We start from the raw sequence: 57671 nt of genomic DNA, 5'->3' as shown, positions 1-57671 counted from the left end.
GCCACGGGCGCCGACGAGGACCACCCGGTCATCAGAGACGTCGTGGAGGAGCGCGCCGACCTGGTGGCCTGGTCGCTCGGCGACCTGCGCTGCGTGCCGCTCCAGCACCGCGCCTACGACGTGATCCATCTGTCGTTCCTGCTCGAACGCGTCCAGCACGCCGAGCTGGTGTTCGACCGCCTGCTCCAGTCGCTGCGACCGGGCGGCCTGGTGCTGCTGCGGATGCGTGACAGGAAGTCGGCCTACGGGCTGCTCGACCGTCTCACGCCGTCGTGGCTGCGCCGGGCGCTGTGGCGCACGCTGGTCACCCCCGGCACGCCGGGCCCGCTGCCCGTCGTCTACGAGCCGCTGGCCTCCAGCGACGGCATGCACGCGTTCTGTCTGAGCCGCGGGCTGATGATCACCGACGACGAGCGCCGGGTCAGCGGCCCGGCCCGCGCCGGCCGGCTCGGCTCCGCCGCCGTCGCGCTGGTCGACCGGCTGAGCGGCGGGCGTTACCCCGCCTCCCACGACGAGATCACGATGGTGATCAGGAAGCCCCAGCATCACTTCGCCCGGCTGCTCTAGCGACAGGACGGTCCGAGCGACTAGACTCCTTTCCTACCAATTCAATCGGAATAGTTGGGATGTCGGAACCGTGGAGTGGACCCCGGACGCGCACGAGCTGGCCGACCTTGAGCTGCTGCTGTCCGGGGCGTTCGAGCCGCTGACCGGCTTCCTGGGCCACGACGACGTGCACGCCGTGCACGAGCGCGGCACGCTCGCCGACGGCACCCCCTGGCCCGCGCCGGTCACCCTCCACCTGCCCGCCGAGGTCTCGCCCGGCGACGAGGTGCGGCTGCTCGACCCCGAGGGCCTGCCGCTGGCCGTGCTCACCGTGACCGCGCGCGAGGCCGACGGCCTGACCTCGGGCCCGCTCAAGGCGCTCGGCGCGCCCGAGCACGGCCCGTTCGCCCGGCTGCGCCGCACGCCCGCCGAGGTCAGGGCCGAGCTCGGCGACCGGCCCGCGCTGGCCGTCACGATGCGCGGGCCGCTCGACGACCTCACCGAGATCGTCGCCACCGCGAAGGAGCTCGACGCGGTGATCGTGCTGCTCCCCCTGTCGTACGGCGAGGCGGGCCCCGGCGTCGTCCGCGCCGCGCTGCGCGCCAAGACGCAGCTGCCGGAGGGCACCCTCGTGGTCCCGGTCCCCCTGGCGCCGCGCGCGGAGCCGGAGATCGACCTCGAACTGCGCGAGCACGTCGCCACCGCCTACGGCGCCACCGAGCACTACGCGGGCCCCGAGCCCGTCACGCTCCCCGGCCCGCCCCACCGCCGCGGCCTGGTCGTCTTCTTCACCGGCCTGTCCGGCTCGGGCAAGTCCACCATCGCCCGCGGCCTGCGCGACGCCCTGCTGGAGCTCGGCACCCGCACCGTCACCTACCTCGACGGCGACGTCGTGCGCCACCTGCTGTCCAAGGGCCTGACCTTCTCCAAGGCCGACCGCGACCTGAACATCCGGCGCATCGGCTTCGTCGCGGCCGAGGCCGCCCGCCACGGCGGCCTGGCGATCTGCGCCCCCATCGCCCCCTACGCCGCCACCCGCGAGGAGGTGCGCGAGACGGTCGAGTCCGTCGGGGCCGACTTCCTGCTCGTGCACGTCGCCACGCCGCTGGCGGAGTGCGAGCGGCGCGACCGCAAGGGCCTGTACGCCAAGGCCCGCGCCGGCCTGATCCCCGAGTTCACCGGCGTCTCCGACCCCTACGAGGAGCCGGACGACGCCGACCTGGTGATCGACACCACGCACATCTCGATCGAGGCGGCCGTCTCCCAGGTCCTGGGGGCGCTGCAGTCCGGAGGATGGGTACGTTGATCGACTTCGCACTGGTCGCCGGGTCCTTCGTCGTCGCGATCGTGGTCGGCCTGACCGGCATGGGCGGCGGGGCCCTGATGACCCCGATGATGATGTTGTTCTTCAACGTGCCGCCGCTGGCCGCGGTCTCCAGCGACCTGGTCGCCTCGGCCGTCATGAAGCCGGTCGGCAGCGTCGTCCACCTGCGGCGGGGCACGGTCAACCTGCGGCTGGTCGGCTGGTTGTGCGCCGGGTCGGTGCCGGCCGCGTTCTGCGGGGTGTTCCTGGCCCGCGCGTTCGCCGTGACGGACGCGGTCAAGTACGCGCTGGGCGTGGCGCTGCTGCTGGCCGTCGTCGGCATGGCGGTCAAGGGCTGGCTCGGCGCGCGGGGCGGCTCGTCGAACGCCCACGAGATCGTCGTGCGCCCAATTCCGACCCTACTGGTCGGTACGGTAGGCGGGCTCGTGGTCGGCGTCTCCTCCGTGGGATCGGGTTCGCTGATCATCGTGGCCCTGCTCGTGCTCTATCCGGCGCTCAAGGCCAACCAGCTCGTCGGCACCGACCTGGTGCAGGCCGTGCCCCTGGTCGCGGCGGCCGCGCTCGGCCACCTGATGTTCGGCGACTTCAAGCTGGAGCTCACGCTCTCGCTGCTGATCGGCTCGATCCCCGGCGTCTACCTCGGCGCGCGGATCTCCTCACGCGCCCCGGGCGGGCTGATCAGAGCCCTGCTGGCAATCGTCCTGCTCGCCTCGGCGCTCAAGCTCCTGGACGTCGGCAACGCCGTCACCGTCTGGCTGCTCGTCGCCGCCTGCGCGGTCACCTTCGCCGGCTGGCGGCTGCGCGCCGGCGGCCTGGCCCGGCGCGGCGAGGGGGCCGCGGCCGTCGAGGCTCCCCAGGCGGCGCGGCGTTAGGGCCGCGGCACGCGGGTCGAGCGGAAGTAGCGGTCGCGGGCGAGCTGGGTGAAGGCACGGGCCGCGCCCGGATCGGAGTCGAAGCTCGTGTTGCCGCGCGGCGCCTGCGGCGAGTCGAAGTACAGCAACGCCTTGATCTGCGGATACCGCTTGATCTGTCTCAGCACCGACTCGAAGAAGCGCCGTTTGAAGGCCCGGTCGGCGGGCCGCTCGAAGACCCCCCACTCGGCCACCATGACCGGCTTGCCGGGGAAACGGGCCTGCATCCACCGGTAGAACCCCGGCCAGCGCCCGTACTCCTTGCGGGTCTTGTTCACCAGCCCGTCGAAGTCGCGCACCCGGTCGTCGGCGTACGGGTCCATGGCCACCCAGTCGACCACGTCGTCACCGGGGTAGAGATCCTCGAACCAGGGCTTGGCCGCCCAGTTGGGCGCCCCCATGTACGTCATGACGGTCACGGCGTTCTTCACCCCGCGCTCGCGCAGCCTGAGCACGACGTGCCGGAACATCGCCGCGTAGTCGCCGGCCTGCATGCCCGACCCCGAGCGGGCGTCGACGTCGTTCTCCGGCTCGTGGTGGAGGGTGAGGAAGAACCGTTCGGGGAAGGTGCGCCTGAGGTGGTCGGCCAGGCGGTCGATCCGCCGGTCGAGGGCGCCGTCGGCGATGTCGGCCCAGGTGCGGTCGAGCGACGGCTTCCAGTTGATCATGAGGAGCCGGGGCCGGCCCGGGTCGCGGGCCAGGCCGATCTCCTGCGGGGTCGGGAACAGCTCGCTGCCGCGATGGTAGACGTGCAGCACGTCCGCGCCGGCGCCCATGCGCGACTCGGCCCCGCGCAGCGCCTCGGCCACCGGAGCGCCGGTGAAGACCTCGGGCGCCACGCCCCACCAGGCGCCGCAGGAGGGGATGAGCCTGGCGGTGACCGCGCAGGAGGGCGCGCCGGCCAGCTCGGCCGTGCTGGTGTCGACCCGGGCGGGCGTGCCCTCGGCCGTCGAGCAGGCGGCCAGGAGGGCGAGCACCGCGCAGGTGATTGCGGTTTTCATCGCGAAAGACGCGAAGTGACACTTCATCGCGAAAGACGCGAAATGAGAAAAGCCCCGAAGCTGCAACGCCTTCCAACCCCCTTGTCGACGGACCCCCGCCTATCAAACCTGAACCTTGCCATGCCATTCCTCGAACTTCAGCCAGTGTGCTGGTCTGCCCAGCTCACCGCCCACGACCCGCCACCCGCATTTTCTGGAAATATCCATTTAAAAAGGGGCATCTTCGCGGCCGTACCGGAAAAAATCTTCAGTATTCGACTTGGGTAATATCCGTCCGGCCTATAGTGGGCGCACACTGCGCCGAGTGACGCAGCGTTGCCCATCCGCGACAGCGCGCATCCCCTCCAGGAGACCGTCCCCATGAGCCCGTCGCCGGACTTCCAGGCGCGCCGTCCGGGCGCCGACCTGGACGAGCACCTCTCCCTGCTGCGCAGGCGGTGGCTGCTGCTCGTCGGTTGCGTCGTGGTCGGCGGCACTGCCGGGCTCGCCCTGCTGCGCGCCACCCCGCCGGCCTACACCGCGATCACCCAGGTCCTGGTCACGCCCGTCGACGGTCAAGACCAGGGCAACCAGGTGAGCAACCGGCAGCGCGAGCCGCTCAACCTCGACACCGAGGCCCAGATCGCCCAGTCGGCGGTCGTCTCGGCGCGGGTCGCCCAGGCCCTGCGGATCACCGCGCCGCAGCCCGTCGAGGTCTCCGTCCCGCCCAACTCCGCCGTGTTGTGGATCTCGGTGACCGACGCCGATCCGGTGGCCGCCGCCGCGCAGTCGCGGGCCTACGCCGACGCCTACCTGGCCAACAGGCGCGAGAGCGCGCAGGCCGCGACGGCCGAGCGGCAGCAGGCGGTGCTGGCCAAGCTCAAGCAGGTCAACACCGGCCTCGACGCGGCCATCAAAGAGGTCGGCCGCCTGCCCAAGGGCAGCGCCGAGCACGCCATCGCCACCCAGCGCCAGAGCGTGCTCAACCGGCAGGCCGCCAGCCTGACGCTCAAGTACGACGCGCTGCGCACGATCGCGGTGACCCCCGGCTCGGTCATCAGCGAGGCGCTGCCGCCGACCCGGCCGAGCTCCCCCAGCCTGCCGCTCTACCTCGGCACCGGCCTGATGGCCGGCCTGCTGCTCGGCGCGGCGGCGGCCTACGCCCGCGACCGGCTCGACACCCGGCTGCGCACGGCCGCCGACGTCGAGCGGCTGACCGGGCTGCCCGTGCTGACCGACCTGTCCGCCTCCCGCGAGCACGGCGTGCTGCACGAGCTGGCCTGCGCCGTGGTCGCGGCCTGCCCCGGCCAGCGGCTGCTGGTCCGGTCGCTGCCCGCCGACCTCTACGCCTCCTCGCTGGCCGAGCCGCTGGCCATCAGCGCGCCGCTGTCGGTGCTCGACGGCTCCGACGTCCGCGACCTGGCGCGGGCCGACGCGGCGCTGCTGCTGGTCGGGCTGGGCCGGGTCACTTCGCCGGAGGTGACCGCGGCCGCCCGCCATCTGGAGCGGCACGACGTGCCGGTCGTCGGCGTGGTGACGGCGACCGACGCGGTGCCGGAGTTCGTCCCGCTGCTGGAGCCGCGCGCCCACACCTCGCTCGGCAAGCTCGTCGCCACCGGCGAGCTGGAGGTGAGCCTGGCTGCCGAGACCACGCCCATGCAGTCGTTCCACCACCGGCAGCGCAAGCAGCCGTGACAGGACCAGCCTGGCCGATCGCGGCGCTCCTGCTCGGCTACCCGATCTGGTGGGCGCTGGGGTTCGGCGGCCTGTCGGTGATCGTCCTGGCCGTGCCGATGGCGGTGATCCTGTGGCGGCGCCGGCCGGTCCGGGTCCCCCACGGGTTCGGCCTGTGGCTGCTGCTGCTGGCCGGCTACCTGCTGAGCGCGATGATGCTGGACGAGCTGCCGCCCGGCACGTACGGCGGGTTCAGCGCCGGCCGCCTGATCGGCTGGGCCATGCGCCTGGCCCTGTACGTGTCCGTCCTGGTCATGGTGCTCTACCTGGGCAACCTGACCGAGCGCGAGCTGCCGCAGCTGCGCCTGGTGCGCTGGCTCGGCGTGCTGTTCCTGACGACGGTCGCCGGCGGCCTGCTCGGCGTCCTGGTCCCGCACTTCGCCTTCACCTCGCCGGTCGAGCTGCTGCTGCCCGGCTGGATCAGCGAGAACTCCTTCGTCCAGAACCTCATCCATCCCACGGCCGCCCAGACCCAGAAGGTGCTCGGCTACTCCTCCCCCAGGCCGGAGGCGCCCTTCGAGTGGGCCAACGCGTGGGGCAGCAACGCGTCGGTGCTGCTGATCTGGTTCCTCGTCGGCTGGTGGACGTACGGCGGCCGCCGGCGCCGGATGCTGGCGGTGCTGGTGATCGCCCTGGCCGCGGTCCCGGTCGTGTACTCGCTCAACCGCGGCCTGTGGATCGGGCTCGGGCTGGCCGTGGCGTACCTGATCGTGCGGGTGGCGGGCCGGACCAGGATCGTGCTGTGCGGGGCGGTGGCCGCCGGGCTGGTGGTGTTCGCGCTCAGCCCGCTGGCCTCGGTGTTCGCCCAGCGGCTGGACAAACCGCACTCCAACGACGTCAGGGCCTTCACGATGACCGCCACGGTCGCCGCGGCCCGCCACTCGCCGGTCATCGGCTACGGCAACACCCGCAACTCGCTCGGCAACCACCGCTCGATCACCACGGGCAAGACCCAGTGGTGCGCGGCCTGCGGTCACCCGCCGCTCGGCAGCGACGGGCAGCTCTGGCTGCTGCTGATCACCCAGGGCTTCACCGGGGCCGCCCTCTACGTGGCGTTCTTCCTCGGCGCCATCCGCCGCCACTGGGCCGACCGCTCCCCGATCGGGCTGGCCGGGGTGCTGGTGATGGGTCTCGTGCTGCTCTACATGTTCGTCTACGACGGCCTGGTGACGCCGCTGAGCCTCTATCTCATCTCGTTCGCCCTGCTGTGGAGAAACGCATGAAGGACGCCTCCGCGCGGCTCGGATACCTCCGCGAGACCGTGCGCCTGCTGTTCCCCGGTACCGGGTCGCCGCGGCCGTACTCGGTGCTGCCGCACCGGGTGCTGCCCCGCCGGCTGGCCCCGCGGCGCTGGTGGCACGTGGGGGGCGCGGTCGCCGTGCCGCTGGAGGGGTCCGTGGCGGCCTATCTGGGCGAGGTCTTCGACGCGCCCGTGGAGGTCGTGCTCCACGTGCGTCCGGCGTTGCGGCCCAACCGCAAGCCCGTCCTGGAGGCCCGTACCGGAGGGCGGCTGCTGGCGTACGTGAAGGTCGGCGACAGCCCGCTCGCCCGCGAGCTGGTCGGCCGCGAGGCGGCCGCGCTGCGCGGGCTGGCCGCGGCGCCGCTGAAGACCGTCGTCGTGCCCGACGTGCTGCACCACGGCGAGTGGCGCGGCCTGCCCGTGCTGGCGCTCTCGCCGCTGCCCGTACGGCGCCGCCGGGTGCCCCCGGCCCTGCTGAACGCCGCCATCATGGAGATCGCCGCCACCGGCGGTCCGGTCCCGGCCTGGCACGGCGACCTGTCCCCGTGGAACATCTGCCCCTCCGCCGACGGCCGGCTGCTCGTCTGGGACTGGGAGCGGTACGAGACCGGCGTCCCCTACGGCCTCGACGCCGCCCACCACCTCTTCCAGCGGGCGCTGCGCAGGATGGACCCGCCCACGGCGGCCCGCGCCTGCGTGGCCAGGGCGCCCCGCGAGCTGGCCCCGCTCGGCCTGTCGTCGGCCGAGGCCAGGCGGACGGCGCTGCGCTACCTCATCGTGCTGGCCGACCGGCACGCCGCCGACGGCCACTGCCCGCTCGGCCCGCCCGAGACCTGGCTCAACCCGGCCGTCGACCACGAGGAGCTGCTGCCATGAGGACGATGAAGCGGCCGGTGCTGTCCTTCTCGCGCCTGGCGGGCCGGTTCACGTCGAGCGCGCGGGTGCTGCCGTCGTTCCTGATCGTGGGGGCGCAGCGGTGCGGCACGACCTCGCTCTACCGGGCGCTGGCCCAGCACCCGCTGCTGCTCAAGCCCGTCCTGCACAAGGGCGTCCACTACTTCGACGTCGGCTACCACCGGCCGATGGCCTGGTACCAGGCGCACTTCCCGCTGCGTGCGGGCGCGGCGCTGCTGGCCCACCGGTACGGCGGCCGCACCCAGGCGTTCGAGTCGTCCCCCTATTACCTGTTCCATCCGCTGGCCGGTGAGCGCATCGCCGCCGACCTGCCCGGGGTCAAGCTGATCGTCCTGGTCCGCGACCCGGTCGAGCGGGCCTGCTCGGCCCACGCCCACGAGCTGGCCAGGGGCTTCGAGTCCGAGTCGCACCTCGAATCCGCCCTTGAGCTGGAGGCCGAGCGGCTGGCCGGGGCCGAGGAGAGCCTGCGCGTGTCGCCGTTCTCCGAGCACCACTCCCACCGCCACCACGCCTACCTGGCCCGCGGCCGGTACGCCGACCAGCTCGACCGCCTCGAACCGCTCTTCGGCCGCGACCGGATCCTGGTGCTCGACAGCCACCGGTTCTTCGCCGAGCCCGAGACCGCCTACGACCGCGTGCTGGAGTTCCTGACGGTGCCGCACCTGGGCTATCCGACGTTCGAGCGGCACAACGGCCGGCCGCTGCCCCGGCCCGTGCCCCGGGTGCTGGAACAGGCGCTCAGGGACCATTTCGAGCCCTACGACGCGCGGCTGACGCGCTGGCTGGGCGGTGAGCCGTCGTGGCGCCGGTGATGGTCCGGCGCGGGATCGCCGGGCTGACCGGGGCCGGGGTGAGCGCGCTGGCGCAGTTCCTGGTGGCCGTGGTGGTGACCAGGGCGTTCAGCCCGGCGCAGGCGGGGGCGTTCTTCAGCGTGACGGCCCTGGCCCTGATGGCGGCCGGCATCGCCAAACTGGACGCCGGCAACGGCCTGGTGTACTTCATCGCGCGGGCCAAGACGTACGGCTATCGCGGTATCTCCGGCTATTTCCGGGCGGCCATGGTGCCGTGCGCGCTGGCCGCCTGCGCGGCCGGGGTGCTGCTGGAGCCGCGCATCGGGCTGCTGGCCTGGGCCCTGCCGGTCATCGTGCTCGGCGACATCGCGCTGGCCGCCACCCGCGGGTTCGGCTCGATGCGGCCCACCGTGCTGCTGGACGGCGTGCTGCTGCCCGCCGCGCAGCTCGTGCTCGTCACCTGGGCGGCGCTCGCGCACGCGCCGCAGTGGCTGCCGGCGGCCTGGGCGCTGCCCTTCCTGCCGCTGCTCGTCCTGGCCCTCGCCGACCTACGCGGACGGGCGCCGCGCACGCCGTACCTGCCGGGGACCGGGCGTGACCTGTGGCGGTACACCGCGCCCCGGTCCGCCGCGGGCGCCATCCAGGCGGTGTTCCAGCGGCTGGACATCGTGGTCGTCGCCCTGCTCGGCGGACCGGCCCAGGCCGCGGTCTACACGGCCGCCACCCGGTTCCGGGTCGTCGGGCAGCTCGCCAACCAGGGGCTGGCGCAGGCCGTGCAGGAGCGGCTGGTCCGGGCGCTCGCCGACGGGGAGCTCGGCCGGGCGCGCGAGCTGTACCAGGCCACCACGATCTGGCTGGTGCTGCTGACCTGGCCGGTGTGGCTGGGCTACGCCGTCCTCGCGCCGTGGCTGCTGCGCGTCTTCGGCCCCGCGTACGGCGCCGCCGCCCCCATCGCCCTCGTCCTGGCCGGGACCATGCTGGTGGCCTCCGCCTGCGGCATGGTCGACGTCGTCCTGACCGCCGCCGGCCACACCCTGGCCAGCCTGCTCAACCTGCTGGCCGCGGTCGCCTGCACGGTCGCGCTCGACCTGGCCCTGATCCCCTCCCACGGGGCGTTCGGCGCGGTCGTCGGCTGGTCGGCCGGGGTGATCGTGAAGAACCTGCTGCCGCTGTGGCAGCTCCACCACCGCTACGGCCTGCGCCCGTTCGGCCGCCACACCCTGCCCGCCCTGCGCCCGCGCACCTGGGCGGCGGCCGCGTGAGCGCGCCCGTCCTGGTCACCGGCCTGCCGAGGAGCGGCACGAGCTGGGCCGGCAAGATGCTCACCGCCGGCGGCGGCCTGGTCTACGTCAACGAGCCGCTCAACCCGCAGCACCCGCCCGGCCGCTGCCCCGGCGTGCTGCGGGCCGAGGTCGCCCACCGGTTCCAGTACATCTGCGACGACAACGCCGCCGACTTCCTGCCCGCCTTCCGCGACACGGTCGCGCTGCGCTACCACTGGCTCGCCGAGCTGCGCGCCAACCGCTCCCCCTACGACCTGGCCCGGCTGGCGCGCTACGGCACCGCGTTCGCGTTCGGCCGCCTGGCCGGGCGGCGGGCGCTGCTCGACGACCCGTTCGCGGTGTTGTCGGCGGGCTGGTTCGCCCGGCGGCTGGGGTGCGCGGTCATCGTCCTCGTCCGCGATCCGGTGTCGTTCGTGGCGAGCTGGCGCCGTCTCGGGTGGCGGTTCGACGTCGGCGACCTGCTCGGCCAGCCGCTGCTCGTCCGCGACCATCCCGGGCTGCTGGGCCTGCATCGGCTGCTCGGCTCCGCCGACGACCTGGCCACGACCGCCGCTCTGTGGCGGGCCGCGCGGTCGGTGCTGGCCGCCACGCCCGGCGTCCTGGTCGCCTCGTACGAGTCGCTGGCCGAGGATCCGGTCGCCGGTTTCCGGGGTCTCTACGCCCACGCGGGGCTGCCGTGGTCACCGTCCGCCGAACGCCGGATCGTCCGGGCCTGCACCACGCCGTCCCGCCGGTCGGCGGCGTTCGCCTGGTCGGGGTTGTCCCGTACGGCCTTCCGTCCGATGGACTCCCGTCACGCCCTCGCCACGGCGGCCCGGGGGCTCACCCCGGCGGAGGCGGCCCGGGTCCGGGCCCTCACCGCCTGAGCCTGGTCAGCAGGCAGCCGGCGAGCAGGCGTACCGCGAAGGGGAGGTCGTCCACGAGGTAGCGCCGCGCCAGCCGGCCGGGCTCGCTCATCAGCCGGAACGCCCACTCCAGCCCGGCCCGCCGCATCCAGCGCGGCGCCCGCTGGACCGTGCCGGCGGCGAAGGCGATGGCCGCCCCGCAGCCCACGAACCACGCCTGCGGCAGCTCCTCGCGCAGCTCGGCGATGAGCAGGTCCTGCCGGGGGAAGCCCAGCCCGACGAACACCAGGCGGGGCCGCGCCGCGACCACCCGGCGCCGCACCCGCTCCCTTCCCTCCGCCGTGTCGTCGAAGCGGTACGGCGGCGCGTGCACCCCCGCCACCTTCAGCCCGGGACGGCAGCTCCTGAGCTCGTCGGCGGCCAGCTCGGCCACCCCCGGAGGCCCGCCGAGCAGGTAGACCGGCCAGTTGCGGGCCGCGGCCACCTCGCTGAGCGACCAGATCAGGTCGGCGCCGGTGACCCGTTCGGGCAGCGGGGTGCCGAGCAGCCTGGCCGCCCACACCAGCGGCATGCCGTCGGCCACCACGATCTCGGCCGAGCCCACGAGCTCCTGGAGGGCGGGGTCGCGGGCGACGGCCCGGCAGATGTCGACGTTGGGCGTCACGATGCGGCCGCCCCGTCCGGCCGCGGCCTCGGCCGCCACCCAGCGCACCACGTCGGCCTCGGTGACGACGTCCAGCCCGACGCCACCGACCCGCACGCGCTCCCCGGCACGTCCTCGACGCCCGGCCTCGGCGGGCCCACGACCCGCCGGGCGCTCGGACGGGAGGGTGCGCGCAGCCCCCGGCTCGGCGCCACGGCCTCGGCCGACCACGGGCGACCCGGCGGCGCGGGCCCGCGCGGCCTCGGCGGCATGCCCGGCCCCCGACGCGTACGTCCGGGCGGACGCGGCCTCGGCGGCATGGCCGCGGGCGGGCGGGGAGTCGGAAGCGGGGCTCGGGGTGGACGGGCGCTGCCCGGGGACGGCGGGGATGCGGGTCCTGGGCGGGGTCATATGCCGTGCCCCCGCCCGTGCAGCAGCCCGAGCACGGTCGCGGCCGGGACGATCCCCGCCGCGACGGCCAGCGCGATCGGCGCCCGCGGCTCACCTGGCCGCGCACCGAACGCGCGCACCGCCCACCGCACCGCCACGCGCCGCCGCCCGAGCGCCGCGTACGCGAAGGCGAGCTGGCCGTAGACCCGCGCCGCGCCGCGCCGGTCGGCCGCCAGCTCGGGATGGCGGTCGAGCATCCAGTCGAGCCCGGCGATCCGGTCCGCCCAGCGGGCCGCGTAGTAGGACGAACCACCCCACCGCACGCGGACGAGCGGCCGGTCGACGTGCGTGATCGGCCGCCGCCGGGCCGCGCGCAGGGCGAGGTCCCAGTCCTCGTTCTGGCCCCCGGGGGCGCTCTCGTCGGCCCACAGGGCCCCGCGCCGGAACAGGAACGTCGAGGAGTGCACCATCACCATGCGCGACCGCAGGAGGTCGGCCGCGGTCACCGTGTCGGCGCCCGCGAGCCTCGCCACCCGGCGCCCCCCGTGTTCGACCTCGATGGCGCAGCTCGCGAACTCGCCCCCGGTCACGCCCAGCGCCCGCGCCTGGGCGGCGAGCTTGCCCGGCAGCCACAGGTCGTCGTCGTCGCAGAAGGCGACGAGATCGGTGTCGAGGGCCGCGATGCCGGTGTTGCGCGCCCCCGGCAGCCCAGGGGCACGCCGGTTGGCCAGGACGGGCACGCCCAGCTCCGCCCCCGGGCGCCCGCGCCCGCCGTCGTCGACCACGACCACGGCCAGCCGCCCCGGATAGTCCTGGGCCAGCACCGCCGCCACGGCCTCGCGCAGCAGCTCGGGCCGGTCGCCGCGGGTCGGGATCACCACCCCCACGGACGGCGGCGCGCTCACGCGGCGACCTCCCGGTAGCCGTACCGGACGCGGAGGGGCCAGGTGAGCGCGGCGACCAGCCGCCGGTCCCGGACGGGCAGCCCCGCACGCCACGAGTCGTCGCACCGCAGCCGGATCCCCCCGACCTGGAACCGCATCGGATTGCCGGACGCGGTGTGCGCCGGCCCGAGCCGCGCCGTCGTGCCCTCCAGGAACGGCAGGCCGGGCACGTCGAGCCCGAGGAAGCCGGCCAGCGCGGTCAGCGTGGGCTCCGGGTCGGCGACCAGGTCCTCGTAGCGCACCCGGGTCACGCGGGCCCCCTGGCGGGCCAGGAGCTCAAGACCGGCGTTCTGGGCCGTCCAGTGGAGGGACGTGCGCAGCGGCCCCCAGCGGGTCATGGGACGCCCGTCCTCGGGCCGCTCGACGGTCCTGCGCCAGGAGTGGGCCACCGCCCGCGGATCCCGGACGACGTGCACGACGCGGACGTCCATGCCGGCCGCGACCAGGCAGTGGGCGAGGGAGGCGTGCTTGCTGGAGTCGATCACGACGGGCGCGCCGGTCGCCTCGTAGACCCTCCGGTAGGCCCGCGCGTACTCGGCCAGGTCGGGATGCGCGATGCGCCCCATCCGGTGGGTGCGATCGACCCGCTGCCGCAACGCGAGCACCCGCTCAGCCACCGACGGCCGCCATCCGCCGAACGCCGCCCGGCCCACCTGCCGCCAGAAGTCGCAGGCGGCGAAGGCGGCGCCGCAGCCGCACGGCTCTCCGGCCAGCACGCCCCTCGACCACAGGTGGACCACCTCGCCGAGCGCCACGACGCCGGGCAGCTCGGCGAGCAGCCGCTCCAGCAGAGTGGTGCCACTACGGCCGAGGCCACCGAGGAAGATCACTCGGGTGGCGGATGCGCGGTCGGTCACAGGGGGAGGGCCTTCACACGTCGCCAACACGGAACGCGACGACCCTAGCGCGGAGGGTAATCAGATGGTCAGGAAACCCCGCAAAGATCTACCGAAACGGCGAACGGCCCGGCGTGGTGTCGCCGGGCCGTTCTGGGACGCTCAGCTGGCGTCGATGATCATGCCGGCGCCGACCGTGCCGTTGGTGGCCTCGTCCACGAGGATGAAGCCGCCGGTCAGCCGGTTGCGGGCGTAGTCGTCGACGAACAGCGGCTGGGTGACCCGCAGCGAGACCCGGCCGATCTCGTTCAGGCCGAGGGCGGTGGCCTCCTCGTCCCGGTGCAACGTGTTGACGTCGAGCCGGTAGTGCAGGTCGCGCACCAGCGCCCGCGCCGTGCGGGTGGTGTGCTTGATCGTCAGCTTGGTGCGCGGGGTCAGCTTGAGGCCGTCGGCCATCCAGCAGACCATGGCCTCCAGCTCCTGGGCCGCGTGCGGCTGGTTGTTGGGCCTGGCGATCATGTCGCCGCGCGAGATGTCGAGGTCGTCCTCGAAGCGCAGCGTGACCGACATGGGCGGGAACGCCTCCTCCACCGGCCCGTCGAACGTGTCGATCGAGGCGATCCGCGTGCTCAGCCCGGACGGCAGGTGGGTCACCTCGTCGCCCGGCTTGAGCACCCCGCCCGCGACCTGGCCCGCGTAGCCGCGGTAGTCGTGGAAGGCGTGGTCGGTGGCCTTCTGCGGACGGATCACGTACTGGACGGGGAAGCGCACGTCGACCAGGTTGCGGTCGGAGGCGATGTGCACGTTCTCCAGGTGGTGGAGCAGGGACGTGCCGAGGTACCAGGGCATGTTCTCCGAACGCGAGACGACGTTGTCGCCGTTGAGCGCGGAGATCGGGATGAACGTCAGGTCGCTCACGTTGAGCTTGGAGGCGAAGGAGGTGAACTCCTCCCGGATCTCCTCGAACCGCTCCTGCGAGTAGTCGACCAGGTCCATCTTGTTCACGGCCAGCACCAGGTGCGGCACGCGCAGCAGCGAGGTCAGGAACGCGTGCCGGCGCGACTGCTCCAGCACGCCCTTGCGGGCGTCGATGAGGATGATCGCCAGGTCGGCCGTGGAGGCGCCGGTGACCATGTTCCTGGTGTACTGGATGTGGCCGGGCGTGTCGGCGATGATGAACTTGCGCTTGGGCGTGGCGAAGTAGCGGTAGGCCACGTCGATCGTGATGCCCTGCTCGCGCTCGGCCCGCAGGCCGTCGGTCAGCAGCGACAGGTCGGTGTACTCGGTGCCGCGGTCGCGGGAGGTGCGCTCGACCGCTTCGAGCTGGTCCTCGAAGATGGCCTTGGAGTCGAAGAGCAACCGTCCGATGAGGGTGGACTTGCCGTCGTCGACGCTTCCCGCGGTGGCAAAGCGGAGAATGTCCATCAGAAGTAGCCCTCTCGCTTGCGGTCCTCCATGGCGGCCTCGGACGAGCGGTCGTCGGCCCTGGTGGCCCCCCGCTCGGTGATCCGGGTGGCCGCGATCTCCTCGATGATCTCCTCGACCGTGGCGGCCGTGGACTGCACGGCGCCCGTGCAGGTCATGTCGCCGACCGTGCGGTAGCGCACGACGGCCTCGAAGAGCGGCTCGTCGTCGCCGCGGGACACGACGTCGGAGTCGGGCAGCAGCATGCCGTCGCGCTCGAACACCTTGCGGGTGTGCGAGAAGTAGATCGAGGGGATCTCGATGCCCTCACGCCGGATGTAGTCCCAGATGTCGAGCTCGGTCCAGTTGGACAGCGGGAAGACCCGGATGTGCTCGCCCTTGCGGATGCGGGAGTTGTAGAGGTTCCACAGCTCGGGGCGCTGGTTCTTCGGGTCCCACTGGCCGAAGTCGTCGCGGAAGGAGAACACGCGCTCCTTGGCGCGGGCCTTCTCCTCGTCGCGCCTGGCGCCGCCGAAGACGGCGTCGAACTCGTGCTCCTCGATCGCGTCGAGCAGCGTGGTGGTCTGCAGGCGGTTGCGCGAGGCGCGCCGGCCGGTCTCCTCGACCACCCGGCCGCTGTCGATCGACTCCTGCACGCTGGCCACGATCAGGCGCGCGCCCAGCTCCTCGGAACGGCGGTCGCGGAACTCGATGACCTCGTCGAAGTTGTGCCCGGTGTCGACGTGCATCAGCGGGAACGGGATGGCCGCGGGCCAGAACGCCTTCTCCGCGATGCGGAGCATGACGATCGAGTCCTTGCCGCCGGAGAAGAGCAGACACGGCCGCTCGAACTCCGCCGCCACCTCGCGCATGATGTGAATGGCCTCGGCTTCGAGTACGTCGAGCTGCGACGTCGTGTAGTCGCGCTGGAGCATGGGCGCTTCCTCCGGCGGTTAGCGGTGCAGGTCCCGAATTCCGGCGAGCAGGGATGTCGCCAGCTCCGGTAGGGAAACCAGGATATCCGGTAGTGACGGGTCGGCTTGGTTGTAGGTCAGCTCCGAGCCGTCGACGCGGCTGGCGAACGCCCCGGCCGCCTGCGCGACGGCCACGGGGGCCGCGGAGTCCCACTCGTACTGGCCGCCGGCGTGCACGTACGCCTCGACCTCGCCGGTGAGCACCGCGGAGATCTTCGCCCCCGCCGAGCCGATCGGCACCAGGTCGGCCCCCAGCAGGTAGGCCAGCTTCTGGACGAACTCCGGCGGACGGGTGCGGCTCACCGCGATGCGGAAGCGGCCCTTCTCGAAGGCCGGCAGGGCGGGCGGCTCGGCGGTGGTCAGCGTACGGCCCTGCGCGGGCAGCGCCACGGCGCCCGCGGTCAGCTTGCCGCGCTCCCACAGCGCGACGTGCACCGCCCAGTCGGACCGGCCCTCCTCGGAGAACTCGCGCGTGCCGTCGAGGGGATCGACGATCCACACGCGCTCGGCGCCCAGCCGGCGCGGGTCGAGCCGCTCCTCGCGGGTGGCCTCCTCGGACAGGACACTGTCACTGGGACGCAACCGTGCCAGCGCCTCCATGAGGAACACGTGCGCGGCCCGGTCGCCCTCCGCGCGCAGCGCCGCGGAGTCGCCGAACCCGGTGCGCTCGCGGACCTGCAGCAGCCTCTCGCCCGCCTCCGTCGCCAGGTCGCCGGCCACGGCGTGGTCGTCGCGAATCGTCATCAATATGCTCCTTGCCCGCGGGCGACGGCCGACCAAGTCTTCCACAGGATCTGCAGGTCCAGCGTGAGGGACCAGTTCTCCACGTAACGCAGGTCAAGACGGACGGATTCCTCCCACGATAGGTCAGATCGTCCGCTCACTTGCCACAGCCCGGTCAGCCCCGGACGCACCAGAAGCCGTCTGCGCACGTCGTCACCGTAGCGCGCCACCTCCTCCGGAAGGGGCGGACGGGGGCCGACGAGCGACATGTGTCCGAGCAGCACGTTGATGAGCTGGGGCAGCTCGTCGAGGGAGTGGCGGCGCATCAGCGTGCCGAGCGGCGTCACGCGCGGATCGTTGCGGATCTTGAACAGCACGCCGTCGTGGTCGCTGACGAGAGTGATCTTCTGCTGCTCCGAGCCGCGCCGCATGGTACGGAACTTCAGGATCGTGAACGGCCTGCCGTCCTTGCCGATGCGGGTCTGGCGGAACAGCGCGGGCCCCGGGCTCGTGCCGCGCACGGCCACGGCCAGGGCCGCCAGCAGCGGCGACAGCAGCACCAGCAGCGCGGCGGCGACGACGCGGTCGAAGACGTTCTTGACCAGTTGCCGGGCGCCGGTCAGCTCGGGGTGCTCGACGTGCAGCAGCGGCAGCCCGGCGGCCGGCCGGATCATCGTGCGCGGGCCGGCGACGTCCATCAGGGCGGGGGCGACGACCAGCTCGGTGTGGGTGCGCTCCAGCCGCCAGGCCAGCCGGCGCAGCGCGTCGCCGTCCATCTCGGGGCAGGCCAGCACCGCCACGGTGTCGGCGCGCATCTGGTCGACGACCAGCGGCACGTCGCCGAAGTCGCCCGCGACGGGCACCTCGGTCAGCACCCCGGGCGGCTCGCCGTAGGGCAGGCAGGCGGCCACGACGTCCATGCCGTGGTGGCGCTCCCTGCGGAAGAGGTGGACCAGCTCGGCGACCGAGGCCGGATGGCCGACCGCGACCACCCGGCGCATGCAGGCCCCGGCCGCCCTGCGCCGGTTGAGCGAGCGCCGCAGCAGGTAGCGGGCGACCAGCGTGAGCAGCGTGACCAGGGGCAGCGCGAGCACGACGTAGCCGCGGGCGACGTCGGTCTTGGTGACGTACGAGCCGATCGCGGTGGCCGCGGTCAGCGCCACGCCGGCGTGCACGACGCGGCGGAACTCCTCGGAGCCGACGCCGATCATGCGGGGCTCGTAGGCCCGGTTGAGCGCGACCGCGCAGATCCACACCCACGGCAGCGCCACGCTGACCAGCAGGTACGGCAGCACGTAAGGGGTGAACCCGCCGAACCTGCCGCAGAAGGCGGCGGCGGACCCGATGCCCGCCCCGCACAGATCGCCCACCACGGCACGGAACCGGTAGGAACGCATCCACGCCGGAGTCACCGGGCTGACCCGCCACGAGAGGGCCTCGCCGGACTTCACGGGCTCTCCTGCCTCACTCCGTGAGGCGGCCTCGGTCGCCAAATGCCGTCTTCCCCCGCTCCGCTCCCGCCGTCGCTCCGGGCGGTGGCACGCCTCTGTGTGCCCGTTCCCGAACGGACAGTCACCGATGCTAGCCGCGCGTGCGGCGCGACAGGCGGCGAACGGTTCTATGCGGCGATCAGCGCGGAGGGCCGGAAATGTGGAGATCAGCCCGGTGGAAGTCGTTCTGGGTGGCTTCCAGGCCACGGGCCATGAGCGACTCGACGACGTCGGCGCCGCGGTCGACGAGGAAGGGCAGATCCTTGCGCTCGACGGTGGCGAAGTCGCGGAGCACGAAGGTGGCCGGGTCCATGCGGCCGGGCGGCCGGCCGATGCCGAAGCGCACCCTCAGGTAGTCGCGGGTGGCGAGGACCTTGGTGATGGACTTGAGCCCGTTGTGGCCGTTGTCGCCGCCGCCGAGCTTGGCCCGCAGCGCGCCGTAGGGGACGTCGAGCTCGTCGTGGACGACGATCAGCCGGTCGGGGCCGATCTTGTAGAAGTCGGCGAGCGCCTTGACCGGCCCGCCCGACAGGTTCATGTACGTCAGCGGCTTGGCCAGCACGGCCGCCCGCGTCTCCAGCACCTCGGACCTGCTCTTGTGCGCCTTGAAGCGCCCGCCGGCCCGCGCGGCCAGCTCGTCGAGCACCATGAAGCCCGCGTTGTGCCTGTTACCCGCGTATTCGGGCCCCGGATTGCCCAGTCCGACGATCAGCCAGCGGTCCATGTGCGCTCCCCTTACAGCGGAACGGGGGCGGCCTCGCGCCACCCCCGTTTTCGCGGTACGTGCTTACTCGGCGGCGGCCTCGGCGCTCTCGCCCTCGCCCTCGGCCTCGGCGGTCTCGCCCTCGGCGGCCTCCGCGGCCTCGGCGGCGGGCTCCTCGGTCGGCTTGGCGATGACGTGGAGGACCACGGCCTCGGGGTCGGCGGCCAGCGTGGCGCCCGACGGCAGGTCGAGCTGCGCGGCGGTGATCACGGTGCCGACCTCCATGCCCTCGACGTCGACCTCGACGCCGGTCGGGATGTGGGTGGCCTCGGCCTCGACGGCCACCGAGACGAGCTGCTGGTCGAGCAGGCCCTCGGAGTTGACGTCGCCGGTGGTGGTGACCGGGATCTCGACGGTGACCTTCTCGCCGCGCTTGACCAGGAGCAGGTCGACGTGCTCGACGAAGCCCTTGATCGGGTCGCGCTGCACGCCCTTGGGCAGGGCCAGCTCGTCGACGCCGTCACCCTGGAGGCGGATCAGCACGTTGGGCGTGCGGAGGGCCAGCAGCACCTCGTGACCGGGCAGGGTCAGGTGCTTGGGGTCGATGCCGTGCCCGTAGAGGACGGCGGGCACCTTGTCGGCGCGGCGGATCTTACGGGCGGCGCCCTTGCCGAACACCGTGCGCGGCTCGGCGGCGATACGTACTTCAGACATGACATCTCCTAGGGATGCAGAGATCGGATTGTGGCGCGCTCCCCCTCACCCGCCCTAGCGGAAGGCGTTACGAGCGCAACCCGTACAGCTTACTCGCTCAGGTGTCGCCCTCGAACAGGCTCGTGACGGAGCCGTCGGTGAAGACCTCGGTGACGGCGCGGGCGATGAGCGGCGCGATCGAGAGCACCGTCAGCTTGTCGAACCGCTTGGCCTCCGACAGCGGCAGCGTGTTGGTCACGATGACCTCGGAGATGCGCGAGTTCTTCAGCCGGTCGACGGCGGGGTCGGAGAAGACCGCGTGGGTGGCGGCGACGATGACGTTGGTCGCGCCCTGCTCGTAGAGGGCGTCGGCGGCCTTGCAGATCGTGCCGGCGGTGTCGATCATGTCGTCGATCAGCACGCAGGTGCGGCCGCTGACCTTGCCGACGACCTCGCTGACCTTCACGGAGTTGGCCACGTCGAGGTCGCGGCGCTTGTGGATGAAGGCCAGGGGCGTGCCGAGGGTGTCGGCCCAGCGCTCGGACAGGCGGACGCGGCCGGTGTCGGGCGAGACGACGGTCGTGTTCTCCAGGTCGAGCTTGTTCTTCAGGTAGCTCTCCAGGACCGGCATCGCGAACAGGTGGTCGACGGGACCGTCGAAGAAGCCCTGGATCTGCGAGGTGTGCAGGTCGATCGACATGAGCCGGTCGGCGCCGGCGGTCTTGAACAGGTCGGCCATCAGCCGGGCCGTGATGGGCTCGCGGCCGCGGCCCTTCTTGTCCTGGCGGGCGTAGCCGAAGAACGGCATGACCACGGTGATGCGCTTGGCCGAGGCCCGCTTGAGCGCGTCGACCATGATGAGCTGTTCCATGATCCACTTGTTGATGGGACCGGTGTGGCTCTGGATCACGAACGCGTCGCAGCCGCGGACGGACTCCAGGTAACGGGCGTAGATCTCGCCGTTGGCGAAGTCGATCAGTTTGGTGGGGGTGAGTGAGACGCCGACGTGCTCGGCGACCTCTTCGGCCAGCTCTGGATAGGCCCGGCCGGAGAAGAGCATGAGGTTCTTCTCGCCCGGCTGTTTGATGCTGGTCACTGTTCGTTCTCCTGCTGTGCTCGCTCGGCCAGCGCCCGTTCGGCGGCGGCGGCCGACTTGGTGCCCGCGCGCTTGCGCAGGACCCATTTCTCGATGTTGCGCTGTCGCGCCCTGGCCACGCCCATCGCCCCTGGGGGTACGTCGCTGACGATCACGGACCCGGCCGCGGTGTTGGCGCCTTCGCCGATCGTCACGGGGGCGATGAGCATGGTGTCGCAGCCGACGAACGCGCCGTCGCCCACGGTGGTGTGGTGTTTGTCGACCCCGTCGTAGTTGACGAAGACGGTGGAGGCGCCGATGTTGACGTCCTCCCCGATGGTGGCGTCGCCGGCGTAGGTGAGGTGGGGCACCTTGGAGCGCTCGCCGACCTTGGTGTTCTTCATCTCGACGAACGTGCCCGCCTTCGACCTGCGGCTGAGCACGGTGCCGGGGCGCAGGTAGGCGTAGGGGCCGACGTTGGCCTCGGGGCCGATCTCGGCGTCGTCGCAGACCGCGTTGCGCACTACGGCGCGCTCGCCGACGCGGGTGTCGGTCAGCGTGGTGGCCGGGCCGACCTCGGCTCCGGCGCCGATGACCGTGCGGCCGTGGAGCTGGGTGCCGGGGTGGACGACGGCGTCGGGCCCGATCTCGACGCCCACGTCGACCCACGTGGTGGCCGGGTCGACGACGGTGACGCCGGCGCGCATGTGCTGCTCCAGCAGCCGCTGGTTGAGCACCTTGCGGGCGAAGGCGAGCTGGACGCGGTCGTTGACGCCCTCGACCTCGACGTAGTCGGCGGCCACGCAGGCGCCGACCCGGTGGCCGTCGCCGCGCAGGATGCCGAGGACGTCGGTGAGGTACTCCTCGCCCTGGGCGTTGTCGGTGGACACGCGCTTGACGGCGTCGGCGAGCAGCAGGCCGTCGAAGGCGTAGATGCCGGAGTTCATCTCCTTGATCGCGCGCTGCTCGTCGTCGGCGTCCTTCTCCTCGACGATCTCCAGCACGGCGCCGGAGGGGTCGCGGACGATCCGGCCGTAGCCGGTCGGGTCGGGCACCTCGGCCGTCAGCACGGTGACCGCGTTGCCGTCGGCGGCGTGCTTGGCCAGCAGCGTGGCGAGCGTGCGGGCCTGCATGAGCGGCACGTCGCCGTAGGTGACCAGGATCGTGCCGGCGATCGTGCCGACCTCTTCGAGCACGGTGCGGACGGCGTGGCCGGTGCCGCGCTGCTCACGCTGGACGACGGCGCGCGCGTCGGGGCTGGTGGCGGCCAGATGGCCGCCGACCTGTTCGAGCGCGTGGCCGATGACCACGATGAGCCGCTCGGGATCGAGGTCGCGGGCGGCGGCGAGCATGTGGTCGACCAGCGCGCGGCCGCACAGCTCGTGGAGGACTTTCGGGGTCTGGCTCTTCATCCGGGTGCCCTCGCCCGCGGCGAGGACGATGACGGCTGCCGGGCGCGGCACACTCACGGACTGAGGCTCCCTGTGACTGGACGGATCAGGGTCGTCGGCGCGGCTACCGCGCCGCAACCCTCCCGACACCGTGAGGATACCTGCCCGGTTCGGAACTCTCTCGCGCGGGGAGTCGCGGGATGGCTGTCAAGGCTCCCGGAAGAGGACTCGAACCCCTACAAAGTGGACCAAAACCACTTGTCCTGCCGATTAGACGATCCGGGACGGACCGGACGCCGTGGCGTCCGACACACAGCCCTACGATACCGAGCCCGCACGGGCGTATGCGCCCCCAATTCTCTCGCACATCTCCAGTGCCGCGAATACCGGGGACACGCGGGGGTAGTCGGCGCGCTGGCCATATAACAGACCACCCCAAAAGCCGCAAGCCACGAAACCCACTCACCTGGGCGCGCCGGCCGTCAGCTAAGTGACATCCACACTTAGGGCTTCCTTACTTACGATGGCGTAGGTTACGGTGGCGTAGCCTGGACATTCATCCTCATACATGTCGTTGGAGGTAGCCCATGACCGTTCTCGCCGAGCGTTCCTCCCCCGCCCCGAAGCCCGACTTCGAAGAAGAACCGAAGTCCAGGGCAGAGATCATCACGTTCGCACTCGTGGTCGGACTGCCCTTGGTCGCGCTCGCGGCGGCGGTCCCGCTGGCCTGGGGATGGGGACTCGGCTGGACGGACATCGTCATCGCCTTCGTCTTCTACGTCGTCTCCGGGCTCGGCGTCACCGTCGGGCTCCACCGCTACTTCACGCACGGCTCGTTCAAGGCCAAGCGGCCGCTGAAGATCGCGATGGGCATCGCGGGCAGCCTGTCGCTGGAGATGTCCGTGCTGGACTGGGTGGCCACGCACCGCAAGCACCACAAGTTCTCCGACAAGGAGGGCGACCCGCACTCGCCGTGGCGCTTCGGCCCCGGCTTCAGGTCGATGTCCAAGGGCCTGCTGTACGCCCACATGGGCTGGCTGTTCGAGAGCGAGCGCACCAACCGCGAGAAGTACGCCCCCGACCTGTGCAAGGACGAGGACATCCAGAAGCTGCACAAGTGGTTCCCCACGCTGGCCCTCGTCTCCGTCCTGCTGCCCGGCGTGCTCGGCCTGCTGCTGACCTGGTCCTGGCAGGGCGGCCTGACCGCGCTGTTCTGGGGCTCGCTGATCCGCATCGGCCTGCTGCACCACGTGACCTGGTCGATCAACTCGATCTGCCACGTCTTCGGTGAGGAGTCCTTCCAGACGCGTGACAAGTCGCGCAACGTCTGGTGGCTGGCCATCCCGTCGTTCGGCGAGTCCTGGCACAACCTGCACCACTCCGACCCCACCTGCGCCCGGCACGGCGCGCTCAAGGGCCAGATCGACCTCAGCGCCGGCCTGATCCGCCTGTTCGAACGGGCGGGCTGGGTGTACGACGTGCGCTGGCCGACGCCAGAACGCCTGGCGGCGAAGCGCATTGCCTGACGAGAATCAGCCGATGAACGGCCATTCGTCCGTGGCCGTCATTATGGAACCCGTGACGGAACCCCGATCTCGCAGGCGCATGTCCGGTAGAGAGCGCAGAGAGCAGCTGATCCGGATCAGCCGCACGCTGTTCGCCGAGAAGGGGTTCGACGGGACCTCTATAGAGGAGATAGCCGCCACCGCGCAGGTGTCGAAGCCTGTGGTGTACGAGCATTTCGGCGGCAAGGAAGGCGTCTACGCGGTCGTCGTCGACCGCGAGATGCAGAAGCTGCTGGGCATGATCACCTCGGCCCTCGCCGCCTCCCACTCCCTCATCAAGCTGGAGCGGGCCGCCCTGGCCCTGCTCCAGTACATCGAGGAGAGCAGCGAGGGCTTCCGCATCCTGGTGCGCGACTCGCACGCGGCCTCGGGCACGGGCACGTTCGCCAGCCTGATCAGCGAGATCGCCAGCCAGGTCGAGGACGTCCTGGCCGACGAGTTCGCCGGCCGCGGCTACGACCCCAAGCTCGCCCCGATGTACGCCCAGATGCTGGTCGGCATGGTCGCGCTGACCGGCCAGTGGTGGCTGGACGTGCGCAAGCCGGGCCGCGAGGAGGTCGCCGCGCACCTGGTGAACCTGGCCTGGAACGGACTGACCGGGCTCAACCCGAGCCCGGTCATCTCGGTGGCCACCCGCAACCAGGCCGCAGCCGCCGCCAAACCGCGCGTCAGCGACAAGGATCTGCGCGAGTTCGAGAAGGCCCGCGAGAAGGAGCTCAAGGAAGCCGAGAAGCTTCGCCAGCGAGAGTTGCGTGACGCGGAGAAAGCCCGGGTACGAGAGTTGAAGGAGCGCGAGCGGCTGCTGAAGGAGGCGGAGAAGGCCCGCGAGCGCGAGGAGAAGATCCGTCAGCGGGAGGCCAGGCTCGCCGAGCGCGCCGCACGCCTGGAGCAGGCCGAACAGCCAGAGTGAGTTCGTTGCGGCTACGTTAACGTTCCGTTCAACCAATCGGGGCAATATAGGCCATATGTCCGCGGAACCGCTGCAATCGGGAAACGACCTGCCCCTGCCACAGGAGCGGTTCCTCAACCGCGAGGAAAGCTGGCTCCAGTTCAACGAGCGCGTCCTCGAACTGGCCGAGGACCCGTCGATCCCGCTGCTCGAACGGGTGCGCTTCCTGGCCATCTTCGCCAGCAACCTGGACGAGTTCTTCCGCGTACGGGTGGCCGGCCTCAAGCGGCGCATGGCCACAGGGCTGCTGCTGCGCACCAAGAGCGGGCTGAAGCCGCGCGAGGAGCTGGCCCGGATCGCCACGATCGCCGACTCCCTGGCCAAGCGGCACGCCGCCGCCTTCCACGACCGCGTCTGCCCCCAGCTCGCGACCGAGGGCATCGAGATCGTCCGGTGGGACGACCTGGGCCGCGAGGAGCGCACGGAGCTGCGCAAGCTGTTCAGGGAGCGGATCAGGCCGGTGCTGACGCCGCTGGCGGTCGACCCGGCGCACCCGTTCCCCTACATCTCCGGGCTCAGCCTCAACCTGGCCGTGCTGGTGCGCAACCCGATCACCGACCACACCGTCTTCGCGCGGGTGAAGGTGCCCTCGCAGCTCCCCCGGTTCGTGCCGGCGTCCAAGGACCGGTTCGTGCCGCTGGAGGACGTCATCGCGGCGCACCTCGGCCAGCTGTTCAAGGGCATGGAGATCCTCCAGCACCACGTCTTCCGCGTCACCAGGAACGAAGACCTCGACGTCGACGAGGACGTCACCGAGAACCTCATGCAGGCGCTGGAGAAGGAGCTGCTCAAGCGGCGGTTCGGGCCGCCCGTGCGGCTGGAGGTCGAGGAGACGATCACGCCGGAGGTGCTGGCCCCGCTCATCGAGGAGCTGGAGCTGGCTCCGCACGAGATCTACCGGCTGCCCGGCCCGCTCGACCTGACCGGCCTGCACGCCATCGCCGACCTCGACCGCGGCGAGCTGAGCTTCCGCCCGTTCGTGCCGGCCGAGGTGATCAACGCCGAGGACGACCTCTTCTCCACCCTGCGCGAGCGCGACGTGCTGCTGCACCACCCGTACGACTCGTTCGCGACCAGCGTGCAGCGTTTCATCGAGGTGGCCGCGGCCGACCCGCGGGTGCTGGCGATCAAGCAGACCCTCTACCGGACCAGCGGCGAGTCCCCCATCGTCGACGCGCTGATCGACGCGGCCGAGGCGGGCAAGCAGGTCGTCGTGGTCGTGGAGATCAAGGCCCGTTTCGACGAGCACGCCAACATCTCCTGGGCCAGGAAGCTGGAGCGGGCGGGCTGCCACGTGGTCTACGGCGTGGTCGGCCTGAAGACCCACTGCAAGCTGGCCCTCGTCGTACGGCAGGAGCCCTCGGGCGAGCTGCGCCGCTACTGCCACATCGGCACCGGCAACTACAACCCCAAGACGGCCCGCCAGTACGAGGACTTCGGCCTGCTCACCGCCGACCCGCTGGTGGGCGAGGACGTCACCGACCTGTTCATCCACCTGACCGGCTACTCCAACCACTCGGCCTACCGCCGGCTGCTGGTCGCGCCGCACTCGATGCGCAGCGGCCTGCTGGCCAGGATCGACCGGGAGATCGCCCACCAGCAGGCGGGCCGCCCGGCGCGGATCAGGATCAAGACGAACTCGCTGGTGGACGAGCCGATCATCGACGCGCTCTACCGGGCGTCCAGGGCGGGGGTGCCGGTGGACCTGTGGGTGCGCGGAATCTGCATCCTTCGCCCCGGAATCCCCAATTTGTCCGAAAATATCCGCGTAAGGTCGGTTTTGGGGCGCTTTTTGGAGCACTCCCGCGTGTACGAGTTCGGCCTCGGCAGGCGTCCCGAGGTGTGGATCGGCAGCGCCGACCTGATGCGCAGGAACCTCGACCGCCGGGTCGAGGCCCTGGTCAAGGTGACCTCCCAGCAGCACAAGGCGTACCTGATCGAGCTGATGGACCTGGCCATGGCCGACACCACGAACGCGTGGTGGCTCAACTCCGACGGCACCTGGATCCGCCACCAGGGCGAGGACCTGCAGAGCCATCTCGTGGGCACCAGGCGATGGAGGACCGTTGACGACTGACCTGCTCCGGGCCGCCGGAGCCGTGGTCTGGAGGGGCGCGGAGAGCAGCCCCGAGGTGGCGGTGATCCACCGCCCGCGCTACGACGACTGGACCTTCCCCAAGGGCAAGCTGGAGAGCGGCGAGCACGTCATCGCCGCCGCCCTGCGCGAGGTCGCCGAGGAGACCGGCCTGACGGCCGTCCTGGGCCGGGCCCTGCCGCCGATCCACTACCTCAGCGGCGGCCGGCTCAAGCGCGTCGACTACTGGACGGCGCGGGTCGCCTCCGACGCCGGCTTCGAGCCGGGGGACGAGGTCGACGGGCTGCGCTGGCTGCCCGTCGACCGGGCTCGCGAGCTGCTGACCTACGAGTGGGACGCCGGGCTGCTGCGCGCCCTGGCCGCCGCGCCGCTCGCGACCGTGCCGCTGGTGCTCGTCCGGCACGCCACGGCCGGGTCCAGGAGCCGGTGGGACGGCGACGACGCGCTGCGCCCGCTGGACGACCACGGCGGCTCCCAGGCCGCCGCCCTGGCCACCGCGCTGCCCGCGTACCGGCCCGAGCTGCTGGTCAGCTCGCCCAGCCGGCGGTGCGTCCAGACGCTGGAGCCGTACGCGGCCGGGATCAGGGCCGAGATCAGGACCGAGCCGCTGCTCAGCGAGGAGGGCCAGGACCCGCACAAGACGCCGGAACTGGTCGGCGACCTCGCCGTGCCCGCGGCCGTGTGCAGCCACGGCAAGGTCCTGCCGCACCTGATCCACGCGCTGAGCGGCAAGGACGTGCACCTGCGCAAGGGCGCGTTCGCGGTGCTGCACCGGGTCGGCGGGCACGTCGTCGGCGTGGAGCGTTACGCGACCTGACGGCTCACCAGGTGACCGGGAGACGGGCGAACCCCTGGGTGATCCTGCCCTCGTTGCGCGGCAGCTCGGCGACGGGGACGGCCAGGCGCAGTCCGGGGAGCCGCTGGAACAGCCGGCTGAACACCGCCTCCAGCTCCACCCTGGCCAGGCTCGCGCCGATGCAGAACCGCGGGCCGTACCCGAAGGCGAGATGCGGGTCGGCCGGAGGGCGGCCGATGACGAAGGTGTCGGGATCGGGATAGACCTGTTCGTCCCGGTTCGCCACGCCGGTGTTGAGGACGACGGCCTCGCCGCGGCGGATCGTGCGGCCGTCGATCTCGATGTCCTCGTGGGCGTACCTGGGCAGGCCGTGCAGGCTCGGCACGGCCATGCGCAGGATCTCCTCGACCGCGGCGGGCGCGAGCCCGGGGTCCGACCGCAGCAGGTCGAGCTGGCCGGGGTGGGCCAGCAGCAGGAGCACGCCGTGGTCGATGCGGTTGACGGTGGTCTCGTGCCCGGCGAACAGCAGGCCGGCGGCCAGCTCGGCGATCTTGCCGTCGTCGTCCAGCTCGCCCGCCAGGTCCGACAGGACGTCCTCGGCCGGTTCGTGCCGTTTGCGGGCGATCAGCCCGGCCATGTAGGCGCTCAGCTCCGCCCGTGCCGCGACGCCGGCCGCCTCGTCCTGGAGGTCGGCCATGCGTGCGGACACGCCGCTGAAGTGCTCCCTGTCCTCGTACGGGACGCCGAGCAGCCGGCAGATGACCAGCACGGGCAGCGGGAAGGAGAGCTCGGCGTGCAGGTCGGCCGGCGGCGTCAGCCCGGCCAGGCGATCCAGCCGCTCCTCGACCAGGACGCCGACCTCGCCGGCCAGCCGCCTCATCCGCCGGGCCGAGAAGGAGGGCGCGAACAGCCTGCGCAGGCGCTCGTGGTCGGCCTTCTCGGTGGCGGCCTCGCCCTGCGGCCCGCCGAGCAGGGCCGAGTTCGACACGCGCGGCGCCCGCTCGGGCTCGGGGTGGGAACGTCCCAGCCGGCTGTCGGTGAACAGCCTGCGTGCCTGCTCGTAGCCGGTGACCAGCCAGACCTCGTCGCCCACCGGGGTGCGCACCCGCGCGATGCCCTCCCTCGCCCGCAGCTCCCGGTAGGCCGACGGAACGTCGAGGGGGTCGCTGCGCGGGAAGGGTATTGCCGGAAGGTTCGTCATAGAACCTTCTTAACCGCCTTCACGGTCTCCGCCCAGACTCTGGGGAAATCGGCCTCGGCGCGTTCGGCGGTGTTGCGTTCGATCCCGATCAGCAGCCCGTACGTGAAGGTGTCCTCGCCCGCCTGCCGGGCGCCCTCGGCCTCCTTGGCCAGCGTCTCCTGGGCGACCACGCCGTCCCGGTGCGCCCCCAGCACCTCCTGGACGTTCTCGGCCAGCTCGGCCAGCCTGGCCATGCCCTTGCCGAGGGTGGGTTCGACGGCTTCGGCGGTGTATCGAGCGCGTTTGGCCGCCTTGCGGACGTCGTGCAGGGCGATCTCGCGGCGTCCGGGGTCCTCGGTGGCCTGGGCGATCTCGTACGCCCTGGTCACGCGGTCCCAGCCGGCGGCGGCGAGGGCGGTGAGCTTGTCCTTCGCCGGCTTGGCGGCGGCCTTGCCCAGTTCGGGGGTGGCGATCAGGGCGTCGAGGGCGTCCAGGAGGGTGTAGTAGCGGTCGCCGCTGAGCGCGTCCTTGATGCGCTCGTACGCCTCCTGCTCGCGGACGCGCAGGTCCGCGCCGAGCCGGGTCTGGATGGGGCCGGTGACCAGCTCGGGGGCGAGGCCGGACAGCTCCCCGGCGAACCTGGCCCTGATCACCTCCAGGTCGCGGGCCTCGCCGAGCACCGTGCCGAGCCAGCGCAGCTCCTCCTGGACCTGCTCCGTACCGGTCACCACCGACTTGAACGCCTTGAGCGCGCTGCGCAGCCTGCGCGAGGCCACCCGCATCTGGTGGACGGCGTCCTCCTCGGCCCTGCGCACCCGCGGATCCTGGCTGAGGAGGGCGGCGACCTGGCCCGACAGGTAGTCGATGACGGTCTCGCCCGCCGTGCCGGGTTCGGTGGCGGCCCTGGCGGGCGGGGCGGGTTCGAGGAGCCGGGCGAGCTTGCTGGCGCTGCCCGCGGGGGTCGCGCCCGCCTTGCGCAGCCGTTTGCCCACCTTGGCCAGCAGGTCGCGCCGGTCCTCGGCCAGGAGTTCGGCCTCGACCTCGCGCCACCGCAGCACCTTGCCGTCCCGGTGGTCGGTGCCCTTCACCCGGTCGTCGGCGATCTCGACCAGCCGGGTGCCGCCGTCGTGCAGCAGGGTGACGCTGCGTCGGGTGTCGAGCTCGGCCACCACCTGGAGCTCCGCGCCCCTGGCGTAGGCCCGGACGAGTTCGGCCAGCTCCGGCGGCACGACCCTGGTGCTGCGGGTGAGCGGGCAGGTGATCTCCTGGCGCACGCCCCTGGCCTTGGGCAGCTTCAGGTGCCAGCCCGCGTCGTCGCCGCCGCGCCTGCGTCTGAGCGTGACGCCGCGCGCGGCCAGCCGCAGGTCGGCCGTGTCGTAGTAGAGCGCCACGAGCTGATGACTGCGCGGGCCCGTGACCTGGGCCAGGCCGCTCAGGTCCGGGATCGTGTAGTCGGTCGGAACGTCGAACTTGTCCTCGATCTCGATGCCCACTGCACCTCACAAGTGTCCGATATCGGACCATGATGCCACCTGCAGGTGAACATCACACGGCCTGCAGGAGCTCGATGCGGTTGCCCACGGGGTCCGTGACGTAGATGCGGCGGTAGCCCGGGAAGAGGTCGTCGGGCACCGCACCGGGGATCCTGGCGGCGTAGGCGTCGAGGTCCTCGACCAGGAACGCCGGGTGGGCCTTGCGCGCGGGCCTGAAGTCGTCCTCGATGCCGAGGTGGATCTCCACGCCGTCGCCGCGGAACCAGGCGCCGCCGCGTTTGGCCAGCTCCGGCGGCTTGGGGAGCTCGCGCAGGCCGAGCACGTCGCCGTAGAAGGCGCGCAGCTCGGGCTCGCTGCCTTTGGGCGCGGCGAGTTGGACGTGGTGCAGGGATTTGATCGTCATCTCTGGGTCTCCACGAGTTGTTTCCGGGCCCGGTCGTTTCTGGGCCCCGGTCATTTCTGGCTCCCGGTCATTTCTGGGCGACTACGAAGATTCGGCGGAAGGGGAAGGGGGTGCCGTAGCTTCTGGCCGGGTAGGCCTCGGCGAGCGGCCCGGCCAGGTCGGCCTTGAACCGCCGCTGCTCCGCCGGGTCGAGCCGGTCGAAGATCGGGCGCAGGGCCGTGCCGGAGACCCAGTCGAGGACCGGGTTCTCGCCCTGGAGCAGGTGCACGTACGTGGTCTCCCAGGCGTCCACCTGGCAGCCGCCGTCGTTGAGGAAGTCGAGATACTGGATCGGGTCGTCCACCGGGTTGGTCCTGTTGAGGTCGCTGAGCCGGTCGGACCAGGCGCGAGAGGCGCACAGCTCACGGATGGCGACGTGGCTCGGGGCGTCGAAGTTGCCCGGCACCTGGAAGGCCAGCCAGCCGCCGGGGGCCAGCTCCTCCAGCCAGTGTTCGAGCACGCCGTGGTGGGAGGGCACCCACTGCAGGACGGCGTTGGAGACGATCACGTCCATGGGGCGGTCGGGGTGCCAGGTGTCGACGTCGGCCACGGCGAAATGCACCGAGCCGGTGAGCTTGCGAGCCTTGCTGATCATCGCAGGCGAGGCGTCGAAGCCCTCGACGGTGGCGTCCGGCCAGCGTTCGGCCAGCATGACGGTGAGTTCGCCGCTGCCGCAGCCCGCGTCCACGACATAATCGGGAGCCACCGCACCGACTCTGGATATCAGCTCGATGAACGGCCGCGACCGCTCGTCGGCGTAGACGGCGTAGGTCACCGGGTCCCAGATATCTCTTGACATAGAGATAATTGATATCGAGAGAGATATCTCGATGTCAAGACAGTAGACTCTGTGTCATGACGCCACAGGATGACGAGGTCGACCGGCTGGTCGCGGCATGGCGGATCGAGCGGCCCGATCTCGACGTCGAGCCCCTCCAGGTCCTCTCCAGGGTGTCACGGCTGGCCAAACATCTCGACCGCGCCAGGCGGGCGGCGTTCGCCGAACATGATCTGGAACCTTGGGAGTTCGACGTGCTCACCGCGTTGCGGCGGGCCGGTAAGCCGTACGAGCTGAGCCCCGGGGCCCTGCTGCGGGCCACATTGGTGACGTCCGGGACGATGACCAACCGCATCGACCGGCTCGCGCAGGCGGGTCTGGTGCGGCGGCGGCCCGACCCCGAGGACCGGCGCGGCGTGCTGGTGTCGCTGACGGACACGGGGGTGGCGCGGGTGGACGCGGCGTTCGCCGACCTGCTGCGGCGTGAGCGCGACCTGCTCTCCGGCCTCCAACCCGCCGACCAGCGTTCCCTCGCCGCCCTCCTCCGCCTGCTCCTCGCCCCCTTCGACTCCCCCCAATAACCCCTCTAGAAGGTTTTACGCACGCTCTTCCGGCGGGCGGCACCCATTTCGGGAACCTCAGGGCCACGGCCGCCCGGCCACGACCGCCCGGCGACGAAGGCCCGGCGACGAAGGCCCGGCGACTGAGGCCCGGCGACTGAGGCCGCCACGTCGGCCACTGCCTTGCGGCCCGCACCGGCGACGGCGCCTGGCTGGTCTGCCGACGGGCCGGTCTGCCGACGCCGCCTCTCCGGTGGCCGTCGAACCGGCGCGGACCCTCGCGCGCGAGAGCGTGGCGAGGGTCAGTCGCCGAGGCGGTCGGCCACTTCGAGCCATTCCGCCTCGACGGTGTCCTTCTGGGCCAGGACGTCGCGGAGCTGGGCGTCGAGGGTGCCCAGCTTGGCGTAGTCGCTGGCGGCTTCGGCCATGGCGGCGTGCAGGCGGGCCTCCTGGTCGCCGAGCTTGTCGAGCTGGCGTTCCAGGCGGTTGAGTTCCTTGCGGAGCTCGCGTTCCTCCTTGGCCGACAGCCCGGCCTCCGGCTGCGCGCCCGACGACGCCGCGACCGGGGCCGGAGCACCGGACGCCGGGGCAGGCGCGCTGCCGATCCGGGCGGTCACCGCCGTGCCGGCGCTACGGCGTTCGAGGTATTCGTCGACCCCGCCCGGCAGCATCACCAGCTTGCCGTCACCCAGCAGGGCCACGCACCGGTCGGTCACCCGCTCCAGGAAGTAGCGGTCGTGGCTCACCAGGATCAGCGTGCCCGGCCAGCCATCCAGCAGGTCTTCGAGCTCGTTGAGCGTCTCGATGTCGAGGTCGTTGGTGGGCTCGTCGAGGAGCAGCACGTTGGGGTCGTCCATCAGCAGGCGCAGCAGCTGCAGCCGCCGCCGCTCGCCGCCGGACAGGTCGCCGATGACCTTCCACTGCGCGTCGCCCTTGAAACCCAGACGCTCCAGCAACTGGGACGCCGTCCACTCCCGCTTGCCCAGCTGGAGGTACTTGCGGATCTCCTCCACCGACTCCAGCACCCGCCGCGACGGGTCGAGCTCGGTCAACTCCTGGGACAGATGCGCCAGACGTACGGTCTTGCCGCGGATCACCCGGCCCGAGTCCGGCTGGACGCCGTCGGCGAGCAACCGCAGCACCGACGACTTGCCCGACCCGTTGACGCCGATCAGACCGATCCGGTCGCCCGGCCCGAACTGCCACGTGCAGTGATCGAGCACCAGCGGCCCGTCGCCGGGACCGCCCGCGTGCAGGGTGACGTCTTCCAGGTCGTAGACGGTCTTGCCGAGCCTGGCCGCGGCGAACCGCATCAGCTCGACGGTCTCCCGCGCCGGCGGCTCGTTCGCGATCAGGGCCTGCGCGGCGTCGATCCGGAACTTCGGCTTGGACGTGCGGGCGGGCGGACCGCGCCGCAGCCAGGCGATCTCCTTGCGCATGAGGTTCTGGCGGCGTTCCTCTGCCGCCTGGGCGATGCGCGCCCGCTCGGCCTTGGCCAGCACGTACGCGGCGTAGCCGCCCTCGTAGCGCTCGACCCGGCCGTCGACGACCTCCCACGTGCGGGTGGAGACGGCGTCGAGGAACCAGCGATCGTGGGTCACGACCAGCAGGGCGCTCTTCCTGGTCGCCAGGTGGGCGGCAAGCCAGGCGATCGCCTCGATGTCGAGGTGGTTGGTGGGCTCGTCGAGCATGACCAGGTCGTGGTCGTCGATGAGCAGACGGGCCAGCGCCGTACGCCTGCGCTCGCCACCGGACAGCGCGGCGGCCTTGGCACTGAGGTCGAGGTCGCCGATCAGGTTCGCCAGGATCTCGCGGACCTGCTGGTCACCTGCCCATTCGTGCTCAGCCCTGTCCCCCAGGACGAGCTGGGTCACGGTGGCCTCGGGGTCGAGGGTGTCCTGCTGGGACAGGAACCCGACCCGCAGCCCGCGCGTGTGGGTGACCCGGCCGCTGTCAGGACGCACGTCACCGGCGATGACCGACATCAGGGTCGTCTTACCGCCCCCGTTGCGGCCGACGACGCCGATGCGCTCCCCGGCCTCGATGCCCAGGGAGACGTCGCTGAGGAGCGGCTTGGGCCCGTAGGCGTGGGAGACCGACTCAAGGTTGACCAGATTCATGACGTGTCCAGGGTATCGGTCCCCTCAACCGCTTCCCGACGCCCACGACGTCCCTTGATCGTCTACGGGCCAGGGATTGCCGGACCGAATGCCTACCTTGAGCGCCCGGCTCACGTCCGTCCCGGAGGCGTCGCCCCCGCGCGACGAAACGTTGGCCCCCTCCCACGGTGGGCGGGCGCACGCGATGCCGGGCGCCCCCCTCACCGCCCTCTGTGATCAGCAGGTCCGTACGAGCCGACTCCGAACCCGATATCCGTGCCCCACCGCTGTTCAGATCCGGGTGCCGGCGGCTAGTGACGGCACCAACCACAAGAACGACCACCAGCCTTCCGCCCAACCCCCACCGACTGCCACCTCGCCAAGCACCGCAAACCAGCGCCTCAGACCGTTGCATCAGATACCGACGGGACCACCTGGGCCTGGGGCGAGCGGGCCACGCGGACGACACCCGGCAGCCATTGCCGTAGGCCGCAACGTCGGACCACCGTGCCAGCCCGCCTTGCGCGCCGAAGGTGACGGGCGCAGCGCGACAGGCTCACGTGCTGGGGCTGGCGTGACTTGCCCCGCGTGACTTGCCGCGCGTGACTCGCCGCGCGTGACTTGCCGCGCGTGACGGCTTCTGTCGTGCCGCACCGGCCGTGGCAGATCCGTCGTGCCATGCCCAGCGGGACGACCCCAGCGGGGTGGCCCGTGCGGGGTGGCCCGTGCGGGGCGGCCCGTGCGGGGCGGCCCGTGCGGGGCGGCCCGTGCGGGGTGGCCCCGTGCGGGGCTGGCGTGGCGGGGTCGTTGGGGGCGCTGGGGGTGTCGCCAGGGGGTTAGAGCAGGGTGGCGCCGGTTACGGGGCCGTGGGCGGCGACCGTGGTGGTGGCGGCGCCTGTGGCGGTGAGGCTGTTGGCGAGGTCGCGGGCGTGGGTGGCGTCGATGGCCAGGAAGGCGCACGTGGGGCCGGAGCCGGAGACGATCGCGCCCAGCGCGCCGTGCTGGCGCCCGCTGTCGAGGGTCGTGGCGAGCTCGGGACGCAGGGCCAGGGCGGCGGCTTGGAGGTCGTTGCTCAGGTGGGCGCCCAGGGCGTACGCGTCGCCGGTGCCGAGGGCCTCGATAAGCGGGGCGTCGAGCTCGGGCCAGGGCACGCGGGCGTTCGAAGCCTCGCGCTGGCGGTCGCACTCCGCGTAGACCTTGGCGGTCGATAGGCCGCCGTCGGCCAGCGCGAACACCCAGTGGAACGTGCCGCCCGTGGGCAGCTCGCTGAGCTGCTCGCCGCGGCCGGTGCCGACCGCCGTGCCGCCGAGCAGCGAGAACGGTACGTCGCTCCCCAGGTCCCCGGCGATCTCCATGAGGTCCTCGAAGGGCAGGCCGAGCCCCCACAGCTCGTTGCAGGCCACGAGGGCCCCCGCCGCGTCGGCGCTCCCGCCCGCCATGCCGCCGGCGACCGGGATGGCCTTCTCGATGATCAGGTCGGCGCCGTACGAGCGGCCCGCGTGCTTGGCGAGGGCGCGGGCGGCGCGGATGGCGAGGTTGTCGTCGTCGACGGGCACCTGGTCGGACCATCTGCCGTTGACCGTGACGGTGATCGACTCGGCCTCCTTCGCGACCACCTCATCGAAGATCGACACTGCGTGGAAGACATTGACCAGGTCGTGGTAGCCATCTTCCCGGAGCGGGCCGACTGAAAGCTGCACGTTGACCTTCGCGGGCACACGTACGGTCACCGAACTCATCGATCTTCTGCCACTTTCATCGCTTGCCGGGGTCAAGGACACTCGATGTTATCGGGGTGGGGTGCGCTGACATGCGGTTCTCGGAATTAGACGTGTGAGATGACCGACTGCGGGCCACGCAGAGTGAGGTTCGTCCTCTTTTCGGCTGATCAGGTGGTCATACGCCGACATTGCCGTCTTTCTGCCACCGCCTTCTCTTCAGGCCGACCTTCTCTCCGGAACGGTGCCTTGCCCTCCATGGGCGCCGCCGATGGCCCGGACCGCACCGGGGAAGCTGCTTCGGCGGCGTCGCGGCCGTTGTGGGCGTTGTGGGCGGTGGTGCAACAGGCGGGCTGGTCCCGGACGCTTACCACTGTGTCCGGCACCTTTCGCTAGGAGAACTTGTGACACAGCGAGATCGCTTCGAGGCGGTCTACGACACGTACTACCCGGCGACACAGCAGTACGCCGCCCGCCGTACCGTCGCCGCGATCGAACGGTGTCGGCGTCACCGCAGGCGCTCGCTCAGGGTTCACGCATGGCCGTGTTCCCAGGCCCAGGCGGCTATGCCCACGCGGTTGCGCACACCGAGCTTGCGCTGGACGTTGGCCACGTGGGTCCTGGCGGTGCCTGCCGAGATGAACAACTCGGCGGCGATTTCGGGGTTGGATCTCCCTGCGGCGACCAGCTTGACGATCTCCAGCTCGCGGTCGCTCAGCGGCTGTTCACCCGGTACGCCGGTACGAGCGGGTGACGGGGTGAGATGGCGCAGCAGCCGTACGGTCACCGAAGGGCTGATCAAGGCATCGCCGGCGGCTGCCGCTCTGATGCCCTCCACGAGGAGCACCGGCCCCGCGTGTTTGAGCAGAAAACCGCAGGCTCCTGCACGGAGGGCGGCGTGCACGTACTCATCGAGGTCGTAGGTGGTCACGACGATCACCCGCATCGGCGATGGCGTCTCGGGGCCGGCCAGGCGCCGGGTGAGTTCGAGCCCGTCCATGCGCGGCATGCGGATGTCGGCGACGACCACGTCCGGCCGGAGCTCGCGGGCGAGGTCGAGCGCGGCCACGCCGTCCGCTGCCTCGCCCACCACCTCCAAGTCCGGCTGGGCGGCGAGGATCGTGCGGAAGCTGCGCCGGACGGCCGGCTGATCGTCGGCGATCAGAACCCGGATGGTCATGGGAACACCGCCTTCACGACCCAGCCGCCGCCGACGGCGCGGCCCGAGGTGAACGTGCCGCCCAGCGCCTGCACCCGCTCGGCCAGCCCGGCCAGGCCGACGCCGGCGCGTTCGGCGGACGGCAGGCGCGGCAGGGCCAGGTCGCGTGCATGGTCGGCCACGGTGACGACGACCGGCCCCGTCTCGTCGCTCACCTGAATGGTGACGCTCGACCCGGCCGGCGCGTGCTTCCTGACGTTGGTGAGCGCCTCCACGACGATGCGGTAGGTCGTTGTCGCGACCTCGCGCGGCACCGGGCCGGACGGTTCGACGCGCATCTCGGTGTCGGGGAAGCCCGCGTCGGCGAAACGCCGTACCAGATCGGGCAGGTCGTCGAGGCCAGGCAGCGGCTCGGCGGGGGCGCTGTCGCCCTCCAGCTCGCGCAGCATGCGTACGGTCCGGTCCATCGACGCCAGCGCCCGCGAGCCGTCCTCCTCGATCGCCCGCAGTGCAGCCACGGCCTCGGACGGATCGCGGTCAAGCAGGATCTGCGCCGCCTGTGCCTGCAGGACCATGGCGCTGACGTCGTGGGCGACGAAATCGTGCAGGTCGCGGGCAAGCTGCAGCCGCTGGGCGCGGCGGGCCCGCCTGACCGCCTCGACCCGGCGCCGATCGAGGGCACGCAGATAGGCGCCGAGGCCGACTGCGCCTGCCGTGCCGATGGACCAGAAGAGAGTGAGGGCGACCGCGTCGAGGCCCGACGGCGGTGGCTGGGTGATCTGCAACGCCAGAAGCGCTTGGGAGATCGCGGCCACCCCCACCGCCGGGACCGCCTGCCGTACGGCGGCCCAGCGCACGGTCAGCGTCATCAACGTGAGCACGGCGACCGTGTGAACGTAGGTCGACGGTCCGCCCGCGGTGCCGGGATCGGCCAACCAGACGAGCGTGCACGCCGCGCCGGTCACACCGGCGGCCGCCGTGATCGCCGCGAGGCGGGGGCGTGCCCTCGGCCACCGGACAAGCCACATGGCTGCGGCTGTGAGCACCGCGGGCACGACGACGAGCGGGCTCGGGAGCGGCCACAGGACGAACGCGAGCGCGAGCGCGCCGGCCACCAGCCCGCCTGCGAGAAGTCTCATGGGCGGCACCTTAGAGCAGCGCCGGGGCCGGCGAATCAGCCGATCGGCAGATGTCTTCCTCGCCGCGCGAGCGCAGTCTGGGTGCTGATTCCAGAGGCCAGGAGGCTGCGATGGTACGGAAACCGATGTCCGGCGTGCTGCTGTCAAGCGCCGTTTACGGAGCACTCGGGCAGGGCGCGGGCCGGCAGAAGCAGACGCGGGAGAGATGGCTGCTGGCCGGTCTCGCCGCCGACGGCCGGATGAATCACCAAGATCGAGTACACGCCGGCTACTCATCCGGACAGTCCTGGAGGTAGAACCATGACGATCAACTTGCTGCACAAAGCTCCGGCCGCCAGCGACACCGAACGGCCCGTCCCGCGCTGGGCCCTGCGTGCCGCCTACGCGCTTCCCTGGCTGGTGCTTCCTTCGTGTTTTTGGAGGCTGCCGTTCGCCTTCAACTTCCCTATGGGTCAAGTCCACGACACGGACATGCCGGCGCTGTGGATCATCAGGCTTCCGTACATCCTCGGGCTCAGCGTGTTGTCGGAGCTGGCGGCCTTGCTGTGCATCGGCCTCGTGCGCCGGTGGGGAGAGGTCGTCCCGAATTGGATCCCGTTCCTCGGGGGGCGTCGCGTACGGCCGATGGCCGCGATCATCGCCGCGGTGGCCGGCGGTGCGATCTTGTCGATGCTGCCGGTACAGACGGTGCTTCAATGGGTCGGAACCGTTGACCAGGTCGCTTACGAGAACGTCTGGTGGGAAATCCTGGCCGCGGCATGCATCAGCCCGCTGAACCTGTGGGGCCCGATCGTGCTCGCCCTGGCCTACGCCTACTATCGGCGCCGCCGCCACACCTGAGCCTTTGTCGGCAGGCTCTGAGAGCTGAACGTGCGGGATTTGGCCGAGGCGGACCTGGGTGGCGGCGGGACGGTGTGCCCCCGTCCGGGACGACGGCCTGCGGGGGCCTTCATGCGGCACTCGTCGATCTGGTTCAGCAGAGTTTGTGGTGGTCGGCATTGGTTCGTCCTTGGGATGCTGAGAGGACCTACTTGATGTGGAGGTGCTCGTGTCCGAGGTGACGGTTGTCGAGGTGCCGCAGTGGCGGGGGTCCGGGGCTCGTACGGCTGAGCGGCTGCGGGAGGGGGCCCGGCTGGTTGCGGAGATGGTGGACGCGGATCGTCGGATTCAGGTCGAGGTCGATGACGATGATCTGGTGGTCACTGCTTCCAGGGTTCGGGCTGCGGTCGTCGAGGCTGGGTGGGACGGGCTTCTGGTCACCGCGGGTGGGGACTGCGGTGTCGAACTGGAGCCGGTGGCGGCGGCGCGGCGGAGGTTCGGGGATGGGCTGGTCGTCGTCTGGTTCGATGCGCATGGGGATCTGAACACGCCGGAGTCGTCACCGTCGGGGGCCTTTCACGGCATGGTCCTGAGGGCGTTGACCGGTGAAGGGCCTGACGGGCTGGTGGCCGGGCAGCCGGTCGGGGCCGGGCAGGTCGTGCTGGCGGGGGTGCGTGATCTGGATCCGGCCGAGGTCGCGTTCGTCGAGGCTCGGGGTGTGCGGTGGGTTCGGGCGGCGGATGCGGAGGCTCTGGTCGAGGCTGTCGGTGCTGCGGCGGCGGCGGGCGGGGAGCGGACGGCTGTTTATGTGCATGTCGACTTCGATGTGCTGGATCCGCAACTCTTCGGGAGCGTGGGGTCTCCTACGCCTGAGGGGTTCCGGCCTGAGGAGCTTCTGGAGCTGGTGAGGGCCATTGCTGAGCGGTTCGAGGTGGTGGGGTTGGGGCTCATGGAGTATGAGCCGGCGGGGGCTGAGGATCAGGCGTTGCTCGCGTCGGTGGTGAAGGAGTTGGTGGCGGTCTGCGCCGGGCGGTAGGTGGCGCTCGCGGCGGAGCGGTCCTCTTGGGTGCTGGTCGGGGCGGGCGCTCACCTCCGGTGCTGGTCAGGGTCAGTGGTGGGCGCTCGCGGTGCTGGTCCCGGTGAGCGGCGGTCGCCTGCGGCGCTGATCGGGTGGACGGTGGGCGCCCGTAGCGCTGATGAGGGCGAGCGGCAGTCGCCTCGGGGGTAGAAGGTGAGCGCCTGTAGTGCTGGTCCCGGTGAGCGGCAGTCGCCTGCGGCGCTGATCGGGTGGACGGTGGGCGCCCGTAGCGCTGATGAGGGCGAGCGGCAGTCGCCTCGGGGGTAGAAGGTGAGCGCCTGTGGTGCTGGTCAAGGTGGACGGCAGGGGCCCGTGGCACTGCTCGGGGTAAGTGGCTGGTCGCAGCGCTGGTTCGCGGCCCGTGGCGCTGCTCAGGGTTGTAGCCGGTCGCAGCGCTGATTCGTGGTGGTTGCTCTCAGGTGATGAGTCGGCGTCCGGGGTGGATGGCCGCCTGCCGGAGGGTGCGTCGTCAGCAGTTGGTGGGCGCCCTGGGCGGCGGGCGCCCTGGTTGATGGGCGCCCTGGTTGATGGGCGACCGGAGTTGGCTGGCGACCATGGTTGGTGGGTGTTCGGGGGTTGGGGTGTTCCTTGTGCTGACGGTGCGGTGGTGTCAGGCGGGGCGGATGGTTCCTCGGTAGGCGGTTCGGTAGTAGGCGGAGGTCAGGAAGTTGGTTCTTCGTACTACGTCGCCGGTTCGGGGGGCGTGGATCATGGTGTTGTCGCCCAGGTAGAGCGCTACGTGGGTCGGGTCGCCGGGGCCGCCGAAGAAGAGGAGGTCGCCCTTGCGTCTGGAGGCGAGGGGGACTCTGCGGCCCTGGCGGAACTGGGTGCCGGTGTAGTGGGCGAGCCTTACTCCGGCCTTGGACCAGGCGTAGAGGGTGAGGCCGCTGCAGTCGAAGCCTCTTGTGTTCGCGCCGGTGCCGACTCCGATGGTGGGGCCTCTTGAGGAGCCGCCGCCCCAGGAGAACGAGACGCCAAGCTGGGAGAGGGCGGCGGCGGCTGCGATTTCACCCTTGTGCTTCGGGCGCTTTCTGGGTTTTTTCGGCTTCGGTTTCTTGGGGTGGTGGGGGGCCGGGCAGCGAGTGGTGGCGGTTGCTGCGGCGCCGGCGGCGGGGATGGTGATGGTGGCCCTGAGGCATGGAGTGGGGGTGGCTCTGGCGAGGGTGGGGTGGGCTCCTGTGACGGTCAGGAGGCCGCTGCTGAGGATGATCGAGAGTTGGGTGATGTGGTGGCGGGTGTTCATCAGTGGCTCCTTCGTCGTGATGAGGGACGAGAGCCAGGATCACGTGGGTGAAGCGGGGGCGGAGGGGCCGAACGGGGTTCTGTGGATGGGTGGGTGTTGAGCGTCTTGGGTTGTGGACAGCCGCCCGGTGTCAGAGGCCTCGTGCGAGCACGAGTGGATGTAGGCCGGGCGCGCGTCTGCCCGGAAGGGCGGCCGCGTGCCTGCGCGGAAGGGCGGCCGCGTGCCTGCGCGGAAGGGCGGCCGCGTGCCTGCGCGGAAGGACGGGGGCGTGCCTGCGCGGAAGGCGGGGGGCGTGTGGGGGCTGTGCAGGTTCGCCGCGCCGACGCCAGGTGGACGCCCCGAGGCCGCAGGTGAGCCGACGCCAGGCGGACGCCCTGAGGCCGCAGGGGAGCCGACGCCAGGTGGACGCCCCGAGGCCGCGTGTGACGTGAGGCGGGGCGCCTAGGGGGTGCGGGCGTCACGGGATGCCAAGCCCTGGGGAGTGGAGGGGGTGCCTAGTGGGGGCTCGGGGGGTGGGGCTTGGGCATTTGGGGTGGGTTGGGTTAGGGCTTTTGTTCGGCTATTCGGGCGAAGGAGTCGACGGTGAGTTGTTCGCCTCTGGCCGAGGGGTCCACACCGGCGGCTCTCAGTGCCGTTTCCGCCAGGGACGGACTTCCGGCCCAGGACGCCAGGGCGGCCCTCAGGGTCTTGCGGCGCTGGGCGAAGGCGGCATCCACGACGGCGAAGACCTCTTCCCTGGTGGCCGTGGTGGCCGGCGGTTCGCGACGAGTCAGGGAGACCAGGCCGGAGTCGACGTTCGGGACGGGCCAGAACACCGTACGGCCGACCGGGCCCGCCCGGCGTACGTCGGCGTACCAGGCGGCCTTGACCGACGGCACGCCGTACACCTTGGAGCCGGGACCGGCGGCGAGGCGGTCGGCCACCTCCAGTTGCACCATGACCAGGCCCTTGCGCAGCGAGGGCAGCGTCTCCAGGAGGTGGAGCACCACGGGGACGGCCACGTTGTACGGGAGGTTGGCCACCAGGGCCGTGGGGTCGTGACCGGCGAGGTCGTCGAGGGAAATCTTCATGGCGTCGGCGTTGACGACCGTGAGCCGGTCGGACGGGCCGCGCTCGGCGACGGTGAGGGGCAGTTGGGTGGCCAGGACCGGATCGATCTCGACGGCCACCACGTGCGCGGCCTCGGGCAGGAGCGCCAGGGTGAGCGAGCCGAGGCCGGGCCCGACCTCGATGACCACGTCGTCGGCCGACAGGTCGGCCACGCGGACGATGCGCCGGACGGTCCCCGCGTCGATCACGAAGTTCTGGCCTAGCTTTTTCGTGGGGCGAAGATCTAGCTTGTTCGCCAAAATACGTATTTCTGCAGGGCCCAACAGCCTCATCATCCAACCAGTCTCCCGCATCGAAGAACCTGCGATGGCGGATGGGGGAGACCTAAGGAGAGGATGGCGTGGAACAGGAAGGGACGTCCCTGATGGAGCCAACGGGCGCCGCGCCGCTCCGTCCGACCGATCTGCGGGAGATCGGGCCCTACCGCCTGCTCGGACGACTCGGCGAAGGCGGCATGGGGACCGTCTTCCTCGCCAGGGCCCCGACGGGGCGATTCGTCGCGCTCAAGGTGGTGAAGGCGGAGTTCGCCAACCAGGAGGGGTTCGCCGCCCGCTTCCACGCCGAGGTGGACAACGCGCGCCGGGTGGCGTCGTTCTGCACGGCTCAGGTGCTCGACAACGGCAACACCGGGGACGGACGTCCTTACATGGTGACCGAGTACATCGCGGGCACTCCCCTTTCCGACCAGATCGCGACTTTCGGGGCACTCGACCCGGGGCCGCTGCACGGCGTGGCGCTGGGGGTCGCCGCGGCGCTGGCGGCGATCCACGTGGCCGGGCTGGTGCACCGGGATCTGAAGCCGGCGAACGTCATCCTGTCGCTGTCCGGGCCGCGGGTGATCGACTTCGGGATCGCCAGGGCGCTGGACCGGGACACCGGGTTCACGCTCTCCGGGGAACTGCTGGGCAGCCCCGGGTGGTGGGCTCCCGAGCAGGTGCGGGGTGAGCTGGTGTCCCCGGCGGCGGACATCTTCGCCTGGGGGTGCCTGGTGGCGTACTCGGGCAACGGGCGGCATCCGTTCGGGCGGGGCGATCCCATCACGATGGCGACCCGCGTGCTGAACACGCCGCCCGAGCTCGGCGCGCTTCCCGCGCCGCTCAACGAGCTGGTACGCCGTGCCACCGCCATGGATCCCGCCCATCGGCCCACGGCCCAGGAGCTTCTGATCGCCTTGGTGGGCGGGAGCACTCCGGCTCTCTCCGACAATCCGCCTACGTTGGTCGCCACGGAGATGCTGACCGACTGGGAGCCGCCGCAGAACGTCGTGGACGAGCCCGACGTCACGGCCACGTTCACCACCCCGCCGCCGAGCGACGCGACGGGCGCGCGTACCCCCGGCCCCAGTACCGCCCCGCGGCCGGAAGCGGGGGCGGGGCGGCCCAAGGTGCCTGGGGCGTTCGGGGCCGATGCCGGGCCCGATGTTCGGAACGCTTCCGGAGGGGCCGCCGACTTAGCGGGCGGGCAGGCGGGGGCGCGGCAGGCGTCCCCGGACGAGCTGGCGCGGCGCGAGGAGCAGGCCGCCCGCGACGAGCTGGCCCGCTGGGAGGCCGAGGCGCAGGCCCGCCGCCAGGAGCAGGAGCGCCAGCTTGAGCAGGCCCGCCAACTGGCACGCAGGCAGTCCGCCTCGGGCGGGCAACCGGCACGTCCCCGGCCGACCACCGAGTCGCGGCCTCCCTACGAGTCGCGGCCCCCCACCGAGTCCCGGCCAACCACCGAGTCACGGCCCCCCATCGAGTCCCGCCCGACCATCGAGTCACGGCCGACCACCGACACCCGGCCCGCCACCGAGTCCCAACCCTTCACCGGCCCCCGATCCACCGCCGAGCGTCGATCCACCGCCGACCATCGATCCAGCGCCGAGCGTCGATCCGCCGCTGAGCATCGATCCGGCCTCGGGCCCCGGAGCGGCGAGGGCACGGACCCGGGCGTCCTGACGTATGCCCCCGACGAACCGGACACCCTGGGCGGCACCCGTACGAAGGGCACCCGCTGGTTGATCGCCGCCGCGGCCGCCGTCCTGGCGATCGTGGTCACCGTCACCGTCCTGATCGTGAACTCCGGCCGCACCCCCTCCTCCGTCGCCACCTCCAACAGTCCCTCCAGGGCCGTGACGAACCCGCGTCCGGGCGACGTGGGCCGCAGGTTCGCGCTGGGCGGGAACTTCGACGACCCAGTCGTGGTCGTGCCGGAGGCGCCGGAGTGCGGGTTGAAGGAGTTCGAGGGGCAAACCACCACGAAGGGGCAGCTCTGCGTGGTCCACTGGACCGTGATCAATCCAGGCGGTGAACGCCGCCGACTCGTCCGGCCGGTCGTCACCATGGTCGACGACAAGGGCGGCGAGCACGACCCCGCCCCGGTCACCCTGCCCCCGGCCCTCCAGCCGGGCGGGCGGGTGGACGGCGCCTTCGTGTTCGACCTGGCGCCTTATCGCAAACCCGTGAAGCTGTCCGCGACCATGCTGGAGAACGGCCGACAGATCGAGGTCGCCCTGTGAGCCCCGTCCGAACGCTTTCCGCCGGCGCTTTCCGGGCGGTGACGATGGCCGTCCTGCTCGCCGCCGGCGGCGTCCTGTCACCCGCGCCCGCCGCCGCGTCGGCGGTGGCCTGCGCCGGAGCCGCCGACTTCGACGGTGACGGCGCGGACGACGTGGCCGTGGGCGACCCGTTCGGCGACGGGCAGAAGGGGTCGGTCCACCTGCTGTCGGGCGCCAAGGTGACCCCCGTCGCCGTGCCGGGGCCGGTCAAGGGGGACGGGCTGGGCTGGTCCGTACGGCTGGCCGACGTCAACGGCGACTCCTGCGCCGACCTGCTGATCGGCGCCCCCTTCGCGGACGTGGACGGCGAGCAGGACGCGGGCAGCGTCTACGTCGTCTACGGAGGCAAGGCCGGGCCCCCGCAACGCCTGACCGCCCCGCAGCCGCAGCGGTTCGCGCATTTCGGCTGGTCCCTGGCGGCCAGGGGCGACCTGGCGGTGATCGGCGCGCCCTACGAGGACGACGGCCAGATCGAGGACGCCGGCGCCGTCTACGTGCGCCAGGGCTCGGGCGCGCTGCGCCGGATCAGCCAGGAGACCGTGGACGTGCGCGGCAACAGCGAAGTCGGCGACCAGTTCGGCTGGTCGCTGGCGATCGGGCCGCGCAACGGCCTGGTCGTGGGCGTCCCGTACGAGAACGACGACGGCGCGGGGCGGCAGGTCCAGGCCGGCAAGATCGACTCGGGGTCGGTGGTCTTCATCGACGACGTGCTGGCTCCCCGGATCGTGAGCCTCAAGCTCGACTCCCCCACCAAGGCCTCCGGCGACCGGTACGGCTACGCGGTCGCCTACGCCGAGGGCAACGGTTACGCCGTCAGTGCGCCCGGCCCCGGCTACGTGCAGCTCCTCGACCCGAGCAGGAAGCAGACGAGGATGCTGAAGCAGGGCGGCAAGCAGGCGTTCGGCTTCTCGATGGCCGCCTCCTCGGACGGCAGGCTGGCCGTCGGCGCGCCCTACGGCGGCGGCGTCCAGGTGTTCTCGTGGAAGAACCCGGCCGACGACCGGAAGCTCGCGACGGCCGAGGGGCTGTTCGGCTGGTCGGTGGCCTTCAGCGGGAACAAGCTCTTCGTGGGCCAGCCGGACGGGCCGCCGTACGGGAAGGTCGCGGTGGCGCCGCGCAACGCCGACGACGTGCAGTCGGTGCAACCCCCCAAGGGCACCGACTTCGGCACCTCACTGGCCGGGTGACCGAGCCGGGGCCCGGAAAGGGCCCCGGACAGGGGGCCGGACAGGGGCCGGACAGGGGGCCGGACAGGGGGCCGGACAGGGCCCCGGACAGGGTGGCGTCAGGTGAACAGGCGGTCGCCGCAGTTGGGCCACTGGGTCTGCCACCGGCCGCCGACCCGCTGGTAGAGCAGCTGCGCCCGGTAGGTCTGCTCCTCCTCGGGCCAGGCGCTCGGCAGGCCGACGCCGCCGACCGCCTGCCACATGGGCAGGCTGAACTGGTACATCCCGTAGTACGGCCCGTCGGGGTTGTACGCCCGGGGGTCGCCGCGCGCCACGCAGGCGGCCAGCGCCTGCCAGTCGAGCCGGGTCACCTCCCACGGGATCTGTACGGCTCGCGGCGGCATGACCGTGATGACCGTCCCGTCCTCGGGGAAGCTGTCGAGCGGCGGGCGCACCATGGACCCGCGCCGGACGACGACGCGCTCCTGCCTGAGCACCTGCCGGACGGTACGCGCCGTGGTGCGCGCGGCGAGCCGGGTGGCGCCCGCGACCACGTAGACCCTGCGCTCGGTGTACGCCGTGAGCGACATTCCCGACAGCGGCACCGGACGGCCGGGCGGCGCGGACAGGCTGCCGGCCGCCGCCTCGACGTCGAGCTCGGCCAGGGCGTCCCGGACGTTGGTGGCGGTGACCAGGTGGGTCGTGGTGTGGCCGTCGAGGGTCAGCGTGATCAGGCGGGCGTGGCGCACCTCGATGGTGGAGCCGTCGGCGATGCTCTCGCTCAGGGCGGGACGCACGACGTCGCCCTGCCCCACGGACACGCCCGCCTCGCCGAGCGCGTCGGCCACCCGCGCGGCGAAGCCGCGGATCGCCACCGGCGTGCCGTCGACGACCACGACGACGTCCTTGACCAGGTACGAGGCCGCGACCAGCAGGCCGGCGGCCAGCGTACCCAGGACGCACACCACCGGCGTCCACGGAGAACGCCAGGGGATCCGCGGACGCGGCGCACGCCTCCTGCCTCGCACGAACCACCTCCGGAAACGGCCAGGGACCGCCCGAACGCTAGCGGCGGCGGCGCGCCCGCCTCCACCGCTTCACGAAAAGCCGAACGGAAAGATGGTCACCACTCGCCGAAGACCGTGACTCCGTTGGTGCTGATCGCCGCGCACAACTCGTCCGGATGGACGCCCTTGACCTCGGCGAGGCAGCGCAGGGTGAGCGGGATGAGGTAGGGGGCGTTGGGCTTGCCCCGGTACGGGACCGGCGGCAGGTAGGGGGCGTCGGTCTCGACGAGCAGGAGCTCCATGGGGGCCACGGCGGCGGCCTCGCGCAGGTAGCCGGCGTTCTTGTAGGTGACGGGCCCGGAGAAGGACATGAAATATCCGGCTTCCGCGCACTTTTTCGCCATTTCGGCGTCCCCTGAGTAGCTGTGGAACACCACCTTGTCCGGCGCGCCCTGCTCGGCCAGCACCTTTAGGACGTCGTAGTGCGCGTCCCGGTCGTGGATGACCAGCGCCTTGCCGGTGCGCTTGGCGATCTCGATGTGCGCGCGGAAGCTCGCGTGCTGGTCGTCCTTGCTCGCCCAGTCGCGGAAGTAGTCGAGGCCGGTCTCCCCCACCGCGCGGACGTCGGCCTGCCCGGCCAGCGACTCGATCTCGGCCAGCACCTCGGGGGTCGCCTCGTGGGCCTCGTTGGGGTGGATGGCGACCCCGGCGTACACGCCTTCCTGCTCGGCCGCCACCTCGGCGTTCCAGCGCGAGGAGGGCAGGTCGTACCCGATGGTGACCAGCCTGGTCACGCCGACCTCGCGGGCGTCCCGCAGGATGGACCGCACGGTGGCCGCCGCCGCCTGGGCGGCCTGGGCCACCGGGTCGCCCGAGGACGCCTGCCTGTTGCCGACCATGATGTCCAGGTGGCAGTGGCTGTCGAACACCGGTGCGGAAAGCGGCTCGGGCGCGGCGGGAATCTTGCTCACGCATCTAAAGTAGCCTCCATGCGCTTCGGCATTCTCGGCAGCACCCGAGCATGGGACGCGGCCGGCGTCGACGTACCTCTGGGTGGTCCGGCCAGGCGCGCGCTGCTGGCGTTGCTGCTCGTCCGTCCGGGCGAGATCGTCAGCCAGGACCGCCTGATCGACCTCCTGTACGGCGACCGCTCGCCGAAGAACGCCCAGCACGCCCTGCACTCCCAGGTCTCCCGCCTGCGGGGCGACGGGATCCCGGTCGAGCTGACGCCCGCCGGCTACCGGCTGCCGGCGGCCCCCGGCGACATCGACGCCGGCCGTTTCCTGCACCTCGCCGACGCCGGCCGCGCCACCCTCCTCGGCCACCACCCCGCCGAAACCGACAGGGCGAACGCCGCCAGAGCCGACACCGACAGGGCGGACGAAGGCCGGGCCGACGCCGCCCTGGCCGGGACGTTGTTGCGGGAGGCGCTGGCCCTCTGGCGCGGGCCCGCCTTCGCCGACCTCGACCCCGTGCACGGCGCGCCGCTGGAGGAGCGCCGCCTGGCCGCGCTGGAGGACCGCATCGAGGCAGACCTGCGCTGCGGCGGCCACCAGGGCGTCATCCCCGAGCTGGGCGAGCTGGTCCAGCGCCACCCCCTGCGCGAACGGCTGCGCGGCCAGCTCATGCGGGCGCTGCGCGCCGACGGCCGGCCGGCCGAGGCGCTGGTGCTCTACGAGGAGACCCGGCGGCTGCTGGCCGAGGAGCTCGGCGCCGACCCCTCCCCCGAGCTCGCCGCCCTGCACCGATCTCTCCTGCGCGGCGCGACCGACTCGCCCCCGACCCCGCCCCCGGCGCCCCGGGCCGGGACGGGCCCAGCGGCGGTGCCGCTGCCCGGCAGGCTCACCAGCTTCGTCGGCCGCGACGGCGACCTGGCCGAGGTCCGGGCGCTGCTGGCCGCCGCCCGTCTCGTCACGCTGCTCGGCCCCGGCGGCGCGGGCAAGAGCCGGCTGGCGGTCGAGCTGGCCAGAGACCACCGCGACGCCGTCCTGGTCGAGCTGGCCCCGCTCGGCCCGGGGGCCGATCTCGCGCGAGCGGTCCTCGCGGCGCTGGGCGTACGCGACGGCGCGCTGCTGGGGGCCGCGGCGCTGGGCGCGTCCGGTGAGCCTGATCCTTTGGCCCGCCTGGTCGCGGTGCTCGCCGATCGGCCGGTCCTGCTGGTCCTGGACAACTGCGAGCACGTCGTCGGCGAGGCCGCGGCGCTGGCCGAGCGGCTGCTGTCGGCGTGCCCGGCGTTGCGCGTGCTGGCCACGAGCCGCGAGCCGCTCGCGATCACCCCCGAGCACCTGTGGCCGGTACGCCCCCTCACCCCCTCCGACGCCCGCACGCTCTTCACCGACCGGGCCAAGGCCGTACGTCCTGGTTTCACCCCTGGTGAGCCGGTCGAACGCATCTGCGCCGCGCTCGACGGCCTCCCGCTGGCCATCGAGCTGGCAGCCGCCCGCATGCGTACGCACGAGGCCGGCGAGCTGGCCGAACGCCTGGCCGGTCAGGGCCGGTTCAGCCTGCGCGGCAGCCGGACGGCCGACGCCCGGCACCAGACGTTGCGCGCGGTCGTCGCCTGGAGCTGGGAGCTGCTCACCGAGCCCGAACAGGCCATGGCCATGCGCCTGACCGTCTTCTCCGGCGGGGCCACCGCGGCCGCCGCCGCGGCCGTCTGCGGCCTGCCCGAGCACCTGCTCGACTCGCTGGCCGACAAGTCGCTCCTGGAGGTGTCGGGCGGCCGCTACCGCATGCTGGAGACGATCCGGGCGTTCTGCGCCGACCGGCTCGGCGCGGAGGCCGCGACCTTCCGGCGGGCGCACGCCGCGTACTTCCTCGCCCTGGCCGAGGAGGGCGATCCCCGGCTGCGGGGCGCGGAGCAGTTGCCGTGGCTGGCCCGGTTCGCGGCCGACCACGACAACCTCCAGGCGGCGCTGCGCTGGACGGTGGAACAGGGCGAGGTGGCGCTCGGGATGCGGCTGCTGGCCGCGCAGACGTTCTCGCTGTGGATGCGCGGCATGCGCACGGTTCCCGCCAAGGCGGCGGCGGCCCTGCTGGAGGCCGCCGGTCCACGGCCCGATCCCGCGCTGGGGGACGCGTACCTGCTGACCCTGCTCACCGCGGCGAGCGGGCGGCGCGAGCTGTGGGAGCGCCACAAGGACGGCGCCGAGACGATGATCGCGGCGGACGGCCTGCGGAACCCGGTCGTCACCTGCCTGTGGCCGATGGTCACCTCGGCGTCGGTCGACCCCGCCGTCACGATCGCGCTGATCCGGCGCGGCGAGCGCGGCCCCGACGCGTGGGAGACGGCCGCCACCCGGCTGATCTGGGCCTACCCGCGGATGGCGGCCGGCGAGTTCGCCGCCGCCGAGGCGGACCTCAAGGCGGCCCTCCAGGGTTTCCACGGCCTCGGCGAGCGCTGGGGCTCGGCGATGACGCTCGACGCGCTGGCCTGGCTGGCCAGCACGTGCGGCGACGAGGCCACGGCGCTGGCCCGCACCGAGGAGGCCATCACGCTGGCCGAGGAGCTCGGCGCGGAGGAGGACCTGGCCGATCACTACTGCAACCGGGGCGACTACCGCATCCGGCACGACCTGGCCGGCGCGCGGGCCGACTACGAGCGCGCGGCGGAGCTGGCCGGGCGCACGGGCGGCGCGATCCTGCCGGCGGCCCTGCGCGGCCTGGGCGACGTGGCGGTACGCGAGGGCGACCTGGTCCGGGCCCGGGAGCTCTACGAGGATGCGTTGCGCCGGTCCGACCCGGTCTGGGTGAAGACGTCCGGGAACATGGCCAGGCTGCTCGTCGGGCTCGGACGGCTGGCCGCGGCCGAGGGCGACACGGCCGGGGCGCGGGCCTCCTACCTGCGGGCGATGGAGAGCACGGTCACCTCGGGCGCGTTGTCGGAGAGCGTCAGGGCGATCGAGGCGCTGGCGGTGCTGGCCTTCGACGACGACCCGGCGGCGGCGGCCACGCTGCTCGGCGCCGCCGTCGCGATCCGCGGCATCGACGTGCCCGAGGACGAGCACGTCGCCGGGCTGTCGCGGCGGCTGCGCGAGGCGCTGGGCGAGCAGGGGTACGCGGGGGCGCGGCGGGCGGGCGCGCGGCTCTCCCACCGGGAGGCGCTGATGCTGGCCGGCGTCCCGGCGGAGGTCATCGACGCCTCCCCCCTGCACTCCCTCGACGACTTCCCGCTCCACGACCCGGCCTGAGACGCGGGATACCCCGAGCAAGGGCACAGAGGGCGGTGAGCGTGGGGTGAGGGGGCGGTGAGCGGGCCCCGGCAGGCTCTCGGGCATGGACATCCTGATCTCCGGCGCGAGCGTCGCCGGTCCCGCCCTGGCCCTCCACCTCATCCGCTCCGGCCACCGCGTCACCGTCGTCGAACGCGCCCCCGCCCTGCGTGAGGGCGGCTACTCCGTCGACTTCCGCGGCGAGGCGCACATGACCGCGCTGCGCGCCCTCGGCATCCTCGCCGACGTCGAGCGCCTCCAGACCCACATGGGCGACATGTCGTACGTCAACGAGTCCGGCAAGAAGCTCGCCTCCGTGCCCGGCGACCTGTTCTCCGGCGACGTCGAGATCCTCCGCGGCGACCTGGCCCGCATCCTCTACGACGCCACCAAGGACCGCGCCGAGTACGTCTTCGGCGACTCCATCACCTCCCTCGCCCAGGACGCGGACGGGGTGACGGTGACGTTCGAGCGGGGCGCGACGCGCAGGTTCGACCTCGTGGTGGGCGCGGACGGCCTGCACTCCAACGTGCGCTCGCTGGCCTTCGACGCGCCGGAGGCCGCCGTCACCAGCCACCTCGGGCTCTACTGCGCGGTGTTCACCCTCGACAACTACCTGGGCCTCGACCACACGGGCCTGCTCCACAGCACGCCCGGCAAGACGGTCGGCCTCTACAGCGCCAGGAACAACACCGAGGCCAAGGCCATGTTCTACTTCGGCTCACCGCCGCTGGAGCACGACCGCCGGGACGTCGCCCGGCAGAAGGAGCTGCTGGCCGAGGCGTACCGGGGGGTCGGCTGGGAGACGCCCAAGCTGCTGCGCAGGATGTGGGACGCCGACGACTTCTACTTCGACTCCACCAGCCAGGTGCACCTGGACTCGTGGTCGCGCGGCCGGGTGGCGCTGATCGGCGACGCCGCCTGCTGCCCGTCGCCGCTGTCGGGCATGGGCACGGGCCTCGCGCTGGTCGGCGCGCACGTGCTGGCGGGCGAGCTGGCCGCGGCCGGCGGCGACCACCGGACCGCGTTCGCCCGCTACGAGCAGGAGGTGCGCGCCTACGCCACCGGCTGCCAGAAGTCGGCCGTGGGCGTCAGCAAGTTCATGGTGCCGGAGAACCGGCTGATGGCCTGGTTCATGAACCAGAACTACAAGATCATGCCGTATCTGCCGTGGAAGGGCGTGATAGCGAAGTCGGTCAGGAAGACCGCCTCCGCCATCACGCTCAAGGACTACGGCCTCAGTCGGCCAGCCGGCCCAGCTCCTCTTCGACGACCTTCTGGTCGAGCTTCTTGAACAGCGGCACGGGCGGCGCGAGCGGGGTGCCGGGCTTGATCGGCCGGTGCTCCCAGCGCGCGGCGCCGTCGTACTCGCCGGTGATGACGGGGTAGGGGGCGCCGCCGTCTTCGTCGACCTCGCGGATCTCCGGCATGCCGGACCAGACGCCCTGGCCGCCGAGCATCGAGAAGACCTTGTTGGACGAGCCCGGCAGGAACGGCGTGAGCATCGTCTTGGCGTCGTCGACGACCTGGAGGGCCACGTGGAGGATCGACTTCTGCCGCTCGATGTCGTCCTTGAGCTTCCAGGGCTCCTGCTCGGCCAGGTATTTGTTGGCCTCGCGGACGACGTCGAACGCCTCGGTGATCGCGTTCTTGAACCGCGACCTGCCCAGCTCGGCGCCCACCGGGGCGAACGCGTTGCGCGAGCGCTCCAGCATGGCCCGGTCGGCGTCGGTCAGGTCGCCGGCCTCGGGCACGACGCCGAAGTTCTTGGACGCCATCGAGATCGACCGGTTGACCAGGTTGCCCCAGGCGGCGACGAGCTCGCCGTTGTTGCGGTTGACGAACTCCTGCCAGGTGAAGTCGGTGTCCTGGTTCTCGGGGCCGGCCACCGCGATGTAGTAGCGCAGGGCGTCGGCGTCGTAACGCGCCAGGAAGTCGCGCACGTAAATTACTACTTGCCTGGAGGAGGAGAACTTCTTGCCCTCCATCGTCAGAAACTCGCTGGAGACCACCTCGGACGGCACGTCGAGCGCGCCGAGCTCACCGGCCGAGCCACCGCGCGCGCCGATGCCGCTGTAGCCGAACAACATCGCCGGCCAGATCTCGGCGTGGAAGACGATGTTGTCCTTGCCCATGAAGTAGTAGCCGCGGGCGTCGGGGTTCTGCCACCACTGACGCCAGGCGTCGGGGTCGCCGGAGCGCCTGGCCCACTCGATGGAGGCCGACAGGTAGCCGATGACCGCGTCGAACCACACGTAGAGGCGCTTGTTGGGCTGGTCGCGCCACCCCTCCAGCGGGATCGGCACACCCCAGTCGAGGTCGCGGCTGATCGCGCGGGGCTGGAGGTCGCCGAGCAGGTTGAGGGCGAACTTCAGCACGTTGGGCCGCCACTCGCCCTGCTTGGACTGCAGGTAGGAGCCCAGGACCTCGGCGAAGGCGGGCAGGTCGAGCATGAAGTGCTCGGTCTCGACGAAGACGGGGGTCTCGCCGTTGATGCGGCTCTTGGGGTTGATGAGCTGGATCGGGTCGAGCTGGTTGCCGCAGTTGTCGCACTGGTCGCCGCGCGCGCCGTCGTAGCCGCAGATGGGGCAGGTGCCCTCGATGTAGCGGTCGGGGAGGGTACGGCCGGTCGAGGGCGAGATCGCGCCCATCGTGGTCTTGGGGAAGATGTAGCCGTTGTCGTAGAGGCCCTTGAAGATCTGCTGCGTGACGGCGTAGTGGTTCTTCGTCGTGGTCCGGGTGAACAGGTCGTAGGAGAGCCCGAGACCGGTCAGGTCTTCGGCGATCACCCTGTTGTACCTGTCGGCCAGCTCGCGGGCGCTGACGCCCTCCTTGTCGGCCTGCACCTGGATCGGAGTGCCGTGCTCGTCGGTGCCGGACACCATCAGCACCTTGTTGCCCGCCATCCGCTGGTAGCGGCTGAAGACGTCGGACGGCACGCCGAAACCCGAGACGTGCCCGATGTGGCGGGGGCCGTTAGCGTACGGCCACGCGACGGCGGTCAAGATGTGCTGGGACATGACCTAAGCCTACGGGGCCCGGCCCCGCTCCTCGTCCAAACCCCCAACCCCCGCGCGGAAAGACGGAAGCCGGCGCCGGCACGTGGCCGGCGCCGGCTCCCACCGGGACGCGGAGGACCCTAGCGCTTGGACTTCTCCAGGGAGACCGCCTCAGCGGCCTCCTCGGCCGCCTTGGCGGCCACGTCGATCGAGCTCTCCTTGGTACGGCGGATGCCGAGGATGCTGATGAACAGCGAGGCGAAGATCGTCTGGAAGCTCATGACGAGCGCCGTGGCGGCCGGGACGACCATGCGCAGCGACTCGCGCGGGTCGAGCGCGCCGAAGCTGCGCACCTGCCAGTGGACCAGCGACATCACCAGGCCGACCAGACCGGCCAGCGCCAGCAGGCCGCCGACCACGAGGCCCTTCTCCAGCGTCACGATGTCGATGATCTTCCGGATCCGCCGCGACTCGGGCAGGAAGCCCTCCTCGGCCGCGTAGACCTTCGTGAACACCGCGAACAGCGCCGCCTGGAAGCCGATCACGACCAGCGCCGACGACCCGACCAGGGTGTCGACGTCGAAGGCCAGCTCGCCGATCTCCACCGGCCCGAACGTCAGCGCCGTGCCCGCGATCAGGCCGAGGACCATCAGGAACACGCCGGGGTAGAAGAACAGCCACTTGGGGCTGTAGAGCAGCAGGAAGCGCAGGTGGCGCCAGCCGTCGCGCCAGGAGCGCAGGTGCGGCGGGCGCGAACGGCCGTCGGGCGAGAGCGTGGTGGGCACCTCGCGCACGTCGAGGCCGGACAGCGTGGAGCGGACGACCATCTCGGAGGCGAACTCCATGCCCCCGGTCTGGAGGTGGAGGCGCAGGATGGAGTCGCGCCGGAAGCCACGCAGGCCGCAGTGGAAGTCGCCGATGGCCGACGGGAAGAACAGCCGGCCGATGAACGACAGCACCGGGTTGCCCAGGTAGCGGTGGAGCGGGGGCATGGCCCCGGGGGCGATGCCGCCCTTGAACCGGTTGCCCATCACGAGGTCGGCGCCGTCGCGGAGCTGCTCGACGAACGGGAGCAACGAGGTGAAGTCGTAGGAGTCGTCGGCGTCGCCCATGATCACGTACTTGCCGCGGGCGGCGCGGATGCCGCCCATGAGGGCGTTGCCGTAGCCCTTCTCGTCGACGTGGACGACACGGGCACCGGCATCACGCGCGAGCTGCTGCGAGCCGTCCGTGCTGCCGTTGTCGGCGATCAGGACTTCCCCTTCGATTCCGTGCTCCTCCATGCACGCCAATGCCTTGCGCACACAGACTTCCACGGTCTCCGCCTCGTTGAGGCAGGGCATGACCACCGTCAGTTCCACGTCTCAACCCTTCAGTAATAAGGCTCTTCCAGTGAACCATCATGCCCTGTGCCCGGCGTGCTCGGGTCAAGACCTAAAAACGACTGGCATTCTTTACAGCATGGTGAGCGTCGCGGAGATTACCCCTGTGGACCACTCCGCTCCTGGCCGGGCAGCTCGCGTGCTGTCCCTCGTGCGCCGTCATCGCGTGTTCGCCGTGGCCTTCGGCGTCGGCGCCGTGCTGCGGCTGATCACCATGCTCGGTTACGGCCCGGCGATGTGGTTCAACGACTCCTACGAGTACGTCAACGTGGCGCTGCACCCCAGGCCCCACCCGATCAGGCCCGACGGCTACAGCTTCTGGCTGATGCTGCTCAAGCCGTTCCACAGCTTCACGCTCGCCATCTTCACGCAACACCTGATGGGCCTGGCCGCGGCCGCGCTCATCTACGCCCTGCTGCGCTGCAAGTTCGCGCTGCCCAAGTGGGCGGCCACGCTCGCGGCGGCGCCGGTGCTGTTCGACGCCTACCAGATCCAGCTTGAGCAGATGGTCATGTCCGACACCCTGTTCACGCTGCTGGTCGTGGGCGTGGTGACGCTGGTGCTGTGGAAGCGGCGGCTGTCGTGGCGGGCCGGGATCGTGGTCGGGCTGCTGCTCGCGCTGACCTGGCTGACCCGGTCGATCGGCATGCCGATCCTCGGGCTCGTGGTGCTCTACCTGATCGTCCAGCGCACCGGCTGGCGGCCCATCGTGGCGGTCATCGCGGCGTGCGCGGTTCCCGTTCTTAGCTATATGGGTTGGTTTTCGACAAATTACGGCAAATTCGCGATGACCAACAGCGACGGGCTCATCCTCTACATGCGTACCGCGATCTTCGCCGACTGCAACGAGATGAAGATCGACAAGTACAAGGAGGTGCAGCTTCTCCTGTTGTGCATCAACGACCCGGTCAACCAGCGCAAAGACTACGCACAGTGGTATCTGTGGGGCCAGGGCAACGGCGACGGCACGGGCACCGGCGAGGTCCTCCACCGGTGGGGCATCAACAAGAAGTTCAGCGGCATCACCAACGACGCGGCCAGCGCGTTCGCGACGCGGGCGATCCTGTCCCAGCCGGGCGACTACCTGAAGGTGGTCGCGCGCGACTTCTTCCGCTCCTTCCACTGGGGACGGCCGCGCTTCCCGGACGAGTCGACGTACAACATGTACCAGTTCAAGCCCTATTACGAGGTGGACGACACCGGGCGGCCCAAGCGCCTGCCGAAGTGGTCCTCCTACGGGGGCGGCCACACCGACACCGACGCGTTCAGCTACGAGCAGGGCCCCCCCGAGACCAGGATCGTCCACCCGTGGGCGGACATCATGAGCGGCTACCAGAAGATCTTCTTCCTGCGCGGCATCATGCTCGGCGGCATCATGCTGATCGGCCTGTACGGCATCGTCGTCCGCTGGCGCAGGTTCGGCGGCCCGGTGGCGCTGCCCTGGCTGGGGGCGTTCGGGCTGTTGCTGGCCCCGGCGGCGACGGCCGAGTTCGACTACCGCTACGTGCTGCCGGCCGTCCCGCTGGCCTGCATCGCGGCGGCCATCACGCTGCGCAAGGGCGTCACTTGGGGGCGGCGGTCACCCAAGAGCGCATCAGCATCCGAGCCCACCACTGTGTCTGCGTGAGCGTCTCGGCCGTGAGCACCGGCTGCAGCCACCAGAAGTTGATCAGCACGATCATCGCGAACGCGCCCACGAACGCCGCCCCGACGGCCCTGCGCGTGGGCGGCGCGTCGGCCCGGCCGAGCACGAGCCCGGCCATCAGCACGACCGCCAGCACCATGAACGGCACCACCGGCAGCATGTAGAACAGGTACATCGTGCGGTCGTCGGCCAGGGCGTAGTAGAACCAGGGCAGCCAGCCCATCGCGTACGCCAGCAGCACCGCCCCGGCCCGCCAGTCGCGGCTCCTGCCGTACAGGACGGCCGTGCCCGCCAGCGCGAGCAGCGCGCCGAACCACAGGGCGGGGGTGCCGGTCCCGTGGATCGCCTGCGCGCACGCGGAGGCCCCGCACGCCGACGGCGGCACGTCGGCGGGGTAGTAGAACGACACCGGGCGGACGAGCAGCGGCCACGTCCAGGGGTCGGACATGTACTGGTGGTACTCGTGCACCCCGCTGTGGAAGGTGAAGACCTGCCACTGGTACTGGATCCATGAGCGCATGGAGTCGAACAGGAAGAAGAAGGGGCCGGAGGAGGTGGCCTGGTCCCAGTTGCGGCCGTAGCCGTTGGCGGAGGCGAACCAGCCGGTCCAGGTGGCCATGTAGGCCACGAAGGGGATGACGGTGAAGGACAGCAGGGCGTGGGGGAGGTC

Annotated in this window: 47 protein-coding genes, 1 tRNA gene and 1 pseudogene (1 of these 49 running past the window's edge); 21 read left to right on the top strand and 28 right to left on the bottom strand. The window is 71.6% G+C overall.

What is annotated here, in order from left to right; translation table 11 throughout:
• From ACWEJ6_RS34295 to ACWEJ6_RS34285, 3 genes are all read left to right on the top strand, one after another.
• Positions 1–567, top strand: the 3' portion of a protein-coding gene (locus tag ACWEJ6_RS34295) for a methyltransferase domain-containing protein (protein ID WP_358294524.1). The gene continues 153 nt to the left of window position 1, outside the view; 567 of the gene's 720 nt are visible here — the last part of the coding sequence; the start codon falls outside the window, past its left edge; it ends in the stop codon at positions 565–567.
• Positions 568–637: 70 nt separating this feature from the next.
• Positions 638–1852, top strand: a complete 1215-nt coding sequence (gene cysC / locus ACWEJ6_RS34290) for an adenylyl-sulfate kinase (protein WP_358294526.1) — start codon at positions 638–640, stop codon at positions 1850–1852.
• A complete protein-coding gene (locus ACWEJ6_RS34285; RefSeq protein ID WP_452429162.1) occupies positions 1849–2742 on the top strand; it encodes a sulfite exporter TauE/SafE family protein in 894 nt (297 codons plus the stop codon). The genes cysC and ACWEJ6_RS34285 overlap by 4 nt, the downstream gene beginning before the upstream one ends.
• Here ACWEJ6_RS34285 and ACWEJ6_RS34280 read toward each other — a convergent pair.
• Positions 2739–3782, bottom strand: a complete 1044-nt coding sequence (locus ACWEJ6_RS34280; protein ID WP_387676961.1) for a glycoside hydrolase family 26 protein — start codon at positions 3780–3782, stop codon at positions 2739–2741. The genes ACWEJ6_RS34285 and ACWEJ6_RS34280 overlap by 4 nt on opposite strands.
• A 360-nt stretch (positions 3783–4142) precedes the next feature.
• Here ACWEJ6_RS34280 and ACWEJ6_RS34275 point away from each other — a divergent pair, with 360 nt between their 5' ends.
• From ACWEJ6_RS34275 to ACWEJ6_RS34250, 6 genes are read left to right on the top strand one after another with little or no spacing between them, the layout of a single operon-like run.
• On the top strand, positions 4143–5456 hold the full coding sequence (locus ACWEJ6_RS34275) for a Wzz/FepE/Etk N-terminal domain-containing protein (RefSeq protein WP_452429159.1): 1314 nt from the start codon (positions 4143–4145) through the stop codon (positions 5454–5456).
• Positions 5453–6718 carry a hypothetical protein gene (locus ACWEJ6_RS34270; protein ID WP_452429157.1) on the top strand — a complete coding sequence of 422 codons (1266 nt, stop codon included), beginning with the start codon at positions 5453–5455 and terminating at the stop codon, positions 6716–6718. Before ACWEJ6_RS34275 ends, ACWEJ6_RS34270 begins: the two co-directional genes overlap by 4 nt.
• Positions 6715–7611, top strand: coding sequence for a hypothetical protein (locus tag ACWEJ6_RS34265; protein ID WP_452429155.1), 897 nt, complete (start codon positions 6715–6717; stop codon positions 7609–7611). Before ACWEJ6_RS34270 ends, ACWEJ6_RS34265 begins: the two co-directional genes overlap by 4 nt.
• The gene (locus ACWEJ6_RS34260) at positions 7608–8462 is read left to right on the top strand and encodes a sulfotransferase (protein WP_364337702.1); all 855 of its coding nucleotides are present in this window, start codon (positions 7608–7610) and stop codon (positions 8460–8462) included. Before ACWEJ6_RS34265 ends, ACWEJ6_RS34260 begins: the two co-directional genes overlap by 4 nt.
• Entirely contained in the window at positions 8450–9703 is a 1254-nt protein-coding gene (locus ACWEJ6_RS34255; protein WP_452429153.1) for a lipopolysaccharide biosynthesis protein, read from the top strand. The genes ACWEJ6_RS34260 and ACWEJ6_RS34255 overlap by 13 nt, the downstream gene beginning before the upstream one ends.
• A complete protein-coding gene (locus ACWEJ6_RS34250) occupies positions 9700–10590 on the top strand; it encodes a sulfotransferase (RefSeq protein WP_387676947.1) in 891 nt (296 codons plus the stop codon). Before ACWEJ6_RS34255 ends, ACWEJ6_RS34250 begins: the two co-directional genes overlap by 4 nt.
• On the opposite strand, the gene ACWEJ6_RS34245 is transcribed toward ACWEJ6_RS34250, so the two are convergent.
• From ACWEJ6_RS34245 to ACWEJ6_RS34190, 12 genes are all read right to left on the bottom strand, one after another.
• Complete coding sequence (locus tag ACWEJ6_RS34245) at positions 10580–11623, bottom strand: WecB/TagA/CpsF family glycosyltransferase (RefSeq protein ID WP_452429151.1); 1044 nt, start codon at positions 11621–11623, stop codon at positions 10580–10582. The genes ACWEJ6_RS34250 and ACWEJ6_RS34245 overlap by 11 nt on opposite strands.
• Positions 11620–12507: a glycosyltransferase family 2 protein gene (locus tag ACWEJ6_RS34240; RefSeq protein ID WP_452429149.1), complete on the bottom strand. Its 888-nt coding sequence runs from the start codon at positions 12505–12507 to the stop codon at positions 11620–11622. The genes ACWEJ6_RS34245 and ACWEJ6_RS34240 overlap by 4 nt, the downstream gene beginning before the upstream one ends.
• A complete protein-coding gene (locus ACWEJ6_RS34235) occupies positions 12504–13403 on the bottom strand; it encodes a sulfotransferase family protein (protein ID WP_387676938.1) in 900 nt (299 codons plus the stop codon). Before ACWEJ6_RS34235 ends, ACWEJ6_RS34240 begins: the two co-directional genes overlap by 4 nt.
• 141 nt (positions 13404–13544) lie before the next feature.
• Positions 13545–14807 carry a sulfate adenylyltransferase subunit CysN gene (gene cysN / locus ACWEJ6_RS34230; protein ID WP_352321986.1) on the bottom strand — a complete coding sequence of 421 codons (1263 nt, stop codon included), beginning with the start codon at positions 14805–14807 and terminating at the stop codon, positions 13545–13547.
• A complete protein-coding gene (cysD, locus tag ACWEJ6_RS34225; protein ID WP_352321984.1) occupies positions 14807–15721 on the bottom strand; it encodes a sulfate adenylyltransferase subunit CysD in 915 nt (304 codons plus the stop codon). Before cysD ends, cysN begins: the two co-directional genes overlap by 1 nt.
• Positions 15722–15739: 18 nt before the next feature.
• Positions 15740–16504, bottom strand: coding sequence for a 3'(2'),5'-bisphosphate nucleotidase CysQ (locus ACWEJ6_RS34220; protein WP_387676933.1), 765 nt, complete (start codon positions 16502–16504; stop codon positions 15740–15742).
• Entirely contained in the window at positions 16504–17880 is a 1377-nt protein-coding gene (locus ACWEJ6_RS34215) for a sugar transferase (RefSeq protein WP_452429215.1), read from the bottom strand. Before ACWEJ6_RS34215 ends, ACWEJ6_RS34220 begins: the two co-directional genes overlap by 1 nt.
• Before the next feature lie 232 nt (positions 17881–18112).
• Entirely contained in the window at positions 18113–18697 is a 585-nt protein-coding gene (pth, locus tag ACWEJ6_RS34210) for an aminoacyl-tRNA hydrolase (RefSeq protein ID WP_352353028.1), read from the bottom strand.
• Between the two features lie 63 nt (positions 18698–18760).
• Complete coding sequence (locus ACWEJ6_RS34205; protein ID WP_364337693.1) at positions 18761–19390, bottom strand: 50S ribosomal protein L25/general stress protein Ctc; 630 nt, start codon at positions 19388–19390, stop codon at positions 18761–18763.
• Between the two features lie 97 nt (positions 19391–19487).
• Positions 19488–20465 (bottom strand): ribose-phosphate diphosphokinase, encoded by a 978-nt coding sequence (locus ACWEJ6_RS34200; protein WP_352321976.1) that lies wholly within the window; start codon positions 20463–20465, stop codon positions 19488–19490.
• Positions 20462–21913, bottom strand: a complete 1452-nt coding sequence (glmU, locus tag ACWEJ6_RS34195) for a bifunctional UDP-N-acetylglucosamine diphosphorylase/glucosamine-1-phosphate N-acetyltransferase GlmU (protein WP_452429144.1) — start codon at positions 21911–21913, stop codon at positions 20462–20464. The genes ACWEJ6_RS34200 and glmU overlap by 4 nt, the downstream gene beginning before the upstream one ends.
• 135 nt (positions 21914–22048) lie before the next feature.
• A tRNA-Gln gene (locus tag ACWEJ6_RS34190) sits at positions 22049–22120 on the bottom strand.
• 302 nt (positions 22121–22422) lie between these two features.
• On the opposite strand from ACWEJ6_RS34190, the gene ACWEJ6_RS34185 reads away from it, so the two are divergent.
• The 4 genes from ACWEJ6_RS34185 to ACWEJ6_RS34170 all read left to right on the top strand — a co-directional run bounded on the left by ACWEJ6_RS34185 (position 22423) and on the right by ACWEJ6_RS34170 (position 27261).
• Positions 22423–23361 (top strand): acyl-CoA desaturase, encoded by a 939-nt coding sequence (locus ACWEJ6_RS34185; protein ID WP_387676929.1) that lies wholly within the window; start codon positions 22423–22425, stop codon positions 23359–23361.
• A gap of 79 nt (positions 23362–23440) precedes the next feature.
• Positions 23441–24310 (top strand): TetR/AcrR family transcriptional regulator, encoded by an 870-nt coding sequence (locus ACWEJ6_RS34180; protein WP_358294627.1) that lies wholly within the window; start codon positions 23441–23443, stop codon positions 24308–24310.
• A 55-nt stretch (positions 24311–24365) separates the two neighbouring features.
• The gene (locus ACWEJ6_RS34175; RefSeq protein ID WP_387676927.1) at positions 24366–26426 is read left to right on the top strand and encodes an RNA degradosome polyphosphate kinase; all 2061 of its coding nucleotides are present in this window, start codon (positions 24366–24368) and stop codon (positions 26424–26426) included.
• On the top strand, positions 26416–27261 hold the full coding sequence (locus ACWEJ6_RS34170; RefSeq protein WP_452429141.1) for an NUDIX hydrolase: 846 nt from the start codon (positions 26416–26418) through the stop codon (positions 27259–27261). Before ACWEJ6_RS34175 ends, ACWEJ6_RS34170 begins: the two co-directional genes overlap by 11 nt.
• 4 nt (positions 27262–27265) lie before the next feature.
• Here the strand turns inward: ACWEJ6_RS34170 and ACWEJ6_RS34165 are convergent, their stop codons facing one another.
• From ACWEJ6_RS34165 to ACWEJ6_RS34150, 4 genes are all read right to left on the bottom strand, one after another.
• A complete protein-coding gene (locus ACWEJ6_RS34165) occupies positions 27266–28441 on the bottom strand; it encodes a cytochrome P450 (protein WP_452429139.1) in 1176 nt (391 codons plus the stop codon).
• Complete coding sequence (locus ACWEJ6_RS34160) at positions 28438–29913, bottom strand: CYTH and CHAD domain-containing protein (RefSeq protein ID WP_452429137.1); 1476 nt, start codon at positions 29911–29913, stop codon at positions 28438–28440. Before ACWEJ6_RS34160 ends, ACWEJ6_RS34165 begins: the two co-directional genes overlap by 4 nt.
• Before the next feature lie 52 nt (positions 29914–29965).
• Positions 29966–30316 carry a VOC family protein gene (locus tag ACWEJ6_RS34155; RefSeq protein ID WP_452429135.1) on the bottom strand — a complete coding sequence of 117 codons (351 nt, stop codon included), beginning with the start codon at positions 30314–30316 and terminating at the stop codon, positions 29966–29968.
• A 67-nt stretch (positions 30317–30383) separates the two neighbouring features.
• On the bottom strand, positions 30384–31154 hold the full coding sequence (locus ACWEJ6_RS34150; RefSeq protein WP_387676912.1) for a trans-aconitate 2-methyltransferase: 771 nt from the start codon (positions 31152–31154) through the stop codon (positions 30384–30386).
• A 56-nt stretch (positions 31155–31210) separates the two neighbouring features.
• Between ACWEJ6_RS34150 and ACWEJ6_RS34145 the strand changes: the two genes are divergently transcribed.
• A complete protein-coding gene (locus ACWEJ6_RS34145) occupies positions 31211–31714 on the top strand; it encodes a MarR family winged helix-turn-helix transcriptional regulator (protein ID WP_352321957.1) in 504 nt (167 codons plus the stop codon).
• A 281-nt stretch (positions 31715–31995) separates the two neighbouring features.
• Here ACWEJ6_RS34145 and ACWEJ6_RS34140 read toward each other — a convergent pair whose 3' ends face one another.
• From ACWEJ6_RS34140 to ACWEJ6_RS34125, 4 genes are all read right to left on the bottom strand, one after another.
• Complete coding sequence (locus ACWEJ6_RS34140) at positions 31996–33813, bottom strand: ABC-F family ATP-binding cassette domain-containing protein (RefSeq protein ID WP_452429133.1); 1818 nt, start codon at positions 33811–33813, stop codon at positions 31996–31998.
• An 815-nt stretch (positions 33814–34628) separates the two neighbouring features.
• Positions 34629–35531 (bottom strand): 4-(cytidine 5'-diphospho)-2-C-methyl-D-erythritol kinase, encoded by a 903-nt coding sequence (locus tag ACWEJ6_RS34135; protein ID WP_352321954.1) that lies wholly within the window; start codon positions 35529–35531, stop codon positions 34629–34631.
• Positions 35532–36042: 511 nt separating this feature from the next.
• Positions 36043–36690: a response regulator gene (locus ACWEJ6_RS34130; protein WP_449940505.1), complete on the bottom strand. Its 648-nt coding sequence runs from the start codon at positions 36688–36690 to the stop codon at positions 36043–36045.
• The gene (locus ACWEJ6_RS34125; protein ID WP_452429130.1) at positions 36687–37808 is read right to left on the bottom strand and encodes a sensor histidine kinase; all 1122 of its coding nucleotides are present in this window, start codon (positions 37806–37808) and stop codon (positions 36687–36689) included. Before ACWEJ6_RS34125 ends, ACWEJ6_RS34130 begins: the two co-directional genes overlap by 4 nt.
• A 300-nt stretch (positions 37809–38108) precedes the next feature.
• On the opposite strand from ACWEJ6_RS34125, the gene ACWEJ6_RS34120 reads away from it, so the two are divergent.
• Positions 38109–38648 carry a hypothetical protein gene (locus ACWEJ6_RS34120; RefSeq protein WP_452429128.1) on the top strand — a complete coding sequence of 180 codons (540 nt, stop codon included), beginning with the start codon at positions 38109–38111 and terminating at the stop codon, positions 38646–38648.
• Between the two features lie 208 nt (positions 38649–38856).
• Positions 38857–39663, top strand: coding sequence for an arginase family protein (locus tag ACWEJ6_RS34115; protein ID WP_452429126.1), 807 nt, complete (start codon positions 38857–38859; stop codon positions 39661–39663).
• Between the two features lie 652 nt (positions 39664–40315).
• On the opposite strand, the gene ACWEJ6_RS34110 is transcribed toward ACWEJ6_RS34115, so the two are convergent.
• Together ACWEJ6_RS34110 and rsmA are read right to left on the bottom strand one after the other, a co-directional pair.
• Positions 40316–40948 carry an NlpC/P60 family protein gene (locus ACWEJ6_RS34110; RefSeq protein WP_452429124.1) on the bottom strand — a complete coding sequence of 211 codons (633 nt, stop codon included), beginning with the start codon at positions 40946–40948 and terminating at the stop codon, positions 40316–40318.
• A gap of 542 nt (positions 40949–41490) precedes the next feature.
• The gene (rsmA, locus tag ACWEJ6_RS34105; protein WP_387677464.1) at positions 41491–42330 is read right to left on the bottom strand and encodes a 16S rRNA (adenine(1518)-N(6)/adenine(1519)-N(6))-dimethyltransferase RsmA; all 840 of its coding nucleotides are present in this window, start codon (positions 42328–42330) and stop codon (positions 41491–41493) included.
• Between the two features lie 68 nt (positions 42331–42398).
• On the opposite strand from rsmA, the gene ACWEJ6_RS34100 reads away from it, so the two are divergent.
• Together ACWEJ6_RS34100 and ACWEJ6_RS34095 are read left to right on the top strand one after the other, a co-directional pair.
• Complete coding sequence (locus ACWEJ6_RS34100; RefSeq protein ID WP_452429122.1) at positions 42399–44552, top strand: serine/threonine protein kinase; 2154 nt, start codon at positions 42399–42401, stop codon at positions 44550–44552.
• Positions 44549–45778 carry an FG-GAP-like repeat-containing protein gene (locus ACWEJ6_RS34095; RefSeq protein ID WP_452429120.1) on the top strand — a complete coding sequence of 410 codons (1230 nt, stop codon included), beginning with the start codon at positions 44549–44551 and terminating at the stop codon, positions 45776–45778. Before ACWEJ6_RS34100 ends, ACWEJ6_RS34095 begins: the two co-directional genes overlap by 4 nt.
• Positions 45779–45876: 98 nt before the next feature.
• On the opposite strand, the gene ACWEJ6_RS34090 is transcribed toward ACWEJ6_RS34095, so the two are convergent.
• Both ACWEJ6_RS34090 and ACWEJ6_RS34085 read right to left on the bottom strand, forming a co-directional pair.
• Positions 45877–46722 (bottom strand): resuscitation-promoting factor, encoded by an 846-nt coding sequence (locus ACWEJ6_RS34090; protein WP_387676880.1) that lies wholly within the window; start codon positions 46720–46722, stop codon positions 45877–45879.
• Between the two features lie 158 nt (positions 46723–46880).
• Positions 46881–47735: a TatD family hydrolase gene (locus ACWEJ6_RS34085; protein ID WP_452429118.1), complete on the bottom strand. Its 855-nt coding sequence runs from the start codon at positions 47733–47735 to the stop codon at positions 46881–46883.
• A gap of 18 nt (positions 47736–47753) precedes the next feature.
• Between ACWEJ6_RS34085 and ACWEJ6_RS34080 the strand changes: the two genes are divergently transcribed.
• Entirely contained in the window at positions 47754–50954 is a 3201-nt protein-coding gene (locus tag ACWEJ6_RS34080; RefSeq protein WP_452429116.1) for an ATP-binding protein, read from the top strand.
• Positions 50955–51039: 85 nt separating this feature from the next.
• Positions 51040–52269: an FAD-dependent monooxygenase gene (locus ACWEJ6_RS34075; protein ID WP_452429114.1), complete on the top strand. Its 1230-nt coding sequence runs from the start codon at positions 51040–51042 to the stop codon at positions 52267–52269.
• Here the strand turns inward: ACWEJ6_RS34075 and metG are convergent.
• Together metG and ACWEJ6_RS34065 are read right to left on the bottom strand one after the other, a co-directional pair.
• Positions 52214–53995 (bottom strand): methionine--tRNA ligase, encoded by a 1782-nt coding sequence (metG, locus tag ACWEJ6_RS34070; RefSeq protein WP_397161445.1) that lies wholly within the window; start codon positions 53993–53995, stop codon positions 52214–52216. The two genes, ACWEJ6_RS34075 and metG, sit on opposite strands and share 56 nt — an antisense overlap.
• A gap of 119 nt (positions 53996–54114) precedes the next feature.
• Complete coding sequence (locus ACWEJ6_RS34065) at positions 54115–55335, bottom strand: glycosyltransferase (protein WP_387676865.1); 1221 nt, start codon at positions 55333–55335, stop codon at positions 54115–54117.
• A 160-nt stretch (positions 55336–55495) separates the two neighbouring features.
• Here ACWEJ6_RS34065 and ACWEJ6_RS34060 point away from each other — a divergent pair, with 160 nt between their 5' ends.
• Positions 55496–56983 carry a hypothetical protein gene (locus ACWEJ6_RS34060; RefSeq protein ID WP_452429111.1) on the top strand — a complete coding sequence of 496 codons (1488 nt, stop codon included), beginning with the start codon at positions 55496–55498 and terminating at the stop codon, positions 56981–56983.
• On the opposite strand, the pseudogene ACWEJ6_RS34055 reads toward ACWEJ6_RS34060, so the two are convergent.
• A pseudogene (locus ACWEJ6_RS34055) lies at positions 56919–57671 on the bottom strand (phospholipid carrier-dependent glycosyltransferase); the annotation flags it as partial. The gene ACWEJ6_RS34060 and the pseudogene ACWEJ6_RS34055 overlap by 65 nt on opposite strands.

The sequence above is a fragment of the Nonomuraea sp. NPDC004702 genome, assembly GCF_053601695.1.
Note: the sequence above shows the minus strand (reverse complement) of the source record. Positions and strands in the feature narration are given on the sequence as shown.

Bases quoted from the DNA above. Each gene is read 5' to 3' on its own strand.
- ACWEJ6_RS34205 (WP_364337693.1), bottom strand. From the start codon at position 19,390: ATGTCTGAAGTACGTATCGCCGCCGAGCCGCGCACGGTGTTCGGCAAG.
- pth (WP_352353028.1), bottom strand. From the start codon at position 18,697: ATGGACCGCTGGCTGATCGTCGGACTGGGCAATCCGGGGCCCGAATAC.
- ACWEJ6_RS34165 (WP_452429139.1), bottom strand. From the start codon at position 28,441: ATGACGAACCTTCCGGCAATACCCTTCCCGCGCAGCGACCCCCTCGAC.
- ACWEJ6_RS34145 (WP_352321957.1), top strand. From the start codon at position 31,211: ATGACGCCACAGGATGACGAGGTCGACCGGCTGGTCGCGGCATGGCGG.
- ACWEJ6_RS34265 (WP_452429155.1), top strand. From the start codon at position 6,715: ATGAAGGACGCCTCCGCGCGGCTCGGATACCTCCGCGAGACCGTGCGC.
- ACWEJ6_RS34245 (WP_452429151.1), bottom strand. From the start codon at position 11,623: ATGACCCCGCCCAGGACCCGCATCCCCGCCGTCCCCGGGCAGCGCCCG.
- metG (WP_397161445.1), bottom strand. From the start codon at position 53,995: ATGTCCCAGCACATCTTGACCGCCGTCGCGTGGCCGTACGCTAACGGC.
- ACWEJ6_RS34120 (WP_452429128.1), top strand. From the start codon at position 38,109: ATGACGATCAACTTGCTGCACAAAGCTCCGGCCGCCAGCGACACCGAA.
- ACWEJ6_RS34180 (WP_358294627.1), top strand. From the start codon at position 23,441: ATGTCCGGTAGAGAGCGCAGAGAGCAGCTGATCCGGATCAGCCGCACG.
- cysN (WP_352321986.1), bottom strand. From the start codon at position 14,807: ATGGACATTCTCCGCTTTGCCACCGCGGGAAGCGTCGACGACGGCAAG.
- ACWEJ6_RS34140 (WP_452429133.1), bottom strand. From the start codon at position 33,813: ATGAATCTGGTCAACCTTGAGTCGGTCTCCCACGCCTACGGGCCCAAG.
- ACWEJ6_RS34185 (WP_387676929.1), top strand. From the start codon at position 22,423: ATGACCGTTCTCGCCGAGCGTTCCTCCCCCGCCCCGAAGCCCGACTTC.
- ACWEJ6_RS34125 (WP_452429130.1), bottom strand. From the start codon at position 37,808: ATGAGACTTCTCGCAGGCGGGCTGGTGGCCGGCGCGCTCGCGCTCGCG.
- rsmA (WP_387677464.1), bottom strand. From the start codon at position 42,330: ATGAGGCTGTTGGGCCCTGCAGAAATACGTATTTTGGCGAACAAGCTA.
- ACWEJ6_RS34215 (WP_452429215.1), bottom strand. From the start codon at position 17,880: ATGCGTTCCTACCGGTTCCGTGCCGTGGTGGGCGATCTGTGCGGGGCG.
- ACWEJ6_RS34130 (WP_449940505.1), bottom strand. From the start codon at position 36,690: ATGACCATCCGGGTTCTGATCGCCGACGATCAGCCGGCCGTCCGGCGC.
- ACWEJ6_RS34075 (WP_452429114.1), top strand. From the start codon at position 51,040: ATGGACATCCTGATCTCCGGCGCGAGCGTCGCCGGTCCCGCCCTGGCC.
- ACWEJ6_RS34275 (WP_452429159.1), top strand. From the start codon at position 4,143: ATGAGCCCGTCGCCGGACTTCCAGGCGCGCCGTCCGGGCGCCGACCTG.
- ACWEJ6_RS34135 (WP_352321954.1), bottom strand. From the start codon at position 35,531: ATGAGTTCGGTGACCGTACGTGTGCCCGCGAAGGTCAACGTGCAGCTT.
- ACWEJ6_RS34260 (WP_364337702.1), top strand. From the start codon at position 7,608: ATGAGGACGATGAAGCGGCCGGTGCTGTCCTTCTCGCGCCTGGCGGGC.
- ACWEJ6_RS34080 (WP_452429116.1), top strand. From the start codon at position 47,754: ATGCGCTTCGGCATTCTCGGCAGCACCCGAGCATGGGACGCGGCCGGC.
- ACWEJ6_RS34155 (WP_452429135.1), bottom strand. From the start codon at position 30,316: ATGACGATCAAATCCCTGCACCACGTCCAACTCGCCGCGCCCAAAGGC.
- ACWEJ6_RS34150 (WP_387676912.1), bottom strand. From the start codon at position 31,154: ATGTCAAGAGATATCTGGGACCCGGTGACCTACGCCGTCTACGCCGAC.
- ACWEJ6_RS34175 (WP_387676927.1), top strand. From the start codon at position 24,366: ATGTCCGCGGAACCGCTGCAATCGGGAAACGACCTGCCCCTGCCACAG.
- ACWEJ6_RS34220 (WP_387676933.1), bottom strand. From the start codon at position 16,504: ATGACGATTCGCGACGACCACGCCGTGGCCGGCGACCTGGCGACGGAG.
- ACWEJ6_RS34110 (WP_452429124.1), bottom strand. From the start codon at position 40,948: ATGAACACCCGCCACCACATCACCCAACTCTCGATCATCCTCAGCAGC.
- ACWEJ6_RS34280 (WP_387676961.1), bottom strand. From the start codon at position 3,782: ATGAAAACCGCAATCACCTGCGCGGTGCTCGCCCTCCTGGCCGCCTGC.
- cysD (WP_352321984.1), bottom strand. From the start codon at position 15,721: ATGCTCCAGCGCGACTACACGACGTCGCAGCTCGACGTACTCGAAGCC.